The organism is Bacillus sp. AFS015802, from assembly GCF_002561455.1.
Taxonomy (GTDB): Bacteria; Bacillota; Bacilli; order Bacillales; family Bacillaceae_B; genus Rossellomorea.
In genome coordinates this window covers 1-57,671 of record NZ_NTUP01000002.1, presented here as the reverse complement: position 1 = coordinate 57,671, position 57,671 = coordinate 1, and the positions used below count along the sequence as shown (strand labels likewise).

Sequence of the window (57,671 nt, the reverse complement as noted above, 5' to 3'; positions counted from 1 at the left end):
TCCGCAAAGGTTATGCTCTTTGGGGCCTTGAAGTGGGCAAGCTTTTCCCTGGTGAACTCGATAAGGTCCTTATCTGTTATGCTGTGGCCCTCCCTGAGGACAACCACTGCATGGGGCACTTCTCCCCAACGCTCATGGGGGACGGCCACCACGGCCGCTTCCAGGACACTATCATGCTCATAAAGGGCCCCCTCCACTTCGATAGACGAAATGTTTTCTCCCCCACTGATGATGACGTCTTTCATCCGATCGACGATTTCAATGAAGCCATCTTCATCAACCGTCGCCATATCCCCGGTATGGAGCCAGCCATCCCTGATCGTGTGATTGGTTGCTTCAGGATTTTTATAATATCCTTCCATCACCGTATTCGTCCTTGTCACAATTTCCCCTATCGCTTTTCCATCATGGGGCACTTCCTTTCCGAACTCATCCACTACTTTCACCTTGCTGCCGATCATGCTGTAACCGGCTTTCGCCTTTAACCGGTACTTTTCTTCCTTAGGTCGATCCTGTTCGGAGGACCTCAGGATGGAAGTGGTGATGAGTGGAGAGATTTCAGTCATTCCGTACACCTGGATGAACTCCCACTTCAGATCCTCTTCCACCTTCCGGACAAATGCCGGTGGTGGAGCCGAGCCCGCAATGACAACCCTAACTTGTTGCCCGATCGTCCGCTCCCTGTTTGGATAGGTTTCCAGAAGCATGTTCAGAACGGTCGGTGCCATATGCATAACCGTCACCCCATGCTTCTCGACTTTATCCAGGATGTACTCCGGGTCTACTTTTCTAAGCATCACCTGTGTCGCACCGTTGGCCGTATAATAAAATGGTGACCCCCAGCCATTTACATGGAACATTGGTAGGACATGGAGAAGGGTATCCTGATCCGAGACCCGTAAATGATGCATGGATGAAAGGGCATGCAGATAATTGGACCTGTGGGTGAGGAGTACGCCCTTCGGATCCCCTGTCGTTCCGCTCGTATACAATAAGGAAGCAATATCCGTTTCTTCCAGTTCCACGCGATCGAAGGCTTCGTCACTGAATGAACTGCGCCACTCGTCATAGCCGGGATGACCATCCACCGACTCACCATGGATGACAATATGCTCTAAAGACGGCACCTTAGACAAAATCGGCTGTACGAGAGGATACAGTTCCTCATCCACGAATAAGGCTTTCGCCTCACTATGAGTCAGAATAAATTGATAATCTGCCGGCTTTAAACGCGTATTAAGCGGCGTCATGACCCCTCCGACTCCATAGACCCCGTAGAATCCCTCCAGCATCTCCGTGGTATTCGGGGCGAGATATGCCACCTTGTCCCCTTTTTCAATCCCGAACTCCTTCAGCCCCCTGGAAAGTTGGTTCACACGTGCATTCAGCTGCCTATACGTCAAACGCTTCACATCATCAATGATCGCCACCTTATCCCCGTACTGCTCGACTGCGCGATCCAGAAAATCCGTCAACACTAATGGTACATGCATATGTACAACCCATCCCCTCTGTTCGATAATGACTGCTATATTGATTATTTTAGCAGATTCGATTTATTAATTGGGAATATTCTGAAATTAATTCCATCAAAAAAAGCATGGTGACAAGTAAGTCACCATGCTTGACGGGTCAGCGTCCCCTTCTGGTTGAAGATGATTTGCCCGGACTGTTTCTTTTGGCGCCGGAATTGCTTCTTGGTTTGCCGGAAGCACCCGGGCCGGATTGTCTGCCCCCTGTTGGACCGGCAGAAGATCCTCCACGCCGGGATGATGATTCTTCCCTTCTCGAGCGGCGGCTGCGTGAAGAGTCACCACCGTCGCTGTTACGGGACCGTCCTCCACGGGGAGATCTTGCACTGCGCTCTTTATTGGCTTGAATATTCTTTTCCCGCCGTTCCTTCGCACTTTCATTGGATCCCTTATGGACATTTGGGGTTTCCTTCGAAGCTTCAACCTCCACGATACGACGTGGCAATGAACGGCCGATGCCTTTTTCGATCATGTCCAGGTCCTGCTTATCCTTTAGTGCGACAAAGGTGACGGCAAGCCCGTCTTTACCGGCGCGTCCCGTACGGCCGATCCTGTGAATATAGCTTTCCACATCCTGAGGGATGTCATAATTAAACACATGGGTGACGCCTTCCACGTCGAGTCCCCGGGCCGCCACATCCGTCGCGATCAGAAGCTGTAGCTTCGCATCCCGGAACTTCTTCATGACGTTTTCCCGCTTCGCCTGGGACAGATCACCGTGCAGTTCGTCCACCAGGAATCCCCTTGCTTTCAGGTCGCCCAGCAGCTTGCTGACCCTTCTTTTTGTCCGGCAGAAGATGATGCCGAGAAACGGCTGGACATCGTGGATCGTTTGACTGAGTGCATCGAGTTTCTGACGATCCGTCGTTTCCACGATTTCCTGCTCGATTTCTTGAACGATTTTTTCCTTTTCACGGATCTGGACATTATGAGGATTGTTCATATAGCGCTTGCCGATCTTACGGATATCCTTTGACATCGTCGCTGAAAACAGGGCTGTTTGACGGGTGAACGGCGTCTCGCGGATAATCGACTCCACTTCATCGAAGAAGCCGATATGAAGCATCTGATCCGCTTCATCCAGCACAAGGAACGACACGTGTGAAAAGTCAACCGTCTCCCGCCTGACGTGGTCAAGCAAACGACCAGGCGTCCCGATCACGATATGAATCGCTTTATTCTTCAGCTTCTTAATTTGCTTCTCCACATCCTGGCCGCCGTACACAGCCAATACATGTATATCATCTTCCGTAGAAGAAAGGATCTGATTCAACTCAGCCGTTACTTGAATCGCAAGCTCCCGCGTCGGGGTTACGATAAGCGATTGGATCTCATCTCTCGCCGGATCGATTTTGGCAAGCATGGGCAGGAGAAACGCCATCGTCTTTCCGGTTCCCGTCTGTGCCTGTCCGATCACATCTTCTCCATTTAAGAGGACAGGGATCGTTTCGCTCTGAATCGGCGTAGGTTCTGTTATGGATTGTTCTTTTAATGCATTGACGTACTTAGGTTGAATTCCTAAGGAAGTAAAATCATTCATTGGGGTCACCTCTTTGTTCCCCATTATACCTTTAATCCCCTTTAGAAAATAGGGCGCTGTGTTATAATGGGAAAATCGTAAAATGAAATGAGGAATAACAGTGCTGACATTTGAGGAAAAATTAGCTGTCATAGAAGAGTTTCCTGAGCTTTCACGGAAGGACGTTTCCATGAAACGTGTAAACTTCCACTTTGAAGATAGTTTATATGAAAAAACGACCGTCGTGTATCACCTGCATCCGAATGGTAACGGGTTTGTTTATACGGGAAGCCTTGCAGACTATGAATCCAATCAAAAAGGGCTTGTGAATATCCGTGATTTTTCGGCGGATGAACTGCGCGGGATCATTCGGGCTTCGATCAATCACTTGGCAACGGAAGAAGAAATAGCTCCGCCGATCGAACAGTTGTGGAAAGACGCGGAAGGGCATTCCCTCACCTTGCTGGAAGAAGATGACCGCTGGAATATTTATGCCGGTGACAATCTGGAGGACAGCTTTGGCGGATATGATGAGGCGGCCTTGTATTTGCGTGAGGAAGGGTTCCGAAGACGGTGAATGTGAATTTCAGGCAACAAAAAGGGCGAATCGGATTGCGATTCGCCTTTTTTCTTTAGGTGGGAAGGGGTTGATGTGTGTGGACGTAGCCGGATCAGAGTCGGAATCCAGCCGTTTTTTGAGAAAATCCAGCCGAAATGATGAATTAATCAGCCGTTTTCTCACTTAATCCGGCCGAACTCTCTCTTAATCCAGCCGTTTCAAGAGAAAATCCAGCCATTACCCTTTTTTCACCAAACCTCAACCTTCCCCAATCCTCTCTTTTACAATGAGCGAACCAGGATATCCCGCACACTATTATCATCCATTACTTTATACGTCCCGACGCCAGGTTTGATGAACGTCTTCTCGACAATGCTATCAAACTGACTGTCATCGATATCATAATCGGCCAGTGTACTTGGGGCCCCCAGTGAAGTCCAGAAATCACGGAGCGCTTTTGCCCCTTCCCTTGCCACGTCGATATCTTCCTTGCCTTCAGGCGAAACCCCGAACACATTGACCGCAAGCTGTTTCACACGGGATGGATCTTCTTCCAGCACATGCTCCAGCCAGTTAGGGAAAAGAATGGCAAGACCGCCGCCATGAGGAATATCATAAATCGCAGAAATCGCGTGCTCGATTCGGTGGGTTGCCCAGTCGCCGCCGTCTGTCCCGTTGGCAAGGGTTCCGTTAAAGGCGGTGGTACTGATGTACATCATCGTTTCCCGATGTTTGAAGGAATCAAGATCCTCCAGCAGCCTAGGACCGGTTGCAATCGCCGTTCTCAGCAGGGACTCTATGAACCCGTCAATCATCGGAGTATTTTCAGTCCGGTGGAAATAGTGTTCAAGGGCATGGGACATGCTGTCCACAATCCCATAAATCGTCTGATCGCGTGGTACAGAAAATGTATAAGCAGGATCCAGGATTGAAAACGTCGGGAACACATGTGGAGATCCCCAGCCTAATTTATCATTCGTTTCCCAGTTCGTGATGACGGACACCGAGTTCATTTCTGAACCCGTCGCTGCAAGGGTCAGAACCGTGCCAAAGGGAAGGGCTTCATTGATCGGAGCTTTCGCGGTGATCAGTTCCCACACGTCCCCCGCGTATTTTGCTCCAGCGGAAATTGCCTTTGTGCAATCAATCACGCTTCCGCCGCCTACGGCCAGGATGAAATCGATCGCTTCGCTTCGGCAGATGGCGACACCCTTACGAACCGTCGTCAACCGTGGATTCGGCTCAACTCCGCTCAGCTCGAATACGTTGGCTTCGATTTTATTCAATTCGTTCATGACATCATCATACACGCCATTACGCTTGATGCTTCCCCCGCCGTAGACGAGTAATACATTCAGTCCTTTATCCAGAATGGAAGACAGCTGCTTCACTTCATCTTTACCGAAGTAAAGCTTTGTAGGATTGTATTGTAAAAATGTGTTCATGTTCAGCACCTCTAATCGTATTGTGCATTCATTTTAGCACTAGTTTCACCCATGAAGTTATCGATAGTTTTTCATATTACCTATCAAAATTATTGATGATTCAAGTAGTCAGGGCTGAAATGAATTGCGCGATCGGGGGTGTCAGCCATTTTTTCTTTTGATAGACGATTTGCGTATACACCGGAATTTTTTCATGATCAAATGGCACCTCGACGACCTTTCCGCTTTCAAGGTCTCTTTTTACAGCAATCTCAGGCATGATGGCAAGCCCCAAATCATCCGCCACACATTGTTTGATGGCCTCCAGGCTGCTGAAAGAGATGACCGATTTGGCCTGAACATTTTCCTCTTTTAATAATTGCTCGAGTAATACCCGATACGAACATCCTTCCTCCGTCAGGATGAGGGTTTCGGTTTCAAGCTCTTTTAAGCTCATTTCCTTCAGGGAATGCAGACGGTGCTTCGGAGGGGCGATCATCACCAACTTCTCCTGACGGATGGGGATCGTCGTCAGGTCCGGATGCTCCGATAAACGGTCCAATAGGATGGAGAGATCGAACTTCCCCTCAAGGGTGCCTTCTTTTAAGTTCGGGCACAGTCCTGCTTCAAGCAGGATCTTCAATTCCGGATGCCTTCCTTTCAAATCCTTTATATAGGGGGTGATGAAATAAGCGGCAAGAGATTCCACTGTGCCGATCCGCACGGTCCCCCTCAGATTGCTTTCCTTCGAGATTCGTTCTTCTGCCTCATCTAACAAGGATAGTATTTTGTCTATATAAAAATAGAGTTCTTCCCCCGACTGTGTCAGCCTCATTTTCCTGCCGACCCGTTCGAACAGCTTGACTTTATAGTGCTCCTCCAGTTTCTTGATTTGGGTCGTCACACTGGACTGGGCATATCCGAGCTCCTCCCCGGTCTTCGTATAACTCCCCCACTTGGCTACTTCTTTGAAGGTATAAAAATAGGTAAGATCCATTTGCCTCTCCCATCACTTATTACAATAGTTAGTATCAATAATTATAGATAACTTTAATCTTTCCAACAATGGTATAATCCTATTCATTGCATGCCCCCGTACGGCCTGATTGCCTCAAAAGGTGCAACGGGATGAAGAATTACTGTACACTCAACATGTGACGAGCTGAAAAAAATCAATTCATAAAGGAGTGTTAAACAATGAAAATATTAGCCCTGTTAGGAAGTACACGAAAAAACGGAAACTCCGAATATCTTGCCAAGAAAATCGTCGATGGGACCGATCATACCGTCGTATCCCTTGCCGATCTGCATATCGAACCGATCGAAGACCTGCGCCACTCTGAAGGAGGCTTCCTGCCAGTCGGGGATGATTACGAACAGCTTGTCCGTCTGATGGAAGAGCATGATGTATTATTATTCGCCACCCCCCTTTACTGGTATGGAATGAGCGGCCCGATGAAAAATTTCTTCGACCGCTGGAGTCAGTACCTTCGTGATGACCGTTTCAATTTAAAAGAAGAGCTTACGAAGAAGAAAGCGTATGTGGTAATCACCGGGGGGACTTCTGCCAAAATAAAAGGACTTCCACTGGTTCAGCAGTTTGACTACATTTTTCAGTTCGTGAATATGGAATTTGCGGACTACATGATCGGTGCAGGAGTCAAACCTGGTGAAATTGTCAACGATATAGCCGCACTTGAGAAAGCAGAACGCTGGAATGCCACGTTTAAAGGATGATCCCTCATGAGGGTCATCTTTTTTTGTTAATCCCCTCTCGATAAGGAAATAGTATGAACAAAACCATTAGGAGGCACCATATGGACTTCCCTACCATTCACACAAACTTCTGGGATGCAGTCATTGCCATTCCGATCATCATCCTGCTCACACAGCTTATAAAAGTCTCCTTCAAACCCCGGTCTTTTTTGGTTCCGAATATTGCCGTCATACTGGGCTTGTTCATTTCCGTTTTCATCAGCCACAGGGGACATATCGTCACGGGCATTTTCATGGGCTTTTTTTATGGATACGCAGCAATCGGGAATTATGCTTCGTTGAAGACTTCGGTGCTGGCTTTTCGAGGGGAGAAGAAAGAGTCTCCATGAGGGGTGGTAAGTGATACGCTCTATCTTTTTTTGTACGCCGATTATGTTGAAAATCGTGCCGTTTTGGAAGAAAATCCAGCCAAAAACGGCAAAAAAACAACCAATATCCAAACAATTACAGCAATACCAACCTCAAAAGGAGAAACATGATTTTCTACCCCTGCAGTTTCCCTAAAATCGTCGTCAGCGTCTGATCGAGGGTCTTCAATTCGTCAGCGTCCATTTCCAAACGCTCGAGTAAACGGGTCGGAACACACTCTGCCTTGTCCTTCAATTGACTTCCTCTATCTGTAAGGGTGATGAGGACGCTTCTTTCATCCTCTGCCGATCGTTTCCTTTCAACGAGCCCGTTCGATTCCATCCTTTTCAGCATGGGGGTGAGCGTACCGGAGTCGAGGAATAGCTTTCGACCGAGTTCTTTCACCGATATCGTTCTTTCTTCCCATAATACCAACAGCGCCAGGTATTGAGGATACGTGACACCGATTTCCTCCAGGAGACTCCGGTAAAGCTTCGTGATCTCCCTCTCAGCTGTATATATTTTAAAGCAGATTTGATTTTCCAGTAAAAGTGGATTCATCATACATGTCGATTCCTTTCTTGAACATACTAATTGTGATTATCATACCGAAAAAAGTATCAGTGTTCAAATTTAATTTTTCACAACTAAATTGTTGACAACTAAATTGAGACCAGTTATAGTTGATCTTGTAGAATTAAATTGTGCACAATACAAAAAAGAGGAGTGAAAGAAATGGATGCATTATACACAGCAAAAGCAACGGCTAAAGGTGGCCGTGAAGGAAAAGTAACAAGCAGTGACGGAGTATTGGATGTGGCGCTTGCCATGCCAAAATCACTTGGTGGCAACGGGGCAGAAGGAGCAACAAACCCTGAGCAGCTATTTGCAGCTGGTTATGCGGCTTGTTTCGACAGCGCTCTTAACTTAGTGTCCCGCCAGGAAAAGAAAAAAATCGAATCCAAGGTAACGGCTGAGGTCTCGATCGGTAAGGATACAGACGGCGGATTCAAATTAGGCGTTGTCCTTTCAGTGGCCGTGAATGGCGTAGAACTGGATGAAGCCAAGCAATTAGTGGAAAAAGCACATGGCGTATGCCCATATTCAAAAGCGACAAATGGAAACATCGAAGTGGAATTACACACGGAACAATTCTAATCACACAGGATGGGCGGCCAATGCTGCCCATCCTTTTTTTGTACTTTCCTCCCCTTCCCCCCTTTTAAATCAGCCGACCCTATACCCCTGAAAAATTTATGTTTTGTTCCTCCCGCCCCAAGGGAATGGAATAGAACAAATTCATTTTCAATGGGGGCACCAGGATGGAATTACATAACGGCCAATTGTTCTGGCCAACGACATTAAAAAATAGAAAAGAAGATTTTGATAAAAAGTATGATGCAGTCATCATTGGAGGCGGTATGTCAGGGGCGTTATGCGCTTATTCACTCGTACAGGAGGGGTTGAATGTCGCCATCATTGAAAAACGGACACTTGCTGCCGGCAGCTCATCCGCCAATACAGGGCTGCTTCAGTTTTCCAATGACGTCATGCTTCATGACTTGATGGAGCAGATGGGAGAAGAGAAGGCGGTCCGTTTTTACTCATTATGTTTAGAAGCAGTGGAGAATCTGGAACAAGTCGCGAAGAATCTGCCGGATTCTCCAGAATTCATTCGCAGAAAAAGCATTTACTATGCGAGCACCTCACGACATGTCCCAAAATTAAAAAAGGAATTTCAAACCCTGCATGAGCACGGTTTTCCAGTGGAGTATTGGTCTCGTAAAGAGATGAAGGACCGATTGCCTTTCTCAAAGCCCGGCGCGTTGATCACCCACGGAGACGCAGAAGTGAATCCATACAAATTCGTAAACGGGATTTTTGACTATTTGAAAGAAGGAAAGCAAACAACCATCTTTGAGAATCTCGAAGCAACGGGTATAGAAGAACATTCTACAGGTGTAAACATCCAAACACCTGACGGGATCATTCAAGCGACGCACTTGATTCATGCAACAGGGTATGAAACACCACCCTTGAATAAAAAAATCGGATCGGACATCAACAGGTCTTACGCCATTGCAACAGAACCGATCGGAGACTTATCCCAATGGGATGACAGAGCCCTCATTTAGGAGACAAAAAGACCTTATTTATATATGCGCACCACGGTTGATAATCGCATCATCGCCGGCGGGTTGGATGAAGATCCTCCCGAAGCACCTCAAAGTGAGAAAAAAATTCAAAAACGAGGAAAACAGATCGAAAAAAAAGTTCAGAAACTGTTTCCCGATTGGAAGATCAAGATGGACTATGCATGGGGGGCAAGCTTCGGGGAGTCACTTGATAACCTTCCTTACATCGGAAGACACCCCGAGAAGGACAGGGTTTATTATCTGCTCGGCTACGGAGGGAACGGAACTGTATATAGCATGCTCGGATCCCACATCCTCCGTGACCTCATCCTGAATCGTCCAAACCAGGATGCAGAAATTGTTAAATTGGACAGATGAATGAAAGGGACGGACCTTCAGTTAAGGTCCGTCCCTTTCAGCATATAATACTTATCGACCTTTTGGATGTGGCCTTCTGTGATCAGTTCTTTTGTCAGGCTGGTGACGGTTTCCCTGGTCGATCCGATGAAGCTTGCTATGTCCTGATGGGTAAGGGGAACATCGATTTTGATCAGATTTTCCTGCCTTTCTCCGAATCGTTTCATCAAAAAGGAGAGGAGACAAAGAATCCTTTCTTTGACGGGGGCATGTATGATGCGTTCCATGAACAGATTCCGCTGTTTCATTTGTTGATTGAGGGCTGAATAGATTTCCGTCACGGCCATGGAATGAGTGACCTTCAAACTATCCACCTGTTTATGAGAGACCATGCGAAGTGCGGTGGATTCGATCGTTTCTGCATACACCCCCTCTTCATCCAAACTGAGACTTGGGATATTACTGAAGATGTCTCCTGCTCCCAGAACGATAAGGAGGGTTTTCCGCCCATCCTCACTATTTTTATATAGTTTGATTTTTCCAGATTCAATTAAATAAAGATGTTTGCTTAACGAAAAAGGCTGGTAAACGACTTCTTTTTTCGAGTAGTGGATGACCCTTCCAAAAAGATTTTCCATCATGGAAGCCGGTTGCAATAAAGATACCGGATTCATGACGCATCCTCCCCATTCGTGTCAAAATGAGAGACAAACTCACCATACCCCTGCTCCCGAAGCTCATCCTTCGGTACAAAACGAAGGGCTGCCGAGTTCATGCAATATCGTAATCCCGTTGGTTTCGGTCCGTCATCAAATACATGTCCGAGATGTGAATCGGCATGTTTACTTCTGACCTCCGTCCGTACCATGAACAACGTCCGGTCCTCTATTTCTACAATATTCTCTTTAACGAGGGGCTTGGTGAAACTCGGCCATCCCGTTCCACTTTTGTATTTATCCTTCGAGCTGAAAAGGGGTTCCCCCGAAACCACATCGACATAGATGCCTTCTTCTTTGTTATCCCAGTATTCATTGTCGAATGCTTCCTCTGTCGCATCTTCCTGAGTGACCTTGTATTGAATTTCCGTCAACTTTTCTTTTAATTCATCATCCGTGAAAGAAGGATAAAGGGAATTGGTTTCCAGTTTGATATGCCGGTCCTTCCCCCATGCTTCATCCAGAAAATCGTCCCTGCCGGAATTACTTCGGTAAAATTTGTAGCTAAATTTATTTTTCTTATAATAATCCTGGTGGTACTCTTCTGCTTTGTAGAAGGTTTTAGCCGGCTGTATCCCGGTTACTATTTTTTCTTTAAAACGCCCCGAGTCCTCAAGTTCCTTCTTGGCCTCTTCTGCCGCCTTCCTTTGTTCTTCATCATGATAGAATATCACGCTGACATACTGGGGTCCCCGATCGACGAATTGTCCCCCCGCATCGGTCGGGTCGATTTGTCTCCAGAAAACCTTTAACAGCTGTTCATAGGTGATCACGTCAGGATCGTATTCAATCTGGACCGCTTCCACGTGTCCCGTCTGCTTGGAAGAAACCTCGTCATAGGTTGGATTTTCCTCGTCACCGCCTGTATATCCAGAGATGACGGAGTATACGCCATCCAATTTTTCAAAAGGTGGCTCCATGCACCAGAAGCATCCCCCTGCAAAGGTAGCGACTGCATGATCTTCATCGATCATATCCGTTTTCACTGCTTCACTCCCCAGCGATTTCTGGGTCACGCTTGCATACAGTTTCGGTCCAAAAAATGCCGCCAGACCCACTAGAAGTATGAGTCCGAGGCCAATCAATCCTTTTTTCATCGTCTCTCCTCCTTGCTATTTTCGAAAGGTAATCGAAACCAAAAGGTACTGCCCGAATGCCCGTCACTTTCCACACCGATTTCACCGCCGTGAAGCTCGATGATTTCCTTACAGATCGAGAGGCCGAGGCCCGATCCTCCCCCGGCTTTGTTACGGGATTTCTCCACCCGATAAAATCGTTCGAAAATGGAAGACTGTTCATCGAGGGGGACACCCTTCCCTTGATCGGTAACAGAACATTCCACCTGTTTTCCTTTTTTCACAGCCCGTACTTCCAGGGCAGTATGGTCAGGCGAGAATGAAAGGGCATTCTGGATAAGGTTCGTCATCACCCTTTTCATTTGGACAGGCATTAAAGGAATGAGTGGCAACCTTTCATCGTACTCGACTTTCAGGGTGATCCCTTTCCTCTCCATCCTTCCCTCGAACGGGAGAATACTGTTGACAAGAAGCTGATCGACCGCGGTTGGCTTGGGATCCCATTTCAGCCTTCTGTTTTCCAACTGGGAAAACTCCAACACCTCTTCAATCAACAGACTTAATTTTTCCGTCTCGGACAGAATGGTTTCGTAATACCGCTTCCTTGTTGCCGGATCTTCGATGATGTCATCATTCAAAGCCGCTACAAAGGAATGGATGGATGACAGGGGTGTCCTGAGGTCATGTGATACATTTGCGATCAGCTCACTTTTGAATTTTTCCGATTCTTTTAATTCCCCAAACATCTCTTCTATTCTTGTGGACATATTATTAAAGTTGGCAGCGAGCTCTTTGACTTCACGGGGACCCTCTTCCGTCACCTTCACATCAAAGTCGCCACCCGCCATCTTCCCGGCTTCCCTGCTCATCTGCTTCACAGATTTCAATAATGGGCTTGTGATCATCAGATTAATAGCAAATGATAACAGCCCTGCCCCCAATGTAATGAGGGAAAGCAGGATGATGATATCGGTAGAAATGAACATCCGGACATACGAGATGGTGAGGAAGATCAGAATCACGACAAGGGAAATCGTGTTGGCTAAAATCAGGAGGGTCCTAATCTTCAACGTGCTTCGCCTCCTCGAACTTGTAGCCGATTCCCCATACCGTTTTAATCCACTTTGGAGCGGATGGATCAACCTCAATCTTCTCCCTTAGCCTGCGGATGTGAACATTGATCGTATTGGCATCCCCAAAATACTCATATCCCCATAACGTTTCGATCAGTTGGGATTTCGAGAATACTTGGGAAGGGTGCTGGGCCAGGAGGGACAATAGTTCGAATTCCTTCACCGTCATGTCGACTTCCTGCCCTTCTGCGATCACTTTCCGTTTATGAGGGTCAATGATCAACCCTTCCCATTCCAGGACCTCTGGGTCTTTTCCTGCAGGTGCAGAATGGGTCCTTCTTAACACATTCTTGACCCGAAGCAACAGCTCCCGAGGGCTGAAAGGTTTGGTGACATAATCGTCCGCTCCTATCGTCAGCCCGTAAATCCGGTCCTTCTCCTGGCCAAGTGCTGTCAGCATGATGATCGGGATGTCATGATCTTCCCTTATTTTTTCGGCTACCTGCCACCCGTCCATTTCAGGCATCATGATGTCAAGGATGACGATATCCGGCTGAAACGATTCATACCGCTCCAGGGCTTCTTTGCCGTTAAAGGCCTCCATCACCTCATAGCCCTCCCGGACAAGATAGCGCGCACAAACATCCACAATATTTTCTTCATCGTCAACCAACAGCACTTTCTTCACCATTCTGATCGTCCCTTCTTTCTATCCCTCTGATTGGGATGCGATCCCTCAAAGGTTCCTGCAAACCCGCTTATTTTCATTGTATCGTTTGTCATAAAGTCTTGCGAAGATGAATCGGCTTCCTTCTAGATCCTGCCTACCATGATAGCCATGAACAACAGTATAAAGACTAAACATTATCGTTTCTTAACGAAATTCTTAACTAATTCTTAAATGCGTCCCCTTCTTTTTGGACAGGCTCTTACGAATCTGCGATAGTAAAAGATATCCAACGAAAAGGAGAATCTTCATGATCACTACTCTTATATTGCTTTTCGCCATCCTTTTGACCATCTTCCTGGTTGTGAAGTATCATCCCGCATTCGGGAAGAAGCCTTCAGGTGAAAGAGTCCACTCTTCACCTCAGTATTCCCGGGGATCCTTTCAAAATCAGATTCCCACTTCCTTGGATTCAAGCTTTTCTTCGTCTGTGTCCATGGTACGGGACCTTGTAAAACGAAACGGGAATCGCAAACCGCATGGGGACCTGCCAAGAGTCCCCTTCCCTTCCTTATCTCACCCCCATCCAGTAACGAATGTAACCTGGTTCGGGCACTCAGCCTCTATGATTGAAATCGATGGAAAGAGGATTTTGCTTGATCCCATGTTTGGAAAAGCCCCTTCCCCCTTTCCGTCGATCGGGGGAAAACGATTTAGCAAGGAGCTTCCATTTCAATTTGGTGAACTACCTCCCATTGACGCCGTGATTTTCTCCCATGACCATTACGATCATCTCGACTACGGCACGATTCGAAGGCTGCGCAATAAAATAAACCGATTCTTTGTGCCGATTGGGGTGGGAAGTCATCTCGAGCGTTGGGGTATCAAGCCGGATCACATCGTAGAGCTTGATTGGTGGGATGAAGTAGAATGGTCCGGCCTTACATTGACCTGTACTCCTGCCCGACACTTCTCCGGCAGAAGCCTGAATGACCGGAACGCTTCCTTATGGTGTTCGTGGTGTATCAGCGGCATTTCCTCCAACATCTTTTTCAGTGGGGATAGTGGGTATGGTCCGCATTTCAAAGAGATTGGTGAGCTGTACGGTCCTTTCGATTTAACCCTGATGGAATGCGGCCAGTATGACCCAAGATGGGCACCGATCCATATGCTCCCTGAAGAGACCGTCCAAGCCCATGTTGACATAAAAGGGAAATGGCTGCTTCCCATCCATTGGGGGGCTTTCACATTATCTTTCCATGAATGGACGGATCCGATTGAACGCGTCACAATATGCGGAAAAGAACGGGATGTCCCCATTGTAACGCCTAAAATCGGGGAAACATTCCTTGTGGAAGGTGATTCATTCCCATCTTCGAAATGGTGGGAATGAACAAACCATTGCCCATATATATATACACTATCTAAGAACGAAAAAGTAGGCGATCAACTATGGGTAATGAGCAAAAAGCCACGTTCGGTGCATGGGTGGGAACCTGAATGTTGTCGGCAGCTGGATTCAGGCGATCGGAGCCATTATTTCAGCTCTCGTACAAACCAAAGGTTCCTCTTCTTGAAGTTGCTCTACATATTCTATTTATAGAATGCAGAGCAACTTCAAATGCTCTACAAGGATGACTGATTTCATACACGGCCTTTTTAGTTGTCATCCTCCTCTGCGGTCATTTTTATAAAATCTCTTTATCTGGGTATGTGCCCATACCATTTCTCTCTGACACGAATACTCATAACCTAGATAGAGAGGAGGTTTTATGCTTTGAATGATTTTCATACAACAGGCAACGGACATTTTATAAACTATGGTGATGTCCGCCGGCCTATCGGACGGGTCGGCTTTGGTAGACCGGGATTTGGATTTGGCGGATTCGGAAGACCAGGATTTGGCTTCAGTCCGTTTTTGGGAGGACTTGCCGGTGGATTATTAGGAGCAGCTTTATTGAGTCCCGGGTATGGGTATGGTTACGGGTATGGATATCCTCCACCGTATTATGGCTATCCACCATATCCTTATTACTATTGATTTCATATAAATCGAAAGGGAACCTGGTCGTGAAAGCGACATAGGTTCCTTTTCTTATTTTCAGAGGTTTTCACGCCTTTTCGATCCCTTGGAGTTAGAGAATCGCCTCAGCTATCAACTCATACGACCTTACTTTGTCTTGGAATTGCGACACATTGGTGATGATCATAAATTCATCGGTTTGATATACTTCACTTAGCATCTGGAGTTCTTCCTTCACTTTTTGAGGGGTTCCGACTATCGTTCTTTTTCTGTTTTCCTTTATTTTTTCTTTTTCGTTCGATGTCAACACTCTTGCCTTTGCTTCTTCTACGGAAGGAATTTCAGTATCAATCCCCTTCTCTACAGCCAATAACCACAAGTCTTGTGTAAGAGCCATTTCTTCTGCTTTCTCCTCGGTTGGAGCGCAAACGACAAAAATACACACATTGCTCAAGGGTCGGGCTAATGAGGCTGATGGTTGAAATCGGGATTGATAATAATCCATCGCCCGCTTCCCATTGACCGGATTGATGAAGTGACCAAAGGTAAAAGCCGTGCCTTTTTCAGCTGCCACCCTGGCACCTCGATGGGTGATGCCCAATATCCATGGAAGTGGAGGAGATGCTGCGTCGGGATAAGCCTTTACGGATTGTTCAGGTGAGAGATGCAAGTAATTCTGAAGTGCCTCGACCTGCCCCGGAAACTCATTCATACTCTTTTTCAATCCATCCGTAAGAGCCATCCGTGTTTCATATGATCCACCGGGGGAACGGCCGATTCCAAGATCGATGCGATTGGGGAATAGAGTTTCCAACACCTTGAAGTCCTCCGCAATTTTGTACGGACTATACTGTGGAAGGAGGACACCTCCAGATCCCACCCGGATCGTATTGGTCACGGACGCAATATGTGAAATCAATACCTGGGGAGCAGAACCCGCCAGGCCGTTCGTATTATGATGCTCTGCTACCCAGAATCGTGTATACCCTAATTCCTCCGTATACTGTGCAAGCTCCACTGTATTCCGAAACGCAGTACCTGCGTCCCCTCCCCTCACAATCACAGACTGATCCAATACACTCAACTTCATCCATGTCACTCCTCCTGTAAACCGAATTTCCTCTAGTATGTACTTACATTATCCCACTAAAATCTAAAGGACCAAAAAAAGCTGCTTAGAGGGACGGACCTCGCTTTTCGTTGGAATATCACGGGAAACACTAACAATAACTCCAGATGAATCCCTCTGTATCAACATTTATGAAGAATAGAGAAAGAGGGACGGACCTCAAAAAACGAGGTCCGTCCCTCCCCTTTACAAGCTTAAATAGATGTGGTTGCCGGATGGGTCCACGGTGAGGATTTTACCGTGATCCTCCTGTATTGCGGCCCCAATGGATTGGAGACTATGAATGATGTTGTTGCGCTTTTCTTCATCTGTGAAATGAAGGGTGAACCAGTTGAGGCCGGCACTGTTTTCAGAAGGAGCCGGTGCGCCTACACCATTCCACGTATTCAATCCTATGTGATGATGGTAGCCTCCGGTCGAAATGAAGAGTGCCTGACTCCCAAAACGGCTTACTACGTTAAAGCCAAGACCTTTCCCGTAGAATTCTTCCGCCGACTTCAAATCCGATACATGGAGATGAATGTGCCCCATCACTGTACCGGCAGGAAGTCCATTCCATACTTCCCCTTCCCCCTCGGCTAATATCCCCCGTGCATCAAGCGGGTTAACAGCCATCTCGACTTGATCACCATGCCATGTCCAGGCAGATGCTGGACGATCCCTGTAGATCTCGATTCCATTCCCATCAGGATCGGATAAATATAATGCTTCACTGACAAGGTGATCAGAAGATCCGAGCTGTATATTCAGTTTGATCAGATGGGAGAGGATCTTACCAAGATCTTCTCTACTTGGCAGCAATAAAGCAAAATGATATAACCCCGTCGTCCGGGGTTCTTTAGGAAATGTTTCTTCAAGCTCTTCAATGGATAACAGAGAGTGAATACCGTCAACCGTTAAAGTGGCCCGTTTTTCTGATTGCTCCAGCACTTTAAACCCGATCACTTCCTTGTAAAAAGAAAGAGATCGCTTCAAATCTTGTACGATCAGGCTCACTTCCCCAACAAACGTATGTGGTTCTTTATGAAAGTTCATTATGGTTCCTCCGATTTATGTTTAGACGTATTGAATTAAGTTACTTTATGTAACTAATTTTAATTTAATAACTAAATTCCGTCAAGTAATTAAATTACCCTATTACCCGTTATATGGTATACTACAAATTAGAATTGCCATGATTAAAGGAGGCATTGAAGATGAACCAATCTGAAATATGTCCACGATTTGAAAAAGCGATAGGCATCTTAAGTCAGCGATGGACGGGACTCATCATATATCAACTGCTTTCCGGTCCCCAACGGAACTGCACCATCAAAGACGCAATAGGTATCAGTGGCAGACTTCTATCCGAGCGATTAAAGGATCTTGAACAAGAAGGAATCGTTACACGGACCGTCTATCCTGAAACACCGGTGCGGATTGAATATTCGTTAACAAAGAAAGGACATTCTTTAGAGCCTTTAATGAAGAATATAGAGAAGTGGTCCCAGAAGTGGATTGAAAGGGAATGAGAGCCCGTTTGTTATTAATGGGCTCCTTTTTGGGTGAGAAAAATAAAAACTTCTATATTTGCAGGGTAATAAGTCGATGATAGGAATAAGTATAGCAACAAAGTGGGAATATGAAGCGACATTGGAGTATTTTAGCATAAAAGATCATGAACGTTTTAATTATCCTTATGGTGAGTATTTCATAAGAAGAATGCATGATACCGAACTGGTTTTTTATAGTACCGGTGTAAGAAAAGTGAATGGTGTTGGTGGTAATCAGTATATGATTTCTAAATTCAACTTAACGAAAGTTATCGTTGCCGGAACATGTGCAGGAATAGACGATACGTTCAGTAATTTGGATATTTTTGTACCTGATAAAGCCGTTCAATATGATTGCACAGTAAAAGAAGTCGAGCCTCTTATTAAACAATCCTTTATAGTCGATATTGATCTATCCAAATACGGAAATGATTTTTACACCGGAACAATTGGCACCGCTGATAAAGCAGTCGTTATGTGGAAGGATTATTTAGAACTTAAAGAAAACGAAATAACCATAGCCGATACAGAAGCGGGTGCCATTGCTTATATATGCAGGAAGAATGATGTTGAATGCATCATTATTAAGGGCATATCTGATTTTCCAACAGATGAAGGAACCTCTGATAAATTTGAGTCAAACATGGCACAGATTAATGTTTATTTAGAAAACACACCCAAAGTGATGAACAAAATATTGGGCGAATATTTAAGTAGATTTATCTAATCTTAAAAATCCAGAGTCATTGGCTCTGGTTTTTTTACTGATCATTATATTCTCCATAAAACACACCCTCCCCCAACAAAAAACCATTCCCTTCCCACCCCCACCATAGTATATTTAGAGTAACGAAATAAATCGACTGCGAGGGACGGACCTACTATGTGGAAAAATAAGAATGTGTGGATATTATTGATCGGGGAATTCATTGCCGGGCTTGGATTATGGCTCGGAATCATCGGAAACTTGGAGTTTATGCAAGAGAAGGTGCCTTCTGATTTCCTGAAGTCGGTCCTGTTAGCTTCAGGCCTCCTGGCCGGCCTTGCTGTCGGTCCCTTGGCCGGCAAAATAACGGATCAGGCTAATAAAAAAACCGTGATGCTTGTATCTGGATTCACACGGGCACTCAGTGTCGTTTTCATGCTCTTCGCTATATATACGGGCTCGGTACTATGGATGGTCGTCTTTTTAGTCAGTATCCAAATCTCTGCTGCCTTCTATTTCCCTGCCCTTCAGGCTGCCATTCCGATGGTGGTGAAAGAGAAGGAACTGTTGCAGATGAACGGGGTGCATATGAATGTGGCGACTCTTTCAAGGATCCTCGGGACGGCATTAGCGGGAATCCTGCTGGTGATCATTTCTTTATCGATGCTGTATGTTCTTTCGCTGATAGCTTATCTTGCCCTGTTCGGCATGACCTGGTTCCTGACCATCGACGAAAATGAGACGACACATGTCAAATCGCAAGGCAACAAGCCTAAAGCCGCAAGCTTCAAAGAAGTGTTTCCGGTCATCAAAGGGCTTCCCATCGTGTTCATGACCCTCGTGATGACACTCATCCCGCTATTATTTATCGGCGGATTCAACTTGATGGTCATCAACATCAGTGAACTTCAGGATAGTTCCGCCATTAAAGGATGGATTTATACTGCTGAGGGAATCGCTTTTATGACTGGCGCATTTGTAGTGAAAAAAATCGGTGAGAACGTTTCGCCATATAAGATTCTGTTCACCTTCAGCTTTGTCATCGGGATTGCGCAAATGCTTCTTTATTTTGCTACAAGTCCTGTCATGTCGGTGCTTGCCTTCACTGTGTTCGGCTTCTCTGTAGGGTGCTTCTTCCCGACAGCTGCCACCATTTTTCAAACACGGATCCCGAAAGAATTTCACGGACGCTTCTTTTCGTTCCGGAATATGCTAGACCGGCTGATCTTCCAAGTTGTCCTGCTTTTAACAGGTCTCTTATTAGATCTTGTCGGGTTACAGATCATGACGTTTTTATTCGGAATCCTCTCCCTTGTGATGACAGGGCTTTTCTACTCGAAATACAGACAGCACAGAACGACTGCTTTATCCGAACAAGCAAGTTAGCTCACAACTATTTGTGGGCTTTTTTGTATAACATTGAGAATTATTATCAATACTATATAAAAAGAAGACAACCACGCCTATGGTTGCCTTCTCTCCTCTTACATACCCGGTTCGAATGTTTTGCAATCCGTTTCTTCGCTGTTGTGCGCTTTGTTCCCTTTATGACTGACAACGAAAATCTGGTCAGCAGAACACTTCTTTCCTTCACTGTTGTACCTGCAGTTGCTAACTTCACATAATACGTCTTGTGCCATGGTTTTTTACACCTCCCCTGTACCATTAGAGTGTACGTTTCATCTCAGCTTCATACCTTCACTTTAAGATCTTGGCCATTCAAAAAAGGACTTACCCGCATAGAGTAAGTCCCCCTTTTTAAACCCTACAATTCCACTGCTTTCACCGTATGATCCACGGAGTCTTTCTTTCTTTTTGTTACGAGTTTATACGCTGCGACAGTTACGAGTACCACCCCGCTGCAAATCATATACAGGGACGGGAAACCGAGATGTGAGGAAACGAGCCCCAGCACAAATGAGCCGACGGCAATCCCCAGGTCATAAAAAATGAAGAAAGTGGCCGTCGCATGTCCTGTTCTCCTTTTAGGCGCGGCCTGGATGGACATGGTCTGGAAGCTTGGAAGCAGTGCACCATAACCAAGGCCGATGAGGGTCCCCGCCATCAATAATAACGTGACGGAATGGGTGACGCTCAGAAGGATCAATCCGATCGCAAAGATAAAAAGGGACGGATAGATGACGGCATGTGGTCCTGACTGGTCAAATAACCGTCCTGTAAATGGCCGGGACAACAGCATGGCCGCTGCAAAGACGACGAAGAATAAGCTGACCGATTCGAACAGACCGACAGACTTCGCATAAACGGAGATGAAGGACATGATTCCCGAGTAGGCAAATGACGTCAGGAAACCGACCAATGCAATCGGAATGGCTTTCACTTCCATTAAATCCTTAAAGGTCAGGCGCCTCGATATACTCCGTTCGACCGCGTCATCCTCTCTCACCTGAATGGCAAATGAACAGAGAAATCCGATGACGATGACCCATGCAAGCCCCATAAACAATGAACTGTACGGGATCCACCGGATGAGGGCTAACGAAAGGAACGGTCCGACCACAACCGCCAAGTTCATGGACATGGCAAAATAGCCAAGCCCCTCTCCCTTCCTGTGGGCTGGGATCATATCTGCGGCTATCGCCACCAGGACCGTCGAGCCGATGCTGAACCAGATACCATGGAAAAAGCGGAGCCCCATTAAAAGATAAAAATCATGGACCCAGAAGTAAATGAATGAAGAGACACCAAACATGAGCACACTCATGATCAGCGTCTTTTTCTTGCCCAGAAGCTCAATGATTTTCCCCGAAAATGGCCTCACGATAATCGCCGATATCAAGAAAACCGTCGTCGCAAGCCCCGCCTGCCCTTCTGTCCCATGAAGTTCATCGATCACATATAGGGGCAGGACGGTCAACAATGAGTAAAACACTAAAAAGATGAAAAAATTATTCAGTAACGCCATAAAAAAAGGCCGTGTCCAAATCGTTTGTTTCGTTGAATGATCCAAAAAAATTCTCCTCTGTCAAATTAGTTGTTATACTAATTATATCTATAACATGTATATTTGTAAATATAGTTGTTGTGACAATCATTTTGAAATTCGTTCTCAAAATATCTCTTTTTTCATGTATGATAAGGAGAAGAAATGAATGTAGAAGGTGAATATTAGTGACCATATCCCGAGATGAATCCATCGGCTTGTACACAAGCCACACAGTGAAGAATATCATTCGATTCCTCACCCTCCATCTGAAAGAATTCGATGTGACGCCCGAGCAGTGGACGGTGTTGAAGACACTGGCTGAACAGGATGGGATCAGCCAAAAACAGCTTGCCCTGAAGGCAGAAAAAGACCAGCCGACCGTGACCAGGATACTGGATATTTTGGAAAGAAAAGAACTGATCTACAAACAGAAAAACACCGAGGATAGAAGATCTTTCCTTATTTTCATCACAGAAAAAGGAATGACAGCGAAGGACGAGCTCTCCCCTTTTATCGAAAGCTTATATGAAGGCACGATTCTTAGAGGAATTTCCGAAGAGGAATTAGAAGTATATAAGAGCGTTCTTTCTCAAATCAACGCGAACATCACAAGAGGATAGGAGTGTTGGGATGAAACAAATGTCAATTGCCCTCCAAATGTATACACTTCGAAACGAGGCGGAAAAAGATTTCATCGGTACACTGCAAAAAGTGGCTGAGTTGGGCTATGAAGGTGTGGAACTCGCCGGATATGGGGGATTTTCCCCGAAAGAGCTAAAAGGGGTACTCGATGACCTGGGACTCCGGGCCGTCTCCAGTCATATTCCCCTCTCTGAGCTAAGAAGCAATGGGGATGCCGTGATCCATGATCAGCTTGAGCTCGGCAGCAGTTACATCGTATGCCCATATCTGCCGCCTGAAGAACGGAGCGAGGAAGATTATTTCCGATTGATCGATGACCTGAACTCCATTGGCGAAAAGTGTTTCAACGAAGGACTCACCCTTTGCTATCACCATCATGATTTCGAATTAACGAAGCTCTCAAACGGGGAAACGGCACTCGGGACGATCCTTTCTGAAACCAACCCCCATTGGGTCAAAGCGGAGTTCGATCTCTATTGGCTTACCTACGCCGGGGAAAATCCGTTGACGTGGCTGAAGCGTTACCAGGGGCGGACGCCGCTTGTCCACTTAAAGGATATGACGACGGATGGAGAACAATTTTTTGCCGAATTGGGTGCTGGTGGTGTGGACCTCGCCCCTGTCCTGGAGTTTGGCAGGCATAGTGATGTGGACTGGTGGATTGTCGAACAGGACCAGTCCAGGATCCCACCCATCGACAGCGTCCGGATGAGTCTTGAATACTTGCGTCACAACAACGTATAACGTACAAAGGAGAGCCCGATGAACGGCTCTCCTTTAAATCATTTTAGCTTCGCTACGATTTTACCTTTTACATGGCGTTCAGATAAACGGCTCAGAGCTCCCGGGACTTCTTCAAGAGCAACCGTCTCCTTCAGCATCGCATCCAACTTTCCTTGTTCCAATAAGGTAAGCATCTCATCCCCGATGACGGTAAAATCTCTCTGCGCTTTAAAGTCGTCGGTTTGATGTGCCGCTGCAAGAGCGATTTCGTGATAGGAAACCACTTTTGTAAATGATGGGACTTTCGTGAAATCAGGTGCACCGGCGATGTATACCATATGACCCATATAGGCGAGTGCATCAAGAGAGTCTGTCGCGCTTTGTCTGCTGACAGCATCCACGACAGCGTCCACCCCACGGCCATCCGTGATTTCCATGACCCTCGCATTGACGTCTTCTTCACGATAGTCGATGACATAATCGGCTCCGAGTGACTTCACATACTCATGATTATGACGGGAAGCGGTGGAGATGACAGTCTTTCCTGCGAGTTTCGCCAGCTGGACACCGAATCCGCCTACTCCACCTGCACCCCCGTGAATCAAGATCGTTTCGATCTGATCAAGGGGTAATTTGCGGTGAATGGCCTGATACGCCGTATAACCTGCAGTAGGAAGTGCCGCCGCATCTTCAAAGGACACGCTGTCCGGGATGCGTGAAACGGTATGTGCCGTTATAATGGCATATTCTGCATATCCGCCTTTCTTCGTGAAATCACCATGATAAACGACACGGTCTCCCTCTTTGAAATCTGTCACTCCCTCACCGACTTGTGACACCACACCCGCTACATCCAAACCGAGGATATGCGGATAGGACCAGGCAGACATCCCATTCGTGGCTGTTTTATAATCAACCGGGTTCAATCCGACCGCGTGGACTTCCACGAGAAGTTCTCCTTTTTGCGGTGAAAGCGTTTCGATTTCCTCCACCTTCATGTCTTTCCATAAACCTTTATCTTTTAAAAGCAATGCTTTCATTATAGTCATCTCCTTACAAGAGTATATATTCATTATTTTGTCTTCATGGTATATAATATATACTGTTAATAAAGAATACAAGTAGGCACTATTTAGTATCCTAGTTACCGAATAGAAACCTGGGCTCAATAAGAATGGTTGGTTCAGCTGTTGAATTTGTCTAATTATTCAGCTGCTGATTTCCGGGTGTTTTTCAGCAGGTGAATACAGTCTGATTTTCAACAGCTGAATTATGTTGATTATTTGACTGTTAAAAAACCCTCTATCTTTACCTGTTAAAAAAGATAAGAATGTTAACAGATGAATCCCGCACATTTTTCAGCTGACAAATCCTGCAAAAACCAAGGAGGTACCCATATGAAACAACTGAACCCCCAATACCAATGTGCCATTGACCTTGTGATCGATGTGATCGGAGGTAAATGGAAGGTCTTGATACTGTGGAATTTAAATGAAGGTGTGAAACGATTTAATGAACTGAAGAGGTCCATGCCGAACATCACGCAAAAGATGCTTACCCAGCAGCTCCGTGAGTTGGAGGAGCACGGCCTTGTAAAGCGTACCGTTTATCAGGAAGTCCCGCCGAAAGTGGAATATTCCACGACTGAGATGGGGAAGAAGCTGCAAACCACCCTTTTTGAAATGTGTAAATGGGGTGATGAATATGCGGAGCAAGAAGGGATCGAGATGAATCGCTGCTGGACGACATATAATTTCATGGAGAATGATCAGTAGCACCAGAAGGACTTGTCCACCGTGGACAAGTCCTTTCATCATTACTTGGAGAGAATCTGCCCCAGTGCCTTTTCCACTGTATCATATTGAAAGACGAATCCTTCCTTTTCCAATCGTTCAGGGATGACCCATCTGCTTTTCAGGACCAGTTCGGTTTCCGTTTTGATAAACAGGGCACCTGCTTCAAGCATCCATTTCGGGGTCGGGAGTCCTACCTTCTTGTTCATCACCGTCCTTAAGTGTGCCATGAATTCGCGATTGGTGACTGGATTTGGGGACGAACAATTGAAGACTCCAGTTAGGTCCCTCTTCTCATTCAGAAAAAGAATGGTCCGGAACACGTCTTCCACATGAATCCAGCTGAATCTCTGCTCGCCTGGACCCTGTACCCCGCCAAGACCGTATTTGACCAGATTTTTATAGGGTGTCATCACACCGCCATCCGGTCCTAATACGATGGCGATTCTTAAGGCCGCCTGCCTGGTTGCCGGTAACGAAATGGAGAAGAATGCTTCCTCCCATGCTTTTGCTACGTCAACGGAAAAGCCCGTACCGATTTCGCCCTCTTCTTCCGTCATGGGCCGGTCCTCTGCATGACGGTAGATCGTTGCCGTACTGGAATTGATCCATAATGGCGGGGGATTTTGACACTGTAAAAGGGCATTCCCCAATGTAATCGTGGTTTCCGTCCTGGACCTGAAGATTTCCGCTTTATTTTTCTCATTGTACCGGCAGTCGACTGACTTTCCGGCAAGATTGATGAGCATTTCCGCTCCTTCCAGTGACTGAACAATATCGGTGGGACGATCCCAGGATACATGGTGAGGCTGTCTTGAAATGATGGTTACTTTATAGCCTCTCTCAAGAAATTTCTTCTTAAGATACTGTCCGATAAAACCTGTTCCCCCTGCTATGACGATTTTCTTCTCCACCGTATCAGCTCATTTCATCGTATATTTTGTGAAATTATTCACATTTATTATACCAAATCCTGTCACTCATTTAAACCTGATTTTTCTTGATTGCCCCATGCACAAAAAATAGTGGAATATTCCTAGAAAAATATTTTTTCATGAATGGAATAGATAATCGCAGAAATTCACCTCAAATTTGTTATATATCGACATTAACAAACACTAAATATTTCAAATTTACTGATAATTACCAATTATTTCATTGTCAACCCTCTCATTTTTTACTAGACTACTAATTAGCCACCGGGGCAAAAGAAATAGCTATTTCCAAAATCTAAGATCAAAAGGGGAAATTGTAATTATGTCGAAAAAGAAATTAGTCAGTTTAGCTCTAGGTACTTCTCTTGTATTCAGCGCCTCCTTTACGGGTGCTTCCGCATTCGCCCAGTCTTCAGATTCTATTACTTCAAAAATGGAGATCCATCAAAAGGTCATGAACATAGATAAAAAAGGGCCAAGCTTTTTATCTGGTAAACTATCAAAAGGAATTGTAAAGAACGATCAAGACGTGAAGCAGTTCATAAAGGATAATAAAGATCTTTTCGCCATCGATCCCCATTCTGAACTGACATTACTGGAAAAGACGACAGATGATCTGGGAATGTCTCATTATCGATTCACGCAATCAGTGGACGGTGTTCCAGTTGAAGGAGCCATCTTCATTGTCCATACAAATAAAAAGAATGAAGTGACGGCTACGACGGGTCAACTTTACAAGGAAGCCTCTAAAAAGGTGACCAAGACAAAATCAACAATCAATCAAAAATCGGCTACAGATCTAGCTTGGAAGCATATAGGTCTATCTAAAGCCGACACAGTGTCAGGAACTCAAAACGAGCACTCCATTGATGCGAAGAAAGAAAGTAAAGTGGAAAGCACGAACGTGAAAAATGATCTTGTCATCCATGAAAAAGACGGGAAGTTCACCCTCGCGTATAAAGTGCAGCTTCAATTCATCGAGCCTTATGGAGCGAACTGGCAGATTTATGTGGACGCTAGTGACGGTTCCATTGTCGAAGCTTTCAACGCTGTCACTGATGCAGCAACGACAGGAAGCGGCTACGGAGTTTTAGATGACTATAAAACTCTCAATACTTATTCTTCAAACGGTACTTATTACTTATACGATGTGACAAAGCCAATGAACGGTGTCATTGAGACATTTACGGCCAGAAATGGATCAAGCCTTCCGGGGAGCTATTCCGTTGACAGCAATAACTCCTGGACTGCTTATTCCCAAGCGGCTGATGTAGATGCCCATGCATATGCAGGCAAAGTCTATGACTATTATAAAAACACACATAACCGCAATAGCTTCGACAATAACGGAGCCACCATCCGCTCTACTGTCCATTATGGATCGAATTACAATAATGCATTCTGGAATGGTTCACAGATGGTATATGGTGACGGAGACGGATCTACTTTCACATCCCTATCAGGCGCACTGGATGTCGTTGCCCATGAGCTGACTCATGCCGTTACGGAACGTACTGCCGGATTACAGTATCAATATCAATCCGGGGCCCTGAACGAATCATTCTCTGATGTGTTCGGTTACTTCTTAGATCCGGGTGATTACCTGATGGGTGAAGATGTGTACACACCAGGAATCTCAGGAGACGCTCTTCGCAGTCTATCGAATCCTGCTAAATACGGACAACCGGAACATATGAACAACTACGTGAACACTTCTTCCGATAACGGAGGCGTTCATACAAACTCCGGTATCCCGAATAAAGCGGCTTACAACACCATCACAAGCATCGGGAAAGCAAAAGCGGAAAAAATCTACTACCGTGCCCTTACTGTTTACTTAACACCAACAAGTAATTTCAGTTATGCACGTGCAGCCCTTCTTCAATCTGCTGCAGATCTTTACGGAAGCGGAAGCTCTACTTACAATTCCGTCAAAGCTGCATGGGATGCAGTAGGAGTGTATTAATTTCGATCATGATATATGACAAGAAGCCGTCCTTTTGGGGCGGCTTCTTGTTATGAGAGATTCAGATTATTAATAAAAAGGACGGTTTAATGATCTTTTGGAGGTCAAGTCATACACTGATCAATCACGACAAATTTCAACTTCTTTCCCGGGAAATGGTGTTGATATTTAAAAGAAAAAGGAGAAGAGGGTCGACTCTCTTCTCCTTTTCCTTTTATCCCTGCCGGTAATCATCATACAGAGGTGACTTTCCGGCGTTGTTTATCAAGCACACTCATGACGGACCACTTGTCACTTCCGGTGATCGAAAGCATGACAGACAATGCCAACAGCACTAATGGAAACTCATATCCGCCGATGAGGCCCATTTTAAATTTCACCAGTATGATCGCCCCCAACATGGTGACCGCCAATGCCACGGCTGATGGAATCACATAGAAACCGATGATCAACATCAGCCCCCCTGCGGCTTCTATGACGGTTGTAGTATAGGCCATGATGGGCGGTAAGCCGATTTGATCAAACATCCTGATGGTTTGTTCCATATTCATTATTTTTTGCAATCCATGTGCGACCATGATCATTCCTAATATGACCCTTCCAATGAGAAGGGACCACTCTACTCTATTGTTCATCTCCAACACTCCTCTTTCATTAGCTAACGACCGAGCATACGATTTGGATCACTTCGCTGCTATAGTAAGGGAGATCATGGAGAGGGATTATTCGCGCCGTTCAAAAGGAAGGGTCATACACCGGATCCCGCCCCCGCCTTTTTCAAGCTCGTTCACATCCACTTCAATCAGTTTTATACCTTTCAACCCTGGATGATCCTTCAATATCTTCTTATTGGCTTTCGTGCTCACAAGCAGGGTCTCCGGGTTCAGGTTCAGGAAATTGATATCCGCGACCGTATGCTTTACGTCATCCGTCCATAGAACGTCGAAGCCCTGACGCTGGATGAAGTCTTCCATCATCACGTATCTGCCGCCCTTTTCTGAAATTACTTGTACAGGGAACAATCTCATATAACTTTTGGCAATGAGGAGATCGGCACCTGCTACATTACAATTCATATCGAGATGCATCGTTTCCCCTGTCCGGGGCAGATCGATGATGCCGATTTCTGAAAATCCCGCCTGAAAGATCTTCCCCTTCATTTCTTCGACGCTTTCAATACTGGACCTCAAACCGGTATTGATGAAGACAGCATCCTTGTTCAATACGAATACATCCCCATTCTCCAGTGCCTTCAATCGGTTATTATCCTGAATGGAAAACGTACTTTCATCAAACCAGGTTCGAAACAATTCATGACTGTGGACATATTCAGGGGCTCTCATTGTAATGCCTGCATCACCCGGGATCACCGTATTCCCGTATACACAGGCCAGATCCCTTACAAAAACACGGTTAATGAGCATGGGATTCAGCCCGGCAGCTTCATCCTTAAGGTACCGGGAGTAATCTATGACCCTTACACCCTCGTCTTCCATTGCCCGGATCATCTCTTCGTGGTTTTGTTTCGCTTTTTCCTGGTCCACCGGTTTTTCCCACCCTACATAATCCGCCGTCCGTTGATCGGGTATATCGAGTGAGGAAGGTGAACATACCATGACCGTCTTCAATTCCCCATGTTCACTCCAGCAATTCGGATGAATCTTTTCCATCAGCCAACCTCCTTGTTTTCAGTATTCCTTACTTTCTCCTTTTTCATGGAAATCATCCCGACACTCTGCACATAATTCAGGAGATCCTACGTCACACTATGAAGGATAAAGGTCAGGTGAAGAAATATGAGTAAGTGTACGAATCAAACAAATCTTTCATGGTGGCAGCTCTCTTTCATCGGTGTAGGCTGCATCATCGGAACGGGATACTTCCTTGGTTCTGCGATCCCGATTCAGCGGGCCGGTTCTTCGGTTCTCATTGCCTATTTCGTGGCCGGTATCGGAACATGGATGGTGTTCCAGGCCCTTGCCAAATTGACGGCGGAGCACCCGGAGAAAGGCTCATTCCGGACATATGCAAAACAGGCCTACGGTTCCTGGGCAGGGTTCAGCAATGGATGGGTGTATTGGTCTGCCGAGATGTTGATCATGGGGAGCCAGTTGACGGCTCTCGCGCTTTTCGCTCAATTTTGGTTCCCCGGAGTCCCACTTTGGATATTCACCGCAGGATTTGCCATTCTCGGTTTAATGATCATCCTGATGGGGGTCCGGAAAGTGGAGCAGATGGAGAATATGTTCGGGGTGATGAAAGCAGCCGCCATCGTGATGTTCATCATCATTGCAGGTTTCGCTATGTTCGGTTTTCTTGGGGACGGGGCTGCGGGCGGGGAAATTCACTCCCCCTTTAAGGAAATCCTTCCACACGGAGGAAAAGGATTATGGCTCGCGCTGCTGTTTGCCTTTTATGGATTCGGGGGCATTGAAGTAATGGGATTGATGGCACAGGAATTGAAAGATCCAAAGGATGCCCCGAAATCAGGGAATATCATGCTCCTGATCTTAACGGCCCTTTATCTTCTTTCCTTTTATCTCGTTTTGAAGCTTGTGCCGGCAAGCAGGATCGATCCAAATGAGAGCCCGTTTCTCACTGCCCTTAAACAGTATAATATTCCCTGGGTGCCGCACGTCTTTAATTCCATTTTGATCATTGCAGGGTTTTCCACCATGGTCGCTTCCTTATATGCCGTCACGACGATGCTTGTTGCATTGGCGGAAGAAGGCGATGCTCCGGCTGTCTTTGCCAAAAAGGGGAAATGGAAGGTCCCGCTGCCGGCTTTTGGACTGACCACATTGGTCGTTGCGTTGTCCATTGTCGTTGCCATGCTGCTTCCGGATAAACTGTTTGAATATGTAACGACCGCTGCCGGTCTGATGCTTCTTTATACGTGGGTGTTCATTCTGGCTTCCTTTCATAAGCTCATGAGCAAAACAGCCTGGGATTTGACCCGGTCCATCATCGCCCTGCTCCTGATCCTGTTCGCAATCAGCGGTACCCTTCTTGATCAAGTGAGCCGGGTTGGCTTCTTTGTCAGTCTCGGATTCATCCTGCTGATCGGACTGGCTGCATTTATAAAAGAAAAAAGAGTTAAGCATGAGCCTTAACTCTTCATTTTCTTATGCATATGGGAAAAAGGGCATTTGCTCATGGAAGAATCATCATCGGTGAGATAATATTGCTTCCACTCATAGTTATCTTCCTGTCCGTACCATTTCAAGCTTGGATGAGGCTCGGCTTCGTCATATTCGACAAGCCGCTTGCGGATGACTTTCTTCAGTTTCTGACCGAATGCCGTAGAAGAATTGATTTCATCAAACACCCAGCGCGGCTGGAAGGCTAACAGAAAATAAGGGAAGTGGCGGCTTTTCCGGACAATGTGGGCAGGTGTCGCACAGAAGGCGAAATAGGGCTCACCGTCAAAACAAAACTCCCATGTATGATCGTGGGGATCCTTGGAGATATGGTCCGGCCACTTTTTTTCATCCAACTGATGCACCCGATTCAACAGACTCCAGAAAATCTGTTGATACGATTCGACGGAGTGGTTTTCTGAATCGGCCTCCCCCGAATGAAAAAACACAACAAGAGATGCGTATTTTCCCGTGCTCCTTGACATTTGACCGTATTCTTTCAATAGGGACGCAAGCTTCTCTGATGCCCCTTCGTTTCGGGGATCTTCTGCGAATCCGAAACGCAATGTATCCGTTTGAAAGCCTTGTTTGCCTGGTACGCATGGATATGGATGTTCCTCATCGCACATCATTGCCGAGAAGTGGCCATAGGCTTCTTGCTGCCATGGGGTGAGTTCTTCCATGTGTTGATCGATCCAACTTTTTGAGCATAGCATGTAGGCGATCCCTCCTAAGATTACTCATTTATCCTATTAGGAGGGACCAAAGTGGGTGTCTGTCTAGCCAAATATTAACCTGCAAGCCTGGACGCCGAAATAAATGCCAAATCCCATCAGAACGATACCGGATACAATGGAGATGACTCGAAGGATCCCGGGACTCACGAGCTTCCTGGCACCCGTCGCGACACCCGCCATCGTCACATCCCAAAGCGTGATCCCGAGGAAGATCCCCAAGCTGTACAACAGAATCTGTCCTGATTGATAAGAGCTTGACGTCTGTGCAAGGATCGAACCATAGATGCCAAGCCAAAATAAAATGCTCAATGGATTCGAAATGGCCATAAAGAAGCCGGTGCGGAACGCTTTTCCTTTCGTTTCACTTTGACTTTGCTGGGAGGTTGCTTCAAGAGATCCCGACTTTTGGATGCTTTCAATTCCCGTGTAGGTCAACACAAAAAAGCCAAAGATCCATAAAAATAATTTAATGACCGGTGTATCGATAAATTGAGCTACCCCAAAATAGATGAGGAGCATAAAGACCCCATCCGCTACCATCCCCCCAAGTCCGATCAGCCAGGCATGGAAAAAACCGAAGCGGATCCCCTTGTCCAATTGAGCGGCATTGATCGGCCCCATGGGTGCAGAGAGGGATAGACCCAAAACGATATAACTTATAAATATACTCATATCCGACCACCTTCAAATTGACTTCTCTCTATTGTATTCGGACAGGCTAAGAAGTATTAGACCAATACGGGAGTCATACATAATTTTATCTGTTGCGGTTATTCTAATCATCGAAACCATTACATCCGAGGAGGAACGAGAATGCAAAATCAAAACCAATCCAATATGGCGCCACAACCCGGGGCTCAAATGCCACCGAATATGATGAACACTCAAAGTAAGGACCATGGAGGTCATGAGCTGTTCGATGCCCACGAAGTCATCGCAGGTGTCATCAGCATGCTGGACCAATATCAAATGTATGATCAGCACATCCAGGATCCGGAGTTAAAAGATATTCTAAAGCGGCAAACTTCTTTTGTGACGACTATGTACAACTCAATTGTGGGAAGTTTTTCGAGCGGACATGATCCACAGGTCCCGACACAGCAGTATAAAATGACCCAAAACCATACCACCACATACGGAATCAAGCCGGGAGCACCGAAAAAACCGAATCAGTCCGTCAGTGAGCTTTCAGATAAAGGCTTGTCTGCTTATATGCTCGGACAGACCAAATCCCTGTCTACACTTCTTGCCATGACGGCTCTCGAGATGACGAATCCCGTATTGCGCCGTGTTGTAGCAGACAGTGTACCGAACTTCATCGAAATGAGTTATGAAATATTCCTTTATCAAAATAAGCATGGTTACTATCAGGTTCCTCAACTGAATGAACAGGATATGAACCTTATGCTGCAAAGCTATACAACTGCTCCACAGCAGAATCTTCCCCAATAATAGCTATCTGTGCCTGCACCTTCATTGATGCGGGCATTTTTTTATTTGTGAGCCCATTGAACCACTTCCTCCCCCATACATAGAATGGAAAGAAAGTGATAGTGGGAGGTGTGTTTCATTGATTCATACAGTAAAGACAGGAGAGACTCTTGGTCAGATATCAAGGGATTACCGGACGCCGCTGCCTCTCATCGTGGATGCGAATCCTGGTATCAATCCGGATCAAGTATACCCTGGACAGACAATTACCATTCCCGGAATCCCCGATACCACCGGGAATCCCTACAGAATTCAAGTGTCGGTAAACAACCGTACACTCCAATTATTCAAAGATGGTGTTCAAGTAAAGCAATACCCCATCGCAGTGGGAAGGGTTCTCTTTGAAACCCCCATCGGGGAATTCATCATCATTAATAAAGCACCGAATCCAGGGGGCCCTTTTGGAACGATGTGGATGAGTCTGTCAAAAGAAAGCTACGGAATCCATGGTACCAATAACCCGAGTTCAATAGGAAAAGCCGTATCCAGAGGGTGTATACGAATGAATAACAAAGATGTAGAGGAGCTCTCGGAACTCATTCCAATCGGTACGCCGGTCTTAATCACTCCATAAAATGAAAAAAGCGTATAGAGAGTGACTATACGCTTTTCTTCTACAGAACCGCTCGTTTGGATTCTACATAATCCAGTCCAAAGTGCATATGAAGGATTCTCGCGGCCTTTTCAACATCCGAGCGATCGACCAGGGCACTCAGACCCACTGACGATTCCCATACCGACACCTTTCCAATATGATAATCATGAAAAACATTGGAGACCTTCTCTTTTACTTCCCCTGAAGAGTGGATGCTTCCAATCACGCATACCTTCGATACATCCTCCCTGATGTCAAAATGAGTGTATGCCTGATGGTACTGTGTGACGATTTTCTTCACCGCCTGCACATCCTGATCTTTAATGATCAGGGCCAGGTCCTGCCGATGCTTGATCCTTTCTGTTTCGATATGATGAGAATCAAGATCATAGAGGATCAAGGATTCCCCACCATCACAGCCATGGATCGTAAGGACGGAAACCTCTTCCTGGAGGGCTACGCCTACTATGGCTTCATTTCTTTGGACTTTCCCACTGATGACGGTTCCCCGTCCCTCTTCCAGACTAGAACGGACTATCAAAGGTACATGGTGCTCCCTTGCGTGCTTAATCGCCCTCGGATGCAGCACATTGGCACCCATCGTGGCAAACCGGAGCATGTCATTATAAGATAATCCATCAATCTTGGCCGCCCGTGATACCACTCTCGGATCTGAGGTATACACCCCGTCTACATCCGTATAAATATCGCATCGATCTGCATGCAGGGCTGAAGCGAGTGCCGCTGCCGTCGTATCCGAGCCTCCCCTCCCCAATGTCGTGAGCTCACCATCTTTTGTGACGCCCTGGAAACCGGCTACCACCACGATCCGTCCCATTGATAACTCCGACTTAATCCTTCCTGTATCGATGGAGGTGATCTTGGCATTGCCGAAGACATCATCGGTTTGAATCCCCGCCTGCCTTCCTGTCAGGGAAACGGCTTCCACTCCCCTATGCTGCAGGACCATCGTGAGAAGGGAAATCGTGACCTGCTCTCCCGTCGAAAGGAGCATATCCATCTCCCTTTTACAAGATCCGTCGGAAAGTTCTCCCGCCAGTTTCACAAGGGTGTCCGTCGTTTTGGCCATCGCCGATACGACGACCACCACATCGTTTCCCTTTTCTTTTTCCTTGACGATATAACCGGCCACCCGTTTCATTCGATCCGTAGAACCTACAGAGGTTCCACCAAATTTCTGTACGACGATACTCAAGTGATCCCCTACTTTCTATCAGATCTGTTTGCTTATGTTATCAAAGCCGTCAGGAAACGACAGCACCTTCCTTGACTTCGTTTTCAAGAGGAATTTCGTTTAAGATGGACACAGCCTGAATCTGTTCATGTGCGTGAAGAAGGGATTGGAGGTCCTCTTTTCTTCCCTCGATAAATACGTAAAGATAACCACCAAGCTGAATGCGGTCCTTTAACGTGAACCGTGAAATCCAGCTTTGATACTCTTCCTTTTCCCGGAACCTTAAGACCCATTGTTGGCTGCTTCCTTCTTGAACATCACCACTTTCCACCGTGGTGTTCGGGTAATTGGTGTATTTCCCTTCCATCAGCGAAAGAAAATCCTCCACCATGGCACTTCCCGTCGGACATTTACCCGCGCCGGGTCCTAGCAGTGTGACTCTCCCTACCAGACTCCCTTTCAGTGAAACTGCATTTTCCACATCCTCCACTCCGTAAAAAGGATGGGTTTCGTGGACGAGGATGGGTTCAACGACCCCCTTGATGCGATTGAATCCGTCCCGTTCCAAAGCACCTACATGTTTAAACCTCAACCGGAAGGACTCGGCTGCCTGAAGCCATTCCGCTGTCAAATGCGTAATCCCTTCCCGTGTGATATCCTTCCAGTCAGGCTGCCCGCCAAAGGCGGTCTGGCTTAAGATCAGAAGCTTATAAAAGGCATCATATCCTTCGACATCACTCGTCGGATCCGCTTCTGCATACCCCTTCTCCTGTGCCTGCTTCAGGGCTGTGTCAAAGGAAAGACCCCGTTTTCTCATTTGAGATAAAATGAAGTTGGAAGTCCCATTCAGAATGCCTTGAATGCAGCTGATCTCATTGACCTTCAAAAGTTGGCGGATGGCACCGATGACCGGGATCCCCCCGGCAGTGGTCGCTTCGAAACCAACGGATACCCCATGATTTGAAGCCTTCTCCAAAAGGTCGGGACCGAATTTAGCGAACATGGCTTTATTGGCCGTGACGATGTGGATCCCCTTCTCAACGGCTGCCGTTAAATACGTATAACTCGGCTCTTCCCCAACAATCGCTTCAAGGATCACATGGAGATCCGGGATGTCGAGAATATCTTTAAATTCTGTCGTCACCTTAATGGATGAATCGATCTTTCTCTGTTTAGTGGGATCCTTGATCAGGATGCCCCGTATCTTCACCTCTTTACCGAGTACTTCCTTCAATCTCTCCTGATGAGTATCGATTGCTTCATATACCCCTTGACCAACTGTTCCAAAGCCCAGAAGCGCCACATTTATCGCTGACATCATTCAGCCTCCTTTTATCGGATTTACATCGATTGATTCCTTCCTGCCTGAAGATCCACGGGGCGTGGGAGAAAGAGGGTATAAAGAAAAGCCCTCTTCCTGTAAGAAGAGGGCTTAGTATGTATGCTCCTCCCCTTATCTTCCAGATCCATATGGAATCTGTAGGAATTGGCACCTTTACAGTCTGATCCTGCAGGTTGCCGGGCTTCATCGGGCCTATCCCTCCGCCGCTCTTGATAAGAGATATAACGTTTTGTTTTCACATGCTTTTTGGGTATGAATTGGATTATATAGGGGATTCATTCCTCCGTCAATACCGTTTTTGTTATTTTTTAAAAATTCTTTCTACTCCTATCAGGCATGTTATTTCCGATCGGTTTACTTTAAAATTTCCCCTGAAATCGCTTCTTTCTATCAATCTTTTGGTTTGCAGGATGTTTTAACGTTGATAGGAAGGGAAAACTAACTCATATCCATTTACTAGAAAGGAACCGTTTCGATCATGTTAAAAAAGATGCTCCCTCTGTCGATCCGAAAATATATGCTCATGTCAAAACGTCAGCGAATGCATGAAATCCGGCTGACCATTTGGTATATGCCCTTTTTATACATTTGCCTTTCCCTGCTCCTGGTAGCCGTCACCCTTTATTTAGATCTCTACCTGGATATATCCAAGTATACGTTTGATGTGTTAAGTATGGATGCCCCGGTCACCCGGATGCTTGTCAGCACCCTGATAGGAGGCATCCTTACACTAAGTGCCTTTACACTCAATTCCCTCCTCGTCGTGCTGACAATGTTCAGTGGGCAGTTTTCGCCAAGGATGCTTTTGGACTTCATTTCGGACAAACAAACGCAGCACGCCCTTGGCATTTTCAATGGCAGCTTTGTCTACGTTCTCCTCCTCTTCCTGTTTATCGGAAATTCCAAGAAGGAGATATTTGTCGCAGCACCTCTCATGACGATTGGACTGGCGTTTCTTTCAGCCCTCACCTTCATTTTTTTCATCAACCATGCGTCGACGTGGATGCAGGTTCATAATATCACCTACAATATGAAACAGGTTTCTGAAGTCATGATCAACCAGACACTTAAACAGGACTTGGAAACGCACCGGACAAGAGAACATGGCGACACGATGGAGGAGTTTAAATATACTATCATTCACGTGAGTGCCAGGGAATCCGGCTATATTCAATTAATTGATTTTCAAGGAATGATTCAACAGGCAAAAGCTCGGAACCTCGTCGTCCAGATCCATTACAAAGTGGGGGATTACATATTGGCCGGCAATGAAATTCTGAGCATCTGGGGACCCGATACCCGGGATCTTACGACTGATCTGTATCTCGATTTCATTGAAACGGGGCATAAAGAGACCGAGATCCAAGACCTGCAAATGGGGATTCACAAGCTCGCAGAAGTAGCGATCAAATCACTCGGGAATGATGATCCCAAAACGGCGTCTAATACGATCGACCAAATGGCTGACCTTATGCTGACGGTAGAGGATCACTTATCCTTTACCCCTTATCTGATCGACGGGGAAGGCAGGATCCGGGTCATCCTTCAAACGGAAGCATTTGATTATTACCTGTACCGCGGGTTCGGCTATATCCGCCATTATGCAAAAGACAATCATTTAATCATTACAGACATTGTGAGGGCACTGGCACTTATTGCAGAATCCATTCAATCATCCAAGCACCAGGACATTTGGGAGTTTGCCTGTAATACGATAGATCACATTGAATCAGAAGTCATCTATGAATTGGACAAGACTTTTCTCCTCCAGGAAGTCCATAAGCTGGCACGGCTCACCAAAAACCTGGAGGAGTATAAGAAAATCGAAAAGAAGTTTTATCCTAATGCCAATGACAATACGTAAAAAAGCTTCACCTTTTATTGGGGTGAAGCTTCCTTCATAAGTTATATCCATGTTTCGACGATAGTGGAATCTTCCCCTTGGGCTCTCGGGATGACCGAGAAACGCCCGGGAATTTCGCTTCTGATCGCCTCTAATGTAGGCCGCATCAAGATATAATGAGTCGGTTGATTCACATTAAATAGCCTTGCGACAAACATACCCTGATAGTCTTTCGGACTGAAATAGATACAGATGATGGGCATTTTATAATCACTTAAAGTCACCTCATCAAAGGTTGAAATCAATCGATCCGGATTATCCATCAAACCGCTCCTTTTCTGGGTTATTTACTAGTTTAGTACACATTCCTTTCTCCCATTCTCTATCCCATTCTTTTCAGTATAGGGGCAGAGCTTTTGAATATAGTGATGGCACTGGGATAACTGCCCTTCTTCCTTCAATAGAGGGATGATGACACTTTCTATGTAGTGGTGATACGCTTCCTCCCCCTCATGGACCCTTGTTTCAAGCATGGTAAAGAGGGATTCTTTGAAGGGGTCTTTCATGTTTCTAGCATACCGGAGCCCTTCATCTATCAAACTGGCATATTTCTCTTTATGGATGGATGCGTCCACATAAAGGGAACTGTCAATATATCCAAAAAGGGTGTTGATATAAGCCCATGTATGAGGCTCATGCTTCAGTAATCCATACGCTGTTTGAAAGGCATCCCTTGCCCTCCTGTCATTCCTCATGTCACGATACACATTCCCCAGATTCATATAAAGGATTGCTTTTCTTCGATGATCATGTAGGTTATCACAGTGCTGGATCAATTCTTCGTATTCGACTTCCAACTCTTCAAGGTCCTTCTTCCCATTCTTCCCTGCCGAGACCAGTTGGACCGTAGCGGCATCGATGCATCTGGTGAAATTATACGTTTCTTTAAAGTGATGGAGTGAAATCTCACTATGATGAGAAGCTTGATCATGTTGGTCCAATTGTTGATAGGCAAGAGCCAGATGATAGTAATATTCGAAATTCGTGTAGATCTCCCCGTCAATTCTTTGTAAAAATGCGATGGCGTTTTTCGCATGACCCTTTAATAGCTCAAACATTCCTTTGACGTGATAATATAAATGATTGTCATACTCTCTCATATAAAAGGACAACCGTTTACTTGAAAACTGGTTCAAAAGAAACTCAGGCCCTTGGATGTCACCCTTCCCTATTAGATATCGAGCTTTGAGAAGCTTATACGTCCCATTCAACGTTTCAATCTTCACAAGGGGATTCTGTTCAATCGTTTCCTTCAACAATTCCACTTTCCCATTGATCTGCTTAATCATTACATCGTGCCACATATCCAATTCGGTTTGTAACTTATGATACGCTTTCCCTTCATGCTCAATATCGATCCCCAGTCTCCGATTAAAAAGGTCCAGCTTATCTTTCGTCACAGGTAAGTGACCGCTTTCAATTTTACTAATATGTCCCGGGGTACAAATGCCATCCCCCACTTGTTTCTGGGTCATTCCCTTAAAGATCCGATAGTATTTAATCAATTCCCCATTATTCATTATTCAACCTCCAGGATGCCTTAGTAGAAAGTCTCTTCCAGTCCTAACGCCTTATCTTTCTTTATAGCGATTCTACTTCCATTATACTAAGAAATAATCAGGGTGAAATGGGGGTTTTCCATCGGTAGAAGATACTTGAAATATGAACCTTTATACCTAATCCCTTTCCATCTTTTTTCCCTTTGATAGAGAAAGGGTCTCCATACAGCCTTTTCTAACGCAAGCATTTAAATAGATCGAAAAAATATGAGTAAATACCCGGTTCTTTCAACCTATTTAATTATCCCAATTGATCGACAGGCTGACATTTCAACGAAAAAAAACGTTCCGCTATCATTCACGGAACGTTTTCTGATCCCTATTCCCGGTCAAAAAGCACCCGGCCTGCAATTCCTGGATTCGTCATTTCATAAGGGTTCAGGATTAAATCAAGCTCTTCCTCGGTCAGCACATCATATTCAAGGCAGAGCTCCCTTACCGATTTCCCTTTTAAAATGGCTTCCCTTGCGATGCGGGATACGACTTCATATCCCAGGTGCGGATTGACCGCGGTAATGATACCAACGCTGTTTTCCACATATTCCTTCATACGTGTCTCATTCGCTTCTATACCCACAAGACAGTTGTCCGTAAAGCTTCTGAACGCATTGTTCATGATACTGATGGATTGAAGGAGGTTGAATACGAGTACCGGCTCCATCACGTTCAATTCAAGCTGGCCGGCTTCCGATGCCAATGAGATGGTCTGATCGTTCCCCATGACCTGGAAGGCTACCTGGTTGATCAGTTCCGGCATGACCGGATTCACTTTACCCGGCATGATGGAAGAACCCGGCTGTCTCGATGGCAGTGAAATTTCACCCAGCCCGGCGCGGGGACCGGAAGCCATCAAACGCAGATCGTTGGCGATTTTGGACATGTTCGTCATACAAACTTTCAATGCAGCTGAAACTTCTGTGTAGGCGTCGGTATTTTGTGTAGCATCTACCAGATGTTCAGCCCCGGTCAAAGGCAACCCGCTGATTTCAGCCAGGTGCTTGACAACACTTTTGATATAAACAGGATCAGCGTTTAATCCGGTGCCTACTGCGGTAGCACCCATATTCACTTCATAGAGATGATCCCGGGTGCGTCCGATACGTTTGATATCACGCTCCACTACTCTGCTATATGCTTCAAACTCTTGTCCAAGACGAATCGGAACCGCATCCTGGAGATGGGTACGCCCCATTTTAATAACGTGATCGAACTCCTGGGCTTTTTGTTTAAAGGCATTCAGCATATGTTCCATTGTGTCCAGAAGCTTTTCCAATAATTTCAGGGTGGAAATATGGATGACCGTCGGGAATACGTCATTTGTTGACTGTGACATATTCACATGACTGTTCGGGCTCACCTTCCCATATTCCCCTTTACGATGGGACATGAGTTCCAAAGCCCGGTTGGCAATGACTTCATTGGCATTCATATTGATAGAAGTTCCTGCCCCTCCCTGAATAGGGTCTACGATGAAGAATTCATGAAATTTCCCTTCCAGGATTTCATCGGCAGCCTGAACGATGGCTTGACCGATTCCGTCATAAAGGCGTGTCGTTTCCATGTTCGCAAGCGCTGCCGCTTTTTTTACGACTGCCAGGGCATCGATCATCTCTTTATGAATTTTATATCCAGTAATCGGAAAGTTTTCCACTGCCCTTAAGGTTTGGATTCCGTAGTATACATTTTCGGGTACTTCTTTTTCCCCGAGAAAATCTTTTTCTATTCTAAATCCATTAGTGACGTTTATCATTTTTCTACTCCCCATGTTTGGATTGGCTCTCTCTAATTGATGATTCTATCAATTAGTGAGAGAGTAGGCAACGTTTTAGGGACAAAACCATTAATTTCAAACATGATGAAAAGAGCGCTTTCAAATAATGGAAAGCGCTCTGTGTTTTTATGTCAGTATGTGGATATAACCGCTCCATTTTTATAGATGAGCGTGACCGATTGTCCGGATCTATTTTGATAATCCCCAGACGTGCCATAGGGTACTTTTAAGACAAATTCTCCATCACGATCTTTGAATTCTACAGAAAAGCTGTCGGCAGCACCTATGATCTCTGCTTCTGTAACCTCGGCCTTCCCAGGAATAAAGAGATTCTGCCCTATCAGAACCATGTCCATCTTGAGCCCGTTTTCCCTGGATAATTCTTCAGCCTCCACACCATAGCGATGAGCAATCCCCCAAAGAGTATCTCCAGGAACCACGGTATAAAACTCACCTATTTGGTTTGAAGCTGATTTTGCCGGCATAGCGAGAGATTCACCCGTTTTGATCTCATATGAAGTCATATCATTGGCATCCATGATTTCTCCAACGGTTGTTTCATATTTCTTAGCAAGGGAGTACAGTGTATCTCCCTTCTGGATCGTATAGTGGTTCATTTCTTTATGTAGTTTTCTATCAGGTACAAGCAGTGTCTGGCCAATGTGAATTTCATCTGATGATAAAACATTCGCTTCCATTAGCTGTTCCACTGTCACGTCATATTTTTTAGCCAGGCTGTATAAAGTATCATTCTTCGTCACTGTATACTCTGTGCTGCATGCGCCTGCCTTACCACCGGCCAGCAGAAGGGCCGTTATCGTCCCGGCAGCCGTAGCAGCAGCGATTCTTTTATTTCTTGCTTTTACCTTTTTCTTTCGTGCTTCAGCAATTCTTTGCTTTCTCTTTGTTGAAATCGTAGTCAATTCTTACATCCCCCAATGTCCTAATGATAAATAACCAGCTCTATATCGTTCGAACGACAGGGGTCTATTTAAGGGTGTAAAATAAAAATATTCCTACATACCCATATATATCCTTTCATATTCATGACATAAAGGGGGGGACCTGTCGGAAGTTTCTTTTTTACCCTTCATTACGTTTAAGCCAACCATCCGGATACCTGTTAAAATACAGACAAAAAAACGCCTCATGGAATTTCTCCAGGCGCTTACATTCATTTTATCCCCTTTACCCATCAATCTATGATTTCTGCTTTACCTGCTCCCTTAACTCTTCCAGCTCGCCTACCAGTTTCATGACCAGCTCATCACTCTGTCTCAGCTGCTCATTCAGTAAAAGGATCGTTTCTTCTTCCCATTGGAATGGGTTCCCGAGTTCCGGGGTATAGTTCAGATCTTGATACACATCACCGGCTTCTGACTCCGTTTCACGGAAATAGACAGCTACCTCACAGCCCGAATCCCCCACTGCGATCCGCTTACGCAAAATCACTTTCGAGTAACCGAATTTACGCGAGGCGATCCCCCCGAACACACTTGAAGTCATATTGCATAGATGGGGAGCGTCTTTAACGGCTTCACCAAAGGGACAACCAGTAGCCTTCACCACCACATGATCAGGATGGACTTCGGATAGATAGAAGTGACCGCCAATGGAATTCTTCAGGTCGACAATGACTTCGGCATAGCGATCAACCGTCCATTCTTCATCCTTGTCCCCATACAAACCTTCAATCCATTCCCCTGTCCTGAGACCGATTTGACGTACGTACTCATCTGCAGTCTTCCCTACCGTTTTCTGATGGATATGGGCATATTGAGTGATCAGTTTACTTAAAAAAATCGTCCCGGTTAATGAGGTTTTCGTATTCATTTCATCACTCCTTAGTTAACCTATGAATCAAAGATTTATTCAAACAACCTTCTTCAACAGCTGCAATCGTTTTCTTTCAGTATAACACCCATAAAGCGGAATGGGTCTTTTTCCCGAATATTTATCTGTATGACTGCAGAATGCTACGTTCTATACAGGACTAAACTCTCATATATTACCAGAAGAAAGGAGAGATCATATGGGTATCAAATTGATTAAAATTTCGGTGGTCTACTTTATGATCGGTGTATGTATCGGGTTGTATATGTCCATGGTCCATGACTACAGTCTGACCCCTGTCCATGTTCATATCAACTTATTAGGCTGGACGGCACTGACGCTTGCAGGTCTCATTTATCACTTATTCCCGGCTGTATCTTCCACTAAACTGGCAAAAGCTCATTTCTGGCTCCATAATATCGGACTGCCACTCATGATGGTCGGATTATTTCTGCTGGTGCTTGGCAATGAAGCCGTCATCCCGGTCATTGCCACTGGCGGTTTCTTGACCACAATCGGTATCCTCTTGTTTGGTGTCAACATCTTGAAGGAGTTAAAAGCAGAATAATTGGTATGAAAGAAACCCCCATTTCGCCGTTTTGGCAGGATGGGGGTTTTTCGCGGCATTTTTTTGATTTTTCTGATTTTCATTCACAAAAAATGATACAATACAAATGAATCCCCATCTCAAACATTAGGAGTGATGTACATGTCGGTCAATGTTTATCTGAATTTCAATGGCAATTGCCGGGAAGCGGCAGAGTATTATGCAGAAGTATTCGAAACGGAGCCACCGCAGATCATGACGTTCGCTGAGGCACCTCCCCATCCTGACTATCCTCTCCCTGAAGAAGCAAAAAACCTGGTCCTACATACAAGACTTACAATCGATGGAAGCAATGTCATGTTTTCCGACGTGTTCCCGAATATGCCTTTTGTTGAAGGAAACAATATCACGCTTGCCCTTGTCAGCAAGGATACAGAAAAGCTGTCCTCCCGCTTCCATAAGTTAAAAGAAGGCGGAAAAGTAGATATGGAGCTTCAGGAAACGTTCTGGAGTAAACTCTATGGACAAGTCACCGATAAATTCGGCATTCAATGGCAATTTAATTATGAAAGTGATGAAGCATAACGGATCAAAAAATAGTGAATATGGCAAAACTAAAAAAGAAGCTGATGGAACTTCCATCAGCTTCTTTTCTCTATTAATGCATACTGCTCAATACCCAGACAGATCCGGCCACGATGACAATCGCAATGAATGCGGCTGACATCATCTTCCCTACCTGCCATCTGCCTTCACCTTCGTTTACGTGCATGAACATGAAGAGCTGGATAGCGGCCTGGATGAAAGCCAGAACGAATACGATCGCTACGATCAGTTCATATGCCAGATTCGTATAAAGTCCAAACCATACGGCTAGGAACGTTAATGCAATCGATAGGATAAAACCAATGATCTGAGTCCAAGGCAATCCACTATGATTCGTATTATGTGACATTATCCCACCATCCCTAATAAGTACACGCTTGTGAACACGAAGATCCAGACAAAGTCCAGGAAGTGCCAGTACAAGCTTGATACAAATAGTTTTTTAGCGGTATCAGGATTCAATCCGCGTTGCTTCACTTGGAACATGACGAGAAGAATCCATAGGATCCCGACGGACACGTGGAGACCATGAGTCCCGGTCAGTAAATAGAAGGATGACCAGAATGCGTTCGTACCCATGGCCGCCCCTTCATGGACCAAGTGGATGAATTCCGTGATTTCCATGTAGAGGAATCCGAGTCCAAATAATAATGTGATGACCAGCCAAACCATCATGGATTTGACGTTTCGTTTTCTTAATTCATTTATTGATAAACCAGACGTGAAACTACTGATTAACAGCAGAAGCGTCATGATGATCGTATTCTTCATATCAAACACTTCACTTGGAAGCGGGCCACCCATGGTGCCTGCCTTCAGAGCGAAGAACGTTGCGAAAATAGTGGCAAATAAGGCGATTTCCGCACCAAGGAAAACCCAGAATCCGAAGATGTTCAGTTTACCGATATCGGATTGATATTCAAGTGGCGTGTTTGGATCTATATTCGTACTATGTGCCATGCTCACGCCTCCCTCTTATACGGATTTTCAGTCTTTTCGATTTCTTCCACACTTACATAATAACCTTCATCCTGTTTGTGGGACATCATAGAACGGAATGCCATGCATCCGAAGATCCCTACAAGTGCGGCAATGGCCATCCAGAACAGTTCAAATACTAAACCGAATCCTGCAACGAAGAACAGTGCGGACATGATAAACGGTGTCCCTGCATTACTTGGCATGTGAATCGGTTGGTATTCGAAGTTGTCAGGAACCATCTTTCTTCCTTCTTGCTTCATATCATAAAATGCATCATGACTCTTTACTTCAGGAACATGTGCAAAGTTGTAATGAGGCGGGATGGCTGAACTTGTCGCCCATTCAAGGGTACGTCCATCCCAGGCGTCTCCTGTTGTTTCTCTTTCGGCAAAACGGTAGCTGTAATAAATACCGTAAACGAGTACCAGGAATCCGACACCCATTCCGAAAGCTCCGACAGAGGAAATCACGTTCAGTGACGTCCAGCCGTCTTCAGGTCCATACGTGTACACACGTCTTGGCATACCCGCAAATCCTAATACGAACTGCGGCAGGAAGCAAAGATTGAATCCGATGGAGAAGAACCAGAATGCCCATCGTCCGATACGCTCATTCATCTTATGACCAAACATCTTCGGATACCAGTAAGCAAGTCCTGCGAAGCAGGCAAATACAACACCGGCGATCAATGTGTAGTGGAAGTGAGCAACCAGGAAGTAGTTATTGTGATATTGGAAGTCGGCCGCAGCCATTCCAAGCATAACTCCTGTCACCCCACCGATCAGGAATGTGGGAATGAACGCAACAGACCATAACATCGGAACGGTAAATTCGATCTTACCTTTAAATAATGTACCTAACCAGTTGAATATCTTTATTCCCGTCGGTATGGCAATCGCCATCGTTGAAATCGAGAATACACTGTTCACTGCTGCGCTTCCACCCATTGTAAAGAAGTGATGGACCCATACTACGAAACTTAGTCCAGAAATCGCAACAAGTGAGATAATCATAGATTTATAGCCAAATAGTGTTTTTCTGGCAAATGTAGCAATGATTTCTGAGAAAATACCGAAGGCCGGTAATATAACGATATATACTTCCGGATGTCCCCACAGCCAGAATAGGTTTGACCAGAGCATCGGGTTACCACCATCCGTAAGTGTGAAGAAGTGGGAACCGAATAAACGGTCAAATGTCATCAATGCTAATGTGACAGTCAAAATCGGGAATGCAAACACGATGATGAAAGCCGTGATCAACGTTGTCCATGTGAACATCGGCATGCGAAGAAGCGTCATGCCCGGTGCACGCATCTTAATGATGGTGACAACAAAGTTGATCCCTGTGAGTAACGTACCGATACCCGATATCTGTAACCCCAGGAGGTAATAGTTGATACCCGGTCCAGGACTTCCTTCAATCGCAAGCGGTGCGTAGTTGGTCCAACCTGCATTCGGTGAACCACCGAATACGAATGAAATATTGAAAAGGATCGCACCGAACATGAATGACCAGAAACTCAGGTTATTCAGGTAAGGGAATGCAACGTCCCTTGCACCGATCTGCAAAGGAACGACCACGTTCATCAATCCAAGTAAGAACGGCATCGCCATGAACAGAATCATGATGGTACCGTGAGTCGTAAAGATTTCATTGTAGTGCTCGGATGTTAAAAATGAATTATTCGGCACCGTCAATTGTGCCCTCATCAAGAGCGCGTCGACTCCTCCGCGGAAGAGCATGACAAGTGCAGCCAGGATATACATAATCCCGATTTTTTTATGATCAACGCTTGTGATCCAGTCGTTCCACAGCCATTTCCACTTTTTGAAGTAAGTGAGGACTGCAACGATTCCGATTACGGTGAAAACGATCGAAATGTTGGCTCCCAGAATCAACGGATCGTTGAGGATAAGATTATCCTTTATGAATTCAAACATTTAAAGTCCTCCTTTCTTAGTGCTCATGACTACCATTGTCTTCATGATCTTCTTTCTTCTTCATGTCGTCATGGTCCATGCCTTCATGACCTTCCATATCCATATTGCCATGAACGGATTCTGCATCTTTATCTGCGCCACCCACCGTGGTATCAAGGCCATATTTCTGACGGATTGCCATGGCATATTCAGAGTTCTTGGCATGATCGACAAATGCTAAGTGAGTAGATGAAAAAGTCATCTTATCAACCGTTTCAGGAAGCATCAACTTTTCATACGTATCTTCCGTCAATTTCGGTTCGTTGGATTGAGCATCTTCTACCCAATCTTCATATTTATCTTGTTTCATCGCAACAAAATCAAACGTTTGATGTGTCATTCCTTCACCAGTGAAGTTTGAGTTTCTTCCATCATACGTTCCAGGCTCATCCGCCTGTAGATATAAATCATTGACCATTCCAGGCATTCCATAGATCTGACCGCCGATTTGCGGTACCCAGAAGGAAGCCATGGAATCCGCCGCTGTTACTTTGAATAGAATCGGGTGATCTTCAGGAACATTCACATAGTTGACCGTTTCGATTCCTTCTTCAGGGTAGCTGAAAATCCATTTCCAATCGACCGCCGTCGCATGGATCACGATTGGATCCTTGTGCGCCGTCGCTTCAGGTGCATCCCTTAATTGATAAAGGGCCTTTGTATTCGGGATGGATAATGCGATGACGATCAGGACAGGAATCAATGTCCAAATGACCTCAAGGAATGTACTTCCGTGCATATCCGGTTTGTAGTCGCTATTCTTTTTACTGCTTCGATACTTGAATAGGATGACCGTGAAGAATCCAAGTACGACAAGCATAATGGCAAGCATATAGTAGATCGATAGCATGATCAGATCTTTTTGGACGGCTCCAACCGGTCCTTTGGGATCCAGAATGATTAATTCGCTATCCGTACTGAATATAATGATGAAAAATAACGAAATGAGACTTATTAAGACAATTAAATACGGTTTAAATTTATTAAACAAAAGAAATCACCTTCCTTTATGTAGAATTTACTCTCGTAGACCTATACTACCAAATTCTCTAAACAGGTACCCTTAATAACTGCATTTTTAAACAGATTTTCGAAATTTCGACGCATTTTATTCACAGAACGGTAACAATGTTGGAAAGAATTGCTCAGAAGACAAAAAAATAACTCTCATAGTTATCTGAGAATAACGTTGAGAGCGGTTTATAGGTTGATAATTCGGAAAATTTTTGCCTATCATTCATAATTTGTGAACGGATTTCAATAAGTGTTTCCCGATATGGAACTATGGCAAGAAAACATTACAGTCTAAATATCGTAGTCATTTTAATTCCAGTAATTGTTTGATTTCCTCTTTATTGTTCTCAAAACCAATCAAATTCTTTATCTTTTTCTTCCCGAACAGGCCTTTCCTATAAAAGACAAAGGAAGGGACGATCCTGGAGCCCGTCACCTCTATGAGCTCTTTTTCAACGTCTGCGCCTTCCCCTGCATTCTTATCAACATACTCGATGTTCTGTTCATTCAGGTACTCTTTCGCAGCTTGACAATCTGAGCAGGTCGGACGGGTATAAAGCTCTAAAGTAAGGTTCTTATTCATCGTATCATCGTCTCCTTCCATAAAGAACTACATTCCTGATGGTTTAAAGCCTTTCAGGCGGAGGGCGTTCAGCAACACAGATACGGAGCTGAAACTCATGGCTGCACCTGCGATCATTGGATTTAGTAACGGTCCGCCGAACAGATACAGGATTCCCATGGCAATTGGTATGCCGAGGATGTTATAGCCAAATGCCCAGAAAAGGTTCTGCTTGATGTTCCTTATGGTCGCTTTACTCAGTTCGACGGCTGTCGGTACGTCCATGAGGTCACTTCTCATCAGGACGATGTCTGCAGACTCCATGGCAACATCTGTACCGGAGCCGATGGCAATCCCGATATCCGCTTGCGCGAGGGCGGGTGCATCATTGATTCCGTCTCCGACCATCGCCACTTTCCTGCCTTCTTCCTGAAGCTTCTTGACTTCATTTGCTTTGTCTTCAGGCAGTACTTCACTCAGTACGCGGTCGATCCCTACTTCTCTTGCGATTGCTTCCGCTGTCCGCTTATTGTCTCCGGTGATCATGGCCACTTGGAGCCCCATTTTGTGAAGCTTTTCAATGGCTTTGAAACTTGTTTCTTTCACCGTATCGGCGACGGCGATGATCCCGGCGATTTCTTCTTCAACCGCGATGAACATCGGCGTTTTCCCCTCGGCTGCCAAGCGGTCGGACACTTCCGCCAGTTCGCCGACTTCAACGTCGTTTACATCCATCAACTTTCGGTTTCCGAGCAGAAGATCGTCTCCTTCGACCGTCACTTCAATTCCCTGTCCCGTGATAGCATCAAAGAAGTCGATCTTGCGGAGGGTGAGTCCTCTCCCTTCCGCTTCCCTGACAATCGCCTCGCCCAGGGGATGCTCAGAGCCCTTTTCAGCGGAAGCGGCAAGGGTCAGGAGTTCTTCTTCCGACATGCCTTCAGACGTCACGATATCCGTCACTACAGGCTTTCCTTCTGTGATGGTGCCGGTTTTATCAAACACGATGGTGTCTATTTTATGGGTCGTTTCAAGGGCGCCCCCGCTTTTAATCAGGACGCCGTTTTCAGCCCCTTTCCCTGTGCCGACCATGATCGCTGTAGGTGTCGCGAGTCCCAAGGCACAAGGGCACGCAATGACAAGAATGGAAATGGCAATCGTAAAGGCGAAGAGGCCTGACTCCCCTGATACATACCAGGCAAGACCGGAGAGGATGGCAAGAACGATAACAATGGGAACAAAATACCCTGAAATGATATCTGCCATTTTAGCAATCGGTGCCTTTGAGCCTTGAGCATCTTCGACGAGCTTGATGATTTGCGATAATGCCGTATCCTTCCCGACTTTCGTGGCTTCGTATCGGATAGTACCGTTTTTATTGATGCTCGCTCCGATGATGTTCGATCCCGGCGTTTTTTCAACAGGGATACTTTCCCCCGTCAGCATCGCTTCATCGACGGATGTTTTCCCTTCGGTTACGACTCCATCCACCGGGATTTTCTCACCAGGTTTCACGATGATGATGTCTCCGACTTCCACTTCTTCGACTGAGATCTCGGCTTCTTTACCATCTCTTACGACTATGGCTGTTTTAGGCGCAAGTCCCATCAGCTTCTTGATCGCTTCAGACGTTTTCCCTTTCGATAGTGCCTCAAAATACTTCCCTAATGTAATGAGCGTCAGGATGACAGCTGCCGATTCATAATAGAGATTCTGTGCATAACTTTCACTGCCTGTGATAATCATGATGGTTGCAAACAAGCTGTAGAAGAAAGCAGCGCCCGTCCCCAATGCCACCAGTGAATCCATATTAGGGTGGAGCTTGGAAAGCGTCTTAAACCCTGTGGTGAAAAATGGTTTACCCATCGCCATGACAGGAATCGTAAGAACGAGTTGTATCAATGCAAATCCGGACGGGTTCATCATTGGATCGATGGCTTCAGGCAGCGGCATCCCGAACATATGTCCCATGGAAACCAGAAGTAAGGGCACCGTGAATAAGGCTGAAACCCAGAAGCGTTTCCACATTGTTTTGATATGTTGCTCTTTCTTGTCTCTGTCTTCGTCCACTGAATCTTCTGAGTCTGTATCTTCATGTGCTTCATAACCGGCATCCGAAACAGCCCTTTTGATATCAGAGACGGACACGACTACAGGATCGTACTCAATGACCATTTTCTCAGTTGCCATGTTGACAATTGATTCCTTGACACCATCAAGCTTCCTGGTCGCCTTTTCCACCGATTGCACACAGGATGCACAGGTCATGCCCGTCACACTGAACGTCTTCTTCTCCATTTCAGTGATAGCTTTGTAACCTGCATCCTCCACCGCTTTCTTGATTTCTTCAAGTGAGAGCTCTTGTTCATCATATGTTATATTCAATTTCTCCGTTGCGAGATTTACGTTTGCTTGTTGAACACCAGCCAGTTTCTTCGTTGCTTTCTCAACAGCCTGTGAGCAAGAGGCACATGTCATCCCTTCGATGTTTAATGTTTTGTCAGTCATTGTGCCGACCACCTTTATTATTTCATTGGTTCTGTTTGGTATCCCGCTTCAGAGACTGCTTTACTTAGACTGTCTGGCGATTGCTTTGATTCATCATACTTCACTTTTGCTGCTCCATTTTCAAGATCAACCTTGGCTTTTTCCACACCGTCCAGTTCATTCAGAACCGTCTCTACTTTTTTTACACAGTTCCCACATGTCATTCCAGCTACGTTTAATAATGTTTTTTCCATTGAATAAAACACTCCTTTAATTTTTTAATGATGACAGTTCATGCCGTGATCTTTTTTGCACGTACACTGTCCTGGTACGCAATTACATGCGATCTCATCAACAGCATCTTTTTTCTTCGTTTGTAAAACTTTTTCAAGAAGGGCGACATCATCATAGCTTAGCGTTGCTTCATCAATCAGGTCGGCAATCGTCTTCCCTACCGCCCGGCTGCATATATGTGTGAATAATCCCGACTTCAGTGTCTTAAGGCTTTCTTCCTCACTGACTCCAGCCCTGTATATGAACCGGTTGCCGATTTTCTCGGTTGTCAGCATTCCTTTTTTGACCAGACGCCCAATAAAGGTTTTCGTCGTTGCCGGCTTCCACTCTTTCTTTTCCTGCAGGACAGCGCTTATTTCCTTACTGGTCACTTCCTTAAGCGTCCAGACGACTCTCATCACTTCCCACTCAGAATCCGTGATTTCCGGATTTTCTTCCTTGGGCAAGATGATCCCCCCTTTTTTGTTTACAACTGTAATCGATTTCTATTTATAGTTTACAACTGTAATCGATTTTAGTCAACAGATTGATTTGCCTTTTTTAAAAGTTGGGCTGTGTTTTTTATTCTGTACCACTGGCGGTATGATATAAACTTTTTCCCTGCCAACGTTGATCAAAAAAAGAGATGATCCCAAGAAGAAGGATCATCTCAATAGGCTTTATTCAACTGGGGATACACGCTCTTCTTGACCCAGTTTGGTTAGGCGATCTTTTTACACTCTTCTGCACAATTAAAGCAGGCATCCGCACATTTTTGACAATGATCATGATCGTGTTTCTTACATTCTTCCCCGCATGCTTCACAAATCTTCGCACACACCTGAGCCAGCTCAGACGCAAATGGAGTCCCTCTCACTAAGGATTGTTCTAAGTATGCACACATATCCGCACATTCTCGATCTAACCGGATGCACCCTTTCATCATGTTAATATCTTCTTCTTTTAAGCAGGAATCGAAACAGTGGTTACAGGCTTCCATACAATCGTGTAGTGCTTTGATGGCTGACTGATATTTTTCGTGTGACATTTTACATTCCTCCTAATCAATTTGGTTATTGAATACACATTTACTATATCCTGTTAGAATATGTTTAAACGGAATTAGGATATTTTTATATATAAAACCAATCTGAAACAACAAAAAGCCATATTCCCTTTAATATAGGAACATGGCAAACTTGATAAAAGTATTGGAAAGGAACATCAATAAAACCGAAATAAAAAACCACCAAATATGTATTTGGTGGAGACGGTGGGACGTGCACTTCCATGCTTTCGACATGGCACTGACTATATCTTGAACCTTGTAGTATCAGGTCCTTTGGCGTATTATGCGAAATATGAATTTATCTGCTATCAGATAGGATTCCGCATCCTAGTACTACCGAAGTTCGGCAGCCTATAAGTCGATACACGGCTGTTGGATTGCTCCACATACCGCTCGGCATTGCCCTATCACACTGTGTGTGACTTAGGTTTCACCGATAAAGCCAAATTTTCACTTATGTGTTACCACATAAGGCGACTATGAACTAATCGAACCCACGTCCAGAAACATCGCCACTTAAGCGTCTACGAGCGTAGTCGATATATTCGCAAGTTCGCTGCAGCTTCTGCCTATCGACGGGCGTCCGTGCAGCTAGTCTGATTAGTCTCTTCCTTTGTCCTCAGACGGTGGACTCCGGCGTAGCCTACTAAGAGTGAGTCCCTTACCCTACCACATAGGCGATGGAGGGAGGAACAGCTAAAGTGCTATTACGCAGCTAAAGCTAGGTTATTGTTAGTTTTGCCAGTTATTATTGGCTTTGGCGTTTTAACGTAGACGACCCCTACGGCTCGCGACCTAAGCTCGAACTATCCCTGTCGAATCCGTAACGTCCCCATGATAGAAAGGGAAGAACGGGAAAGAATAAGTTCAGCGTGTAAGTCACTTATTCAATTGTTCTTACAGCCGCTTGATTACCTCGCGACATATACTAGTATAACAAATCCTGAGATAATTGCAAATGCCAGATTCCGGAAATCTGTAGTATTACATCCCTTTTTGGCGCTGAGCAAGTTCTCTTTGGATGGAACGGTTCGCTTCTTTACGCTTCAAGTCTTCACGTTTATCATATTTCTTCTTACCACGTGCCAGCCCGATCAGAAGCTTCGCCACACCGTTTTTGATGTACAGCTTTAAAGGAACGATTGAGTAGCCTGCTTCTTTGGAATCACCGATGAGTTTATTGATTTGCTTTTTATGAAGAAGCAGTTTACGTGTTCTGAGCGGTTCGTGATTGAATCGATTTCCCTGTTCATACGGGCTGATGTGCATATTGTGTACAAAAATCTCACCGTTTTGAACACGTGCAAAGGAATCCTTCAAGTTCACGCGGCCGCCACGGATGGCTTTGATTTCTGTCCCTTGCAGCACAAGACCCGCTTCATATGTTTCTTCAACGGCATAGTCATGCCTCGCTTTTTTATTTTGGGCAATAAGCTTGCCTTCTCCCTTTGGCATTTGAATCCCCTCTTTTTCTTTCTCGAGTTACTCATTATTATCTCATATTTCGGCTGAAAATTGTATGATGACACGTAGAAAATAAAGGAGCAAAGGATATCCCATTGCTCCTGAACCTTTATTTCTTCTTTTTACGTTTGCTTCGAGGTGCATTTTCAAAGTGTTTCTTATTCGTCTTTTTCTTTTTATTATTTTTAGGAGGTCTCGTTGACCATTCCCCGTCCTTTTTACGGGATGAAGAACGATCCGATTTCTCACGGTTCGATTTCCCTTTATCCGACGAGAATGTGCGGGTACGGCCTTCGCGTTCCTTGCGACTCCCCTTCATCCCGACAATTTCAAAATCGATGGCACGCTCATCTTTATTGACGCTCACGACACGCACGGTGATTTCGTCACCGATCCGGAATACGTTAGCGGTCCTTTCACCGATCATGGCAAGATGACGCTCGTCAAACCGGTAGTAATCATCCGTCATGTAACTCACGTGAACAAGACCTTCAATGGTATTAGGCAGTTCGACAAACAGTCCGAAATTCGTAACGGAGCTGATGATGCCGTCGTACTCTTCTCCCACTTTGTCTTCCATATACTCTGCTTTCTTCAGCTCATCGGTCTCACGCTCAGCGTCCACTGCACGGCGTTCGCGGCTTGATGTGTGTTCAGCGATGTGGCCCATTTGCGCACCCCATTTTTCACGGGTTGCCTGATCGAGTTTCCCTTCAATCAAATAGGTTCTGATCAAACGGTGAACGATCAAATCAGGGTAACGACGGATCGGTGATGTGAAATGAGTATAAAACTCTGTCGCAAGACCAAAGTGTCCCAGGCTTTCAGGATCATATTTCGCCTGTTGCATGGAACGAAGCATCATCGTCGATACAACCATCTCTTCCGGTTCACCCTGTACGTCTTCCACAATTTCCTGAAGGGCGCGGGGATGGATCGAATTGGCTGTCCCTTTTACGATCAATCCGAAATTGGTGATGAACTCAAAGAAACGCTGAAGCTTATCTTCTTTCGGATCTTCATGGATACGATAAATGAACGGTACTTCCATCCAGTGGAAATGCTCCGCTACCGTCTCGTTGGCTACCAGCATGAATTCTTCAATCAGCTTTTCGGCGACTGAACGTTCACGCAGGACGACTTCCGTCGGTGCACCTTCTTCATCGACAAGCACTTTCGCTTCTTTAAAGTCAAAGTCAATGGCTCCACGCTTCATCCGTTTTGTACGAAGAACCTGTGCCAGATCCTCCATCTCCTCGAACATCGGAACCAGGGGCTCGTACTTTTTGCGAAGCTCTTCGTCTTTATCGACCAGGATCTTGTTCACATCTGAATAGGTCATTCGTTCCGTCGTTTTAATGACGCTCTGGAAAATCTCGTGTTTCACGACATCGCCATCAGGTGAAATTTCCATATCACAGGAAAGAGTCAAGCGGTCCACTTTTGGATTCAGTGAGCAGATTCCGTTGGATAACCGGTGAGGGATCATCGGGATGACACGGTCTACAAGATATACCGACGTTCCTCTATCAAATGCTTCCTGATCGATCGGGGAACTCTCTTTGACATAGTACGTAACGTCTGCAATATGTACTCCAAGCTTGTAGTTCCCATTGTCCAGCTTCGTCACCGTGACGGCATCATCGAGATCTTTGGCGTCTGCACCATCGATGGTGACGATGGTATGATCGCGAAGGTCTTTCCGGTTCGGAATTTCCGATTCGTCGATTTCACTTGGCACCTTATTTGCCTGTTCCATGACCTCCTCGGGAAACTCAACGTCAATCCCATGCTTATGGATGATCGAAAGGATATCGACTCCTGGATCATTTTTATGCCCAAGGATTTCAACGACTTCTCCCTCGGCACTCTTGCGTCCTTCAGGGTAAGAGGTCAGTTTGACGACCACCTTATGTCCCTCGGTCGCTCCCATTTGAGCAGATTTCGGAATGAAGATATCACTGGCAAACTTCTTATCATCGGGGATGACAAAACCGAAATGCTTGCTTTCCGTGAACGTCCCTACCATTTGATCGACGCCGCGTTCGACGATGCGTACAACGGTTCCTTCTCTTCGTGAACCTGAAGATGAAGTAGACACCCTTACCAATACAATGTCGCCATGCATGGCGTTATTCGTTTCGTTCGGAGGGATGAAGATATCGTCCATCCCGGACTCTTCCGGTATCACAAACGCAAAACCTTTTGCATGAGCGGATATTTTCCCTCTTACCAGATTCATTTTTTCAGGCAGGCCGTAGCGGTTGCTTCTTGTGCGTACGACAAGCCCTTTCTCTTCCATTACGACAAGTGCTTTGACAAAGTCCTTGAAGTTCGTGGACCCTTCTATTCCAAATGCTTCTTCTAGCTCCTGTACCGTCAATGGCTTGTATGCTTCTTCCTTCATATAGGAAAGGAGCCTATCCACATGCTCTTTAATGTTTTCGTCCATGACAATCCCTCCTGATCATCGAATTCATCAAACCGTCCAGTCCAATTTCTCCAAGAAATGGTAGACGTCTTCATGAAGCTGTTCTTTTTCTTTATCTAATGTAATGACATGACCGGACTCTTCGTACCACTTGATGTCTTTTTCATCCGATTCCACGTTATCATAGATGATATTCGCAGAATCCGTGTTGATCATATGGTCATGCCTTGCCTGAACCACAAACGTCGGTGAATAGATCATATCCACATTTTCACGCACGTCTGCAATCAACTCCTGCAGGGCCTTCAATGTGTTCATCGGCGTTTTCTTGAACTCTTCTATTTCTTTTTCAATTTGTTCTTCTTGTTTTCCTTCAAATTTCTTAAATTCACGGGCGTAATCCACTACCCCTTTATACATCACGTCTTCACTTTTTATATACATCGGCGCACACATAGGGACAATACCCTTTACAGGTGCAGTGTAACCTAATTTAAGAGAAAATACCCCTCCGAGCGATAGACCTGCAACCGCAATTTCTTCGTACCCTTTGCTCTTTAAATGTTCGTACCCGTCCATGACGTCCTTCCACCAATCTTCAGGGCCGGTGTGGACCAGTTCTTCAGGAGGGACACCGTGTCCTTTATAGTGGGGAGCGTGTGACGAATAGCCCTTTTTCTCCAAGTAGCGTCCAAGCATCCGGACATCAGCTGAATTTCCGGTAAATCCGTGAAGCAGCAATACGGCTCTTGGACCTGCTTCGAATGTAAATGGTTTTGGTAATACGGTTTTCATCGTACATAACTCCTTTTATCTTAATTTAAACAAACGTTTGATTAGTATCGAGAAACCTTGATTTTAAAGGCTTCATCCTATTAAACAGTTGTTTAGATGATTTTCGTATGTAATAGGGTATTTGTGGATTTTTTGTTAAACAAACGTTTGATTAGTAGCTGAGAAGCTTGATATAACAGGCTCCGTTCTATTAAACGATCGTTTAGTCCACTCTTCCTCTCTATTTTTAGCAAACATCGGTCTGACAATCCAATATTTCGCTTATAAAATCGGTCTGATAAATAAAAAAACCTGACCTTTTAGACTGACCTAGTCGTAT

Annotated in this window: 57 protein-coding genes, 1 other RNA gene, 1 pseudogene and 1 riboswitch (1 of these 60 running past the window's edge); of the genes and pseudogenes, 20 read left to right on the top strand and 39 right to left on the bottom strand. The window is 45.4% G+C overall.

Annotated features, from left to right (window positions below; all coding sequences use genetic code 11):
• Together CN378_RS00765 and CN378_RS00760 are read right to left on the bottom strand one after the other, a co-directional pair.
• On the bottom strand, positions 1-1,493 hold the 5' portion of the coding sequence (locus CN378_RS00765; RefSeq protein WP_098350026.1) for a long-chain-fatty-acid--CoA ligase. Its footprint begins 88 nt before the window's first position; the window shows 1,493 of its 1,581 coding nt (coding positions 1-1,493); it begins with the start codon at positions 1,491-1,493; its stop codon lies off the left edge, out of view.
• A 139-nt stretch (positions 1,494-1,632) separates the two neighbouring features.
• Positions 1,633-3,081: a DEAD/DEAH box helicase gene (locus CN378_RS00760; RefSeq protein ID WP_142323560.1), complete on the bottom strand. Its 1,449-nt coding sequence runs from the start codon at positions 3,079-3,081 to the stop codon at positions 1,633-1,635.
• A gap of 91 nt (positions 3,082-3,172) precedes the next feature.
• Between CN378_RS00760 and CN378_RS00755 the strand changes: the two genes are divergently transcribed.
• Positions 3,173-3,628, top strand: coding sequence for a hypothetical protein (locus tag CN378_RS00755; protein WP_098350025.1), 456 nt, complete (start codon positions 3,173-3,175; stop codon positions 3,626-3,628).
• 263 nt (positions 3,629-3,891) lie between these two features.
• Here CN378_RS00755 and CN378_RS00750 read toward each other — a convergent pair whose 3' ends face one another.
• On the bottom strand, positions 3,892-5,055 hold the full coding sequence (locus CN378_RS00750) for an iron-containing alcohol dehydrogenase (protein ID WP_098350024.1): 1,164 nt from the start codon (positions 5,053-5,055) through the stop codon (positions 3,892-3,894).
• Between the two features lie 100 nt (positions 5,056-5,155).
• Positions 5,156-6,031 (bottom strand): LysR family transcriptional regulator, encoded by an 876-nt coding sequence (locus CN378_RS00745; protein WP_098350023.1) that lies wholly within the window; start codon positions 6,029-6,031, stop codon positions 5,156-5,158.
• 200 nt (positions 6,032-6,231) lie between these two features.
• On the opposite strand from CN378_RS00745, the gene CN378_RS00740 reads away from it, so the two are divergent.
• Together CN378_RS00740 and CN378_RS00735 are read left to right on the top strand one after the other, a co-directional pair.
• On the top strand, positions 6,232-6,771 hold the full coding sequence (locus tag CN378_RS00740) for a flavodoxin family protein (protein WP_098350022.1): 540 nt from the start codon (positions 6,232-6,234) through the stop codon (positions 6,769-6,771).
• An 80-nt stretch (positions 6,772-6,851) separates the two neighbouring features.
• On the top strand, positions 6,852-7,139 hold the full coding sequence (locus tag CN378_RS00735; RefSeq protein WP_098350021.1) for a hypothetical protein: 288 nt from the start codon (positions 6,852-6,854) through the stop codon (positions 7,137-7,139).
• Between the two features lie 154 nt (positions 7,140-7,293).
• On the opposite strand, the gene CN378_RS00730 is transcribed toward CN378_RS00735, so the two are convergent.
• Positions 7,294-7,722, bottom strand: coding sequence for a MarR family transcriptional regulator (locus CN378_RS00730; RefSeq protein WP_179884751.1), 429 nt, complete (start codon positions 7,720-7,722; stop codon positions 7,294-7,296).
• A gap of 171 nt (positions 7,723-7,893) precedes the next feature.
• On the opposite strand from CN378_RS00730, the gene CN378_RS00725 reads away from it, so the two are divergent.
• Both CN378_RS00725 and CN378_RS00720 read left to right on the top strand, forming a co-directional pair.
• Entirely contained in the window at positions 7,894-8,316 is a 423-nt protein-coding gene (locus tag CN378_RS00725) for an organic hydroperoxide resistance protein (protein ID WP_098350020.1), read from the top strand.
• A 164-nt stretch (positions 8,317-8,480) separates the two neighbouring features.
• Positions 8,481-9,671 (top strand): annotated as a pseudogene (locus tag CN378_RS00720) (NAD(P)/FAD-dependent oxidoreductase).
• 17 nt (positions 9,672-9,688) lie between these two features.
• On the opposite strand, the gene CN378_RS00715 reads toward CN378_RS00720, so the two are convergent.
• Genes CN378_RS00715 through CN378_RS00700 form a run of 4 tightly spaced genes read right to left on the bottom strand, consistent with a single transcriptional unit; the run spans position 9,689 to position 13,206 of the window.
• On the bottom strand, positions 9,689-10,324 hold the full coding sequence (locus CN378_RS00715) for a Crp/Fnr family transcriptional regulator (RefSeq protein ID WP_098350019.1): 636 nt from the start codon (positions 10,322-10,324) through the stop codon (positions 9,689-9,691).
• The gene (msrB, locus tag CN378_RS00710) at positions 10,321-11,463 is read right to left on the bottom strand and encodes a peptide-methionine (R)-S-oxide reductase MsrB (protein WP_098350018.1); all 1,143 of its coding nucleotides are present in this window, start codon (positions 11,461-11,463) and stop codon (positions 10,321-10,323) included. The genes CN378_RS00715 and msrB overlap by 4 nt, the downstream gene beginning before the upstream one ends.
• Positions 11,460-12,512 (bottom strand): sensor histidine kinase, encoded by a 1,053-nt coding sequence (locus tag CN378_RS00705; protein ID WP_098350017.1) that lies wholly within the window; start codon positions 12,510-12,512, stop codon positions 11,460-11,462. Before CN378_RS00705 ends, msrB begins: the two co-directional genes overlap by 4 nt.
• Positions 12,502-13,206 (bottom strand): response regulator transcription factor, encoded by a 705-nt coding sequence (locus CN378_RS00700; RefSeq protein WP_098350016.1) that lies wholly within the window; start codon positions 13,204-13,206, stop codon positions 12,502-12,504. The genes CN378_RS00705 and CN378_RS00700 overlap by 11 nt, the downstream gene beginning before the upstream one ends.
• 286 nt (positions 13,207-13,492) lie before the next feature.
• Here CN378_RS00700 and CN378_RS00695 point away from each other — a divergent pair, with 286 nt between their 5' ends.
• Positions 13,493-14,575, top strand: coding sequence for an MBL fold metallo-hydrolase (locus tag CN378_RS00695; protein ID WP_098350015.1), 1,083 nt, complete (start codon positions 13,493-13,495; stop codon positions 14,573-14,575).
• A 420-nt stretch (positions 14,576-14,995) separates the two neighbouring features.
• Entirely contained in the window at positions 14,996-15,223 is a 228-nt protein-coding gene (locus CN378_RS00690; RefSeq protein WP_098350161.1) for a spore coat protein, read from the top strand.
• A gap of 94 nt (positions 15,224-15,317) precedes the next feature.
• On the opposite strand, the gene CN378_RS00685 is transcribed toward CN378_RS00690, so the two are convergent.
• Together CN378_RS00685 and CN378_RS00680 are read right to left on the bottom strand one after the other, a co-directional pair.
• On the bottom strand, positions 15,318-16,295 hold the full coding sequence (locus CN378_RS00685) for an LLM class flavin-dependent oxidoreductase (RefSeq protein WP_098350014.1): 978 nt from the start codon (positions 16,293-16,295) through the stop codon (positions 15,318-15,320).
• Positions 16,296-16,520: 225 nt separating this feature from the next.
• A complete protein-coding gene (locus CN378_RS00680) occupies positions 16,521-17,369 on the bottom strand; it encodes a VOC family protein (protein WP_098350013.1) in 849 nt (282 codons plus the stop codon).
• A 161-nt stretch (positions 17,370-17,530) separates the two neighbouring features.
• On the opposite strand from CN378_RS00680, the gene CN378_RS00675 reads away from it, so the two are divergent.
• From CN378_RS00675 to CN378_RS00665, 3 genes are all read left to right on the top strand, one after another.
• Positions 17,531-17,845: a winged helix-turn-helix transcriptional regulator gene (locus tag CN378_RS00675; RefSeq protein ID WP_098350012.1), complete on the top strand. Its 315-nt coding sequence runs from the start codon at positions 17,531-17,533 to the stop codon at positions 17,843-17,845.
• A gap of 76 nt (positions 17,846-17,921) precedes the next feature.
• On the top strand, positions 17,922-18,593 hold the full coding sequence (locus CN378_RS00670; protein WP_098350011.1) for a 5'-methylthioadenosine/S-adenosylhomocysteine nucleosidase family protein: 672 nt from the start codon (positions 17,922-17,924) through the stop codon (positions 18,591-18,593).
• A gap of 156 nt (positions 18,594-18,749) precedes the next feature.
• Positions 18,750-19,958, top strand: coding sequence for an MFS transporter (locus CN378_RS00665; RefSeq protein ID WP_098350010.1), 1,209 nt, complete (start codon positions 18,750-18,752; stop codon positions 19,956-19,958).
• 98 nt (positions 19,959-20,056) lie between these two features.
• On the opposite strand, the gene CN378_RS00660 is transcribed toward CN378_RS00665, so the two are convergent.
• A complete protein-coding gene (locus tag CN378_RS00660; protein WP_079532121.1) occupies positions 20,057-20,212 on the bottom strand; it encodes a DUF1540 domain-containing protein in 156 nt (51 codons plus the stop codon).
• Between the two features lie 125 nt (positions 20,213-20,337).
• Positions 20,338-21,498, bottom strand: a complete 1,161-nt coding sequence (locus CN378_RS00655; protein WP_098350160.1) for an MFS transporter — start codon at positions 21,496-21,498, stop codon at positions 20,338-20,340.
• A 206-nt stretch (positions 21,499-21,704) separates the two neighbouring features.
• On the opposite strand from CN378_RS00655, the gene CN378_RS00650 reads away from it, so the two are divergent.
• Both CN378_RS00650 and CN378_RS00645 read left to right on the top strand, forming a co-directional pair.
• Positions 21,705-22,139: a MarR family winged helix-turn-helix transcriptional regulator gene (locus CN378_RS00650; protein ID WP_257140955.1), complete on the top strand. Its 435-nt coding sequence runs from the start codon at positions 21,705-21,707 to the stop codon at positions 22,137-22,139.
• Positions 22,140-22,149: 10 nt separating this feature from the next.
• A complete protein-coding gene (locus tag CN378_RS00645) occupies positions 22,150-22,905 on the top strand; it encodes a sugar phosphate isomerase/epimerase family protein (protein ID WP_098350009.1) in 756 nt (251 codons plus the stop codon).
• A gap of 38 nt (positions 22,906-22,943) precedes the next feature.
• On the opposite strand, the gene CN378_RS00640 is transcribed toward CN378_RS00645, so the two are convergent.
• Positions 22,944-23,924, bottom strand: a complete 981-nt coding sequence (locus CN378_RS00640) for a zinc-binding dehydrogenase (protein ID WP_098350008.1) — start codon at positions 23,922-23,924, stop codon at positions 22,944-22,946.
• Between the two features lie 357 nt (positions 23,925-24,281).
• Here CN378_RS00640 and CN378_RS00635 point away from each other — a divergent pair, with 357 nt between their 5' ends.
• Positions 24,282-24,659: a winged helix-turn-helix transcriptional regulator gene (locus CN378_RS00635; protein ID WP_098350007.1), complete on the top strand. Its 378-nt coding sequence runs from the start codon at positions 24,282-24,284 to the stop codon at positions 24,657-24,659.
• 41 nt (positions 24,660-24,700) lie between these two features.
• Here CN378_RS00635 and CN378_RS00630 read toward each other — a convergent pair whose 3' ends face one another.
• The gene (locus CN378_RS00630) at positions 24,701-25,591 is read right to left on the bottom strand and encodes a TIGR01777 family oxidoreductase (RefSeq protein ID WP_098350006.1); all 891 of its coding nucleotides are present in this window, start codon (positions 25,589-25,591) and stop codon (positions 24,701-24,703) included.
• A gap of 343 nt (positions 25,592-25,934) precedes the next feature.
• Here CN378_RS00630 and CN378_RS00625 point away from each other — a divergent pair, with 343 nt between their 5' ends.
• Complete coding sequence (locus CN378_RS00625) at positions 25,935-27,578, top strand: M4 family metallopeptidase (RefSeq protein ID WP_098350005.1); 1,644 nt, start codon at positions 25,935-25,937, stop codon at positions 27,576-27,578.
• 233 nt (positions 27,579-27,811) lie between these two features.
• Here CN378_RS00625 and CN378_RS00620 read toward each other — a convergent pair whose 3' ends face one another.
• Both CN378_RS00620 and CN378_RS00615 read right to left on the bottom strand, forming a co-directional pair.
• Complete coding sequence (locus tag CN378_RS00620; RefSeq protein ID WP_098350004.1) at positions 27,812-28,213, bottom strand: DoxX family protein; 402 nt, start codon at positions 28,211-28,213, stop codon at positions 27,812-27,814.
• A gap of 87 nt (positions 28,214-28,300) precedes the next feature.
• Positions 28,301-29,248, bottom strand: a complete 948-nt coding sequence (locus CN378_RS00615) for an arginine deiminase family protein (RefSeq protein ID WP_098350003.1) — start codon at positions 29,246-29,248, stop codon at positions 28,301-28,303.
• A gap of 126 nt (positions 29,249-29,374) precedes the next feature.
• Between CN378_RS00615 and CN378_RS00610 the strand changes: the two genes are divergently transcribed.
• Positions 29,375-30,691 carry an amino acid permease gene (locus CN378_RS00610; RefSeq protein WP_098350002.1) on the top strand — a complete coding sequence of 439 codons (1,317 nt, stop codon included), beginning with the start codon at positions 29,375-29,377 and terminating at the stop codon, positions 30,689-30,691.
• On the opposite strand, the gene CN378_RS00605 is transcribed toward CN378_RS00610, so the two are convergent.
• Both CN378_RS00605 and CN378_RS00600 read right to left on the bottom strand, forming a co-directional pair.
• On the bottom strand, positions 30,688-31,443 hold the full coding sequence (locus tag CN378_RS00605) for a YqcI/YcgG family protein (protein WP_098350001.1): 756 nt from the start codon (positions 31,441-31,443) through the stop codon (positions 30,688-30,690). The two genes, CN378_RS00610 and CN378_RS00605, sit on opposite strands and share 4 nt — an antisense overlap.
• A 54-nt stretch (positions 31,444-31,497) precedes the next feature.
• Entirely contained in the window at positions 31,498-32,127 is a 630-nt protein-coding gene (locus CN378_RS00600) for a LysE family transporter (protein WP_098350000.1), read from the bottom strand.
• 141 nt (positions 32,128-32,268) lie between these two features.
• Here CN378_RS00600 and CN378_RS00595 point away from each other — a divergent pair, with 141 nt between their 5' ends.
• Both CN378_RS00595 and CN378_RS00590 read left to right on the top strand, forming a co-directional pair.
• Positions 32,269-32,907 (top strand): spore coat protein, encoded by a 639-nt coding sequence (locus CN378_RS00595; protein ID WP_098349999.1) that lies wholly within the window; start codon positions 32,269-32,271, stop codon positions 32,905-32,907.
• A 118-nt stretch (positions 32,908-33,025) separates the two neighbouring features.
• On the top strand, positions 33,026-33,520 hold the full coding sequence (locus tag CN378_RS00590; protein WP_098349998.1) for a L,D-transpeptidase family protein: 495 nt from the start codon (positions 33,026-33,028) through the stop codon (positions 33,518-33,520).
• Positions 33,521-33,560: 40 nt separating this feature from the next.
• On the opposite strand, the gene CN378_RS00585 is transcribed toward CN378_RS00590, so the two are convergent.
• The gene (locus CN378_RS00585; RefSeq protein WP_098349997.1) at positions 33,561-34,757 is read right to left on the bottom strand and encodes an aspartate kinase; all 1,197 of its coding nucleotides are present in this window, start codon (positions 34,755-34,757) and stop codon (positions 33,561-33,563) included.
• A gap of 49 nt (positions 34,758-34,806) precedes the next feature.
• A complete protein-coding gene (locus CN378_RS00580; protein ID WP_098349996.1) occupies positions 34,807-36,054 on the bottom strand; it encodes a homoserine dehydrogenase in 1,248 nt (415 codons plus the stop codon).
• A 132-nt stretch (positions 36,055-36,186) separates the two neighbouring features.
• Positions 36,187-36,297, bottom strand: a riboswitch (SAM riboswitch).
• Between the two features lie 259 nt (positions 36,298-36,556).
• Between CN378_RS00580 and CN378_RS00575 the strand changes: the two genes are divergently transcribed.
• On the top strand, positions 36,557-37,942 hold the full coding sequence (locus CN378_RS00575) for a DUF2254 domain-containing protein (protein ID WP_098349995.1): 1,386 nt from the start codon (positions 36,557-36,559) through the stop codon (positions 37,940-37,942).
• Positions 37,943-37,983: 41 nt separating this feature from the next.
• Here the strand turns inward: CN378_RS00575 and CN378_RS00570 are convergent, their stop codons facing one another.
• The 5 genes from CN378_RS00570 to CN378_RS00550 all read right to left on the bottom strand — a co-directional run bounded on the left by CN378_RS00570 (position 37,984) and on the right by CN378_RS00550 (position 43,144).
• On the bottom strand, positions 37,984-38,244 hold the full coding sequence (locus CN378_RS00570; RefSeq protein WP_098349994.1) for a hypothetical protein: 261 nt from the start codon (positions 38,242-38,244) through the stop codon (positions 37,984-37,986).
• A 27-nt stretch (positions 38,245-38,271) separates the two neighbouring features.
• Positions 38,272-39,501, bottom strand: coding sequence for a helix-turn-helix domain-containing protein (locus CN378_RS00565; RefSeq protein WP_098349993.1), 1,230 nt, complete (start codon positions 39,499-39,501; stop codon positions 38,272-38,274).
• 358 nt (positions 39,502-39,859) lie between these two features.
• Positions 39,860-41,290 (bottom strand): aspartate ammonia-lyase, encoded by a 1,431-nt coding sequence (aspA, locus tag CN378_RS00560; protein WP_098349992.1) that lies wholly within the window; start codon positions 41,288-41,290, stop codon positions 39,860-39,862.
• Between the two features lie 152 nt (positions 41,291-41,442).
• On the bottom strand, positions 41,443-42,234 hold the full coding sequence (locus CN378_RS00555) for a muramidase family protein (protein ID WP_257140954.1): 792 nt from the start codon (positions 42,232-42,234) through the stop codon (positions 41,443-41,445).
• Between the two features lie 277 nt (positions 42,235-42,511).
• Positions 42,512-43,144: a methanogen output domain 1-containing protein gene (locus CN378_RS00550; RefSeq protein WP_098349991.1), complete on the bottom strand. Its 633-nt coding sequence runs from the start codon at positions 43,142-43,144 to the stop codon at positions 42,512-42,514.
• A 199-nt stretch (positions 43,145-43,343) separates the two neighbouring features.
• Here CN378_RS00550 and CN378_RS00545 point away from each other — a divergent pair, with 199 nt between their 5' ends.
• Complete coding sequence (locus CN378_RS00545; RefSeq protein WP_098349990.1) at positions 43,344-43,712, top strand: cbb3-type cytochrome c oxidase subunit I; 369 nt, start codon at positions 43,344-43,346, stop codon at positions 43,710-43,712.
• Positions 43,713-43,853: 141 nt separating this feature from the next.
• Positions 43,854-44,276: a VOC family protein gene (locus CN378_RS00540; RefSeq protein ID WP_098349989.1), complete on the top strand. Its 423-nt coding sequence runs from the start codon at positions 43,854-43,856 to the stop codon at positions 44,274-44,276.
• Positions 44,277-44,349: 73 nt separating this feature from the next.
• Here the strand turns inward: CN378_RS00540 and qoxD are convergent, their stop codons facing one another.
• From qoxD to CN378_RS00475, 13 genes are all read right to left on the bottom strand, one after another.
• A complete protein-coding gene (qoxD, locus tag CN378_RS00535; RefSeq protein WP_098349988.1) occupies positions 44,350-44,646 on the bottom strand; it encodes a cytochrome aa3 quinol oxidase subunit IV in 297 nt (98 codons plus the stop codon).
• Positions 44,646-45,257: a cytochrome aa3 quinol oxidase subunit III gene (qoxC, locus tag CN378_RS00530; protein ID WP_098349987.1), complete on the bottom strand. Its 612-nt coding sequence runs from the start codon at positions 45,255-45,257 to the stop codon at positions 44,646-44,648. The genes qoxD and qoxC overlap by 1 nt, the downstream gene beginning before the upstream one ends.
• A gap of 2 nt (positions 45,258-45,259) precedes the next feature.
• Entirely contained in the window at positions 45,260-47,221 is a 1,962-nt protein-coding gene (gene qoxB, locus CN378_RS00525) for a cytochrome aa3 quinol oxidase subunit I (protein ID WP_098349986.1), read from the bottom strand.
• A 16-nt stretch (positions 47,222-47,237) separates the two neighbouring features.
• On the bottom strand, positions 47,238-48,251 hold the full coding sequence (qoxA, locus tag CN378_RS00520) for a cytochrome aa3 quinol oxidase subunit II (protein ID WP_098349985.1): 1,014 nt from the start codon (positions 48,249-48,251) through the stop codon (positions 47,238-47,240).
• Positions 48,252-48,578: 327 nt separating this feature from the next.
• On the bottom strand, positions 48,579-48,857 hold the full coding sequence (locus tag CN378_RS00515) for a glutaredoxin family protein (protein ID WP_098350157.1): 279 nt from the start codon (positions 48,855-48,857) through the stop codon (positions 48,579-48,581).
• 27 nt (positions 48,858-48,884) lie between these two features.
• A complete protein-coding gene (locus tag CN378_RS00510; protein WP_098349984.1) occupies positions 48,885-51,341 on the bottom strand; it encodes a heavy metal translocating P-type ATPase in 2,457 nt (818 codons plus the stop codon).
• Between the two features lie 17 nt (positions 51,342-51,358).
• Positions 51,359-51,574 carry a heavy-metal-associated domain-containing protein gene (locus CN378_RS00505; RefSeq protein ID WP_098349983.1) on the bottom strand — a complete coding sequence of 72 codons (216 nt, stop codon included), beginning with the start codon at positions 51,572-51,574 and terminating at the stop codon, positions 51,359-51,361.
• Between the two features lie 24 nt (positions 51,575-51,598).
• Positions 51,599-52,060: a CopY/TcrY family copper transport repressor gene (locus CN378_RS00500; protein WP_098349982.1), complete on the bottom strand. Its 462-nt coding sequence runs from the start codon at positions 52,058-52,060 to the stop codon at positions 51,599-51,601.
• Between the two features lie 254 nt (positions 52,061-52,314).
• The gene (locus tag CN378_RS00495; RefSeq protein ID WP_098349981.1) at positions 52,315-52,641 is read right to left on the bottom strand and encodes a four-helix bundle copper-binding protein; all 327 of its coding nucleotides are present in this window, start codon (positions 52,639-52,641) and stop codon (positions 52,315-52,317) included.
• 506 nt (positions 52,642-53,147) lie between these two features.
• Positions 53,148-53,488: a transfer-messenger RNA gene (ssrA, locus tag CN378_RS00490) on the bottom strand.
• A 158-nt stretch (positions 53,489-53,646) separates the two neighbouring features.
• The gene (gene smpB / locus CN378_RS00485; protein ID WP_044338267.1) at positions 53,647-54,117 is read right to left on the bottom strand and encodes an SsrA-binding protein SmpB; all 471 of its coding nucleotides are present in this window, start codon (positions 54,115-54,117) and stop codon (positions 53,647-53,649) included.
• 118 nt (positions 54,118-54,235) lie between these two features.
• Positions 54,236-56,578, bottom strand: coding sequence for a ribonuclease R (gene rnr / locus CN378_RS00480; RefSeq protein ID WP_098349980.1), 2,343 nt, complete (start codon positions 56,576-56,578; stop codon positions 54,236-54,238).
• A gap of 27 nt (positions 56,579-56,605) precedes the next feature.
• Positions 56,606-57,352: an alpha/beta hydrolase gene (locus CN378_RS00475; protein ID WP_098349979.1), complete on the bottom strand. Its 747-nt coding sequence runs from the start codon at positions 57,350-57,352 to the stop codon at positions 56,606-56,608.
• Between the last annotated feature and the right edge of the window lie 319 nt (positions 57,353-57,671).

Coding starts and splice junctions, on each gene's coding strand:
- CN378_RS00750 (WP_098350024.1), bottom strand. CDS start 5,055: ATGAACACATTTTTACAATACAATCCTACAAAGCTTTACTTCGGTAAA.
- CN378_RS00745 (WP_098350023.1), bottom strand. CDS start 6,031: ATGGATCTTACCTATTTTTATACCTTCAAAGAAGTAGCCAAGTGGGGG.
- CN378_RS00740 (WP_098350022.1), top strand. CDS start 6,232: ATGAAAATATTAGCCCTGTTAGGAAGTACACGAAAAAACGGAAACTCC.
- CN378_RS00735 (WP_098350021.1), top strand. CDS start 6,852: ATGGACTTCCCTACCATTCACACAAACTTCTGGGATGCAGTCATTGCC.
- CN378_RS00730 (WP_179884751.1), bottom strand. CDS start 7,722: ATGATGAATCCACTTTTACTGGAAAATCAAATCTGCTTTAAAATATAT.
- CN378_RS00725 (WP_098350020.1), top strand. CDS start 7,894: ATGGATGCATTATACACAGCAAAAGCAACGGCTAAAGGTGGCCGTGAA.
- CN378_RS00715 (WP_098350019.1), bottom strand. CDS start 10,324: ATGAATCCGGTATCTTTATTGCAACCGGCTTCCATGATGGAAAATCTT.
- msrB (WP_098350018.1), bottom strand. CDS start 11,463: ATGAAAAAAGGATTGATTGGCCTCGGACTCATACTTCTAGTGGGTCTG.
- CN378_RS00700 (WP_098350016.1), bottom strand. CDS start 13,206: ATGGTGAAGAAAGTGCTGTTGGTTGACGATGAAGAAAATATTGTGGAT.
- CN378_RS00695 (WP_098350015.1), top strand. CDS start 13,493: ATGATCACTACTCTTATATTGCTTTTCGCCATCCTTTTGACCATCTTC.
- CN378_RS00685 (WP_098350014.1), bottom strand. CDS start 16,295: ATGAAGTTGAGTGTATTGGATCAGTCTGTGATTGTGAGGGGAGGGGAC.
- CN378_RS00680 (WP_098350013.1), bottom strand. CDS start 17,369: ATGAACTTTCATAAAGAACCACATACGTTTGTTGGGGAAGTGAGCCTG.
- CN378_RS00675 (WP_098350012.1), top strand. CDS start 17,531: ATGAACCAATCTGAAATATGTCCACGATTTGAAAAAGCGATAGGCATC.
- CN378_RS00670 (WP_098350011.1), top strand. CDS start 17,922: ATGATAGGAATAAGTATAGCAACAAAGTGGGAATATGAAGCGACATTG.
- CN378_RS00665 (WP_098350010.1), top strand. CDS start 18,750: ATGTGGAAAAATAAGAATGTGTGGATATTATTGATCGGGGAATTCATT.
- CN378_RS00660 (WP_079532121.1), bottom strand. CDS start 20,212: ATGGCACAAGACGTATTATGTGAAGTTAGCAACTGCAGGTACAACAGT.
- CN378_RS00655 (WP_098350160.1), bottom strand. CDS start 21,498: ATGGCGTTACTGAATAATTTTTTCATCTTTTTAGTGTTTTACTCATTG.
- CN378_RS00645 (WP_098350009.1), top strand. CDS start 22,150: ATGAAACAAATGTCAATTGCCCTCCAAATGTATACACTTCGAAACGAG.
- CN378_RS00640 (WP_098350008.1), bottom strand. CDS start 23,924: ATGAAAGCATTGCTTTTAAAAGATAAAGGTTTATGGAAAGACATGAAG.
- CN378_RS00635 (WP_098350007.1), top strand. CDS start 24,282: ATGAAACAACTGAACCCCCAATACCAATGTGCCATTGACCTTGTGATC.
- CN378_RS00625 (WP_098350005.1), top strand. CDS start 25,935: ATGTCGAAAAAGAAATTAGTCAGTTTAGCTCTAGGTACTTCTCTTGTA.
- CN378_RS00620 (WP_098350004.1), bottom strand. CDS start 28,213: ATGAACAATAGAGTAGAGTGGTCCCTTCTCATTGGAAGGGTCATATTA.
- CN378_RS00615 (WP_098350003.1), bottom strand. CDS start 29,248: ATGGAAAAGATTCATCCGAATTGCTGGAGTGAACATGGGGAATTGAAG.
- CN378_RS00610 (WP_098350002.1), top strand. CDS start 29,375: ATGAGTAAGTGTACGAATCAAACAAATCTTTCATGGTGGCAGCTCTCT.
- CN378_RS00600 (WP_098350000.1), bottom strand. CDS start 32,127: ATGAGTATATTTATAAGTTATATCGTTTTGGGTCTATCCCTCTCTGCA.
- CN378_RS00595 (WP_098349999.1), top strand. CDS start 32,269: ATGCAAAATCAAAACCAATCCAATATGGCGCCACAACCCGGGGCTCAA.
- CN378_RS00580 (WP_098349996.1), bottom strand. CDS start 36,054: ATGTCAGCGATAAATGTGGCGCTTCTGGGCTTTGGAACAGTTGGTCAA.
- CN378_RS00575 (WP_098349995.1), top strand. CDS start 36,557: ATGTTAAAAAAGATGCTCCCTCTGTCGATCCGAAAATATATGCTCATG.
- CN378_RS00570 (WP_098349994.1), bottom strand. CDS start 38,244: ATGGATAATCCGGATCGATTGATTTCAACCTTTGATGAGGTGACTTTA.
- CN378_RS00565 (WP_098349993.1), bottom strand. CDS start 39,501: ATGAATAATGGGGAATTGATTAAATACTATCGGATCTTTAAGGGAATG.
- aspA (WP_098349992.1), bottom strand. CDS start 41,290: ATGATAAACGTCACTAATGGATTTAGAATAGAAAAAGATTTTCTCGGG.
- CN378_RS00550 (WP_098349991.1), bottom strand. CDS start 43,144: ATGAATACGAAAACCTCATTAACCGGGACGATTTTTTTAAGTAAACTG.
- CN378_RS00545 (WP_098349990.1), top strand. CDS start 43,344: ATGGGTATCAAATTGATTAAAATTTCGGTGGTCTACTTTATGATCGGT.
- CN378_RS00540 (WP_098349989.1), top strand. CDS start 43,854: ATGTCGGTCAATGTTTATCTGAATTTCAATGGCAATTGCCGGGAAGCG.
- qoxD (WP_098349988.1), bottom strand. CDS start 44,646: ATGTCACATAATACGAATCATAGTGGATTGCCTTGGACTCAGATCATT.
- qoxC (WP_098349987.1), bottom strand. CDS start 45,257: ATGGCACATAGTACGAATATAGATCCAAACACGCCACTTGAATATCAA.
- qoxB (WP_098349986.1), bottom strand. CDS start 47,221: ATGTTTGAATTCATAAAGGATAATCTTATCCTCAACGATCCGTTGATT.
- CN378_RS00515 (WP_098350157.1), bottom strand. CDS start 48,857: ATGAATAAGAACCTTACTTTAGAGCTTTATACCCGTCCGACCTGCTCA.
- CN378_RS00510 (WP_098349984.1), bottom strand. CDS start 51,341: ATGACTGACAAAACATTAAACATCGAAGGGATGACATGTGCCTCTTGC.
- CN378_RS00505 (WP_098349983.1), bottom strand. CDS start 51,574: ATGGAAAAAACATTATTAAACGTAGCTGGAATGACATGTGGGAACTGT.
- CN378_RS00495 (WP_098349981.1), bottom strand. CDS start 52,641: ATGTCACACGAAAAATATCAGTCAGCCATCAAAGCACTACACGATTGT.
- smpB (WP_044338267.1), bottom strand. CDS start 54,117: ATGCCAAAGGGAGAAGGCAAGCTTATTGCCCAAAATAAAAAAGCGAGG.
- rnr (WP_098349980.1), bottom strand. CDS start 56,578: ATGGACGAAAACATTAAAGAGCATGTGGATAGGCTCCTTTCCTATATG.
- CN378_RS00475 (WP_098349979.1), bottom strand. CDS start 57,352: ATGAAAACCGTATTACCAAAACCATTTACATTCGAAGCAGGTCCAAGA.